This is a genomic window from Actinomadura sp. HBU206391, from assembly GCF_014323665.1.
Classification (GTDB): Bacteria; Actinomycetota; Actinomycetes; order Streptosporangiales; family Streptosporangiaceae; genus Actinomadura_C.
On the sequence record NZ_JABVEB010000045.1, the window covers coordinates 1 to 41,252 of the forward strand.

Sequence of the window (41,252 nt, forward strand, 5' to 3'; positions counted from 1 at the left end):
CCTCGAGGCAGCCACGCGCGCCGCAGCGGCAGCGCGCGCCGCCGACCTGCGCCGTCGTGTGGCCCCACTCACCGGCACTGCCGGTCGCGCCCCGGTAGGGCGTCCCGTTCGTGACGACGCACGCCCCGACTCCGGAGCCGATGAGCGCCACGATGGCGCTCCGGCAGCCCCGACCGGCGCCGAACCACATCTCGGCCTGGCCGAGCGCGGTCGCACCGTTCTCGACGAACAGTGGAAGGTCGGTGCACTCCCCCAGCATCTGCTCCAGGGGCACCGCGTCCCAGCCGATGGTCTGGCTGTGCACGACGGCCTCGGGAGTGCTCTCCACGACACCGGGCACGCCCACACCGACGCCGAGGATGCCGGGACCGGCTCCCGCGTCGGCGCCCGCCTCGGCGATCACCGTGCGCAGTCCGGTCCGGATGTGCCCGACGACGGCCTGCACGTCGTGCCCGCCGTCGCCGAGCGGAAGATCGGACTTGGCCAGCCGCGTCAGGTCTAGGTCGAACAGTTCGACGATGACGCGGGTCTCCCCCACGTCGACGCCCACCAGCCGCCCGTAGTCGCGGGCGGCCCGCAGGAGCACACGAGGCCGGCCGCCGTCGGATTCGACCGTTCCCGCCTCGACGACGAGGCCTCCCTCGATCAGCTCCGCGACCACATTGCTGACCGACGCGGCGCTCAGACCGGTCCGCCCGCTCAGCTCCTGACGGCTCAGCGGGCCGTCGAAATAGAGGCTGCGCAGCAGCACCGACCGGTTGCCCCGTCGCAGGTCACGGACGGTGCGCTTGCCGCCCTCAGGCATTTACGGCCCCTTCCCGCCGGCCGTCTGGCCGTGCGGTCCCCGATAGAGATGGCAGGTCTTGACGGCCCATCATCCCACTGCTTAGATCACGCCATGAATTAAGGCGTGATTCTACTCGCCTTCAACACGCGGAGGGCAGAGCACCATGCAGACCCACCCCCTCTCCAGACTCCGCCGGACCTGGGCGGTGACGGCGGCCCTCATCGCCGTCGTGACCGCCCCGGCGGCGTGCGGCGGCGGTACGGAAACGGGCGGCGGCGGCAACGACGCGCCCAAGACGCTCACCTACTGGGCCAGCAACCAGGGCGCCACCATCGAGGTCGACAAGCAGGTGCTGACCCCCGAGCTGACCAAGTTCGAACAGCAGACCGGCATCAAGGTCAAGCTCGAGGTCGTCCCCTGGACCGACCTGCTCAACCGGATCCTGGCGGCGACGACCTCGGGCCAGGGACCGGACGTGCTGAACATCGGCAACACCTGGTCGGCGTCGCTCCAGGCCACCGGCGGCCTGCTGCCGTTCGACCAGAAGACCTTCGACCAGGTCGGCGGCAAGAACCGGTTCCTGCCGTCCGCGCTGGCCTCGACCGGAGCCCCGGGCAAGGACCCGGCGGCCGTACCGATCTACTCCATGGCGTACGCGCTCTACTACAACAAGAAGATGTTCGCCGACGCGGGCATCGAGAACCCGCCCGCCACCTGGGAGGAGCTGATCGCCGACGGCAAGAAGCTCACCAAGGGCGGCAAGCACGGCCTGGCGATCGAGGGCGCGAGCATCCCGGAGAACAGCCACCACGCGTTCGTGTTCGGCCAGCAGTACGGCGCGGACTTCTTCGACGCCGCCGGCAAGCCGCAGTTCGACACGCCGCAGGCGGTCACCGCCATGAAGGCGTACGTCGACCTGATGGCCAAGGAGAAGATCGCCGCTCCGGGCAACGCGGAGTACTCCGCCAACCAGTCGGTCAAGGACTTCGCCACCGGCAAGGCCGCGATGCTCATGTGGCAGACGGCCGAAAGCTCGCTGATCGACCTCGGCATGAAGCCCGGCGACTGGGGTGTCGCCCCGGTGCCGCTGCCCGCCCAGACTCCCCCGGACGGCAAGAAGATCACCTCGCTCGTCGCCGGCATCAACCTCGCGGTCTTCAAGTCGACCAAGAACAAGGACGGCGCGCTGAAGTTCGTGAAGTTCATGACCAGCGACGAGGAGCAGAAGATCCTCAACAAGGCGTACAAGTCGCTGCCGTCGGTGGCGTCGGCTCAGCAGGACCCGGCGTTCTCCACCCCTGACCTGCAAGTGTTCAAGCAGGTCCTCGCGGGCTCGGCGGCCCCGCTACCGATGGTGCCGCAGGAGAGCCAGTTCGAGACGCTCATCGGCGGTGCGCTGAAGAACCTGTTCGCCGACGCCGCTTCCGGCAAGCCGATCACCGAGGAGCGGGTGAAGGCCGAGCTGACCGAGGCACAGCAGAAGATGGCCGGATGACCCAGCCCACGGCGGCGGCCGGGACCCGGCCGTCCGACCCCTGCACTTCACGCAAGACCGGCCGGGCGCCCTCGGGCGCCCGGCCAGGCCGGCGAGGTCGGATCGGCGGCAAGGCACTGCCCTATCTGCTGTTGCTTCCCGCACTCATCTGCGAACTGATCGTCCACGTGGTGCCGATGGTCGTCGGCGCCGTGATGAGCTTCCGGGAACTGACGCTCTTCTACATCCGCAACTGGTCCGACGCGCCCTGGGTGAAACTCCACAACTACCGGGTGGCGGTCGACTTCGACGCTCCGGTCGGCCGCGCGCTGTTGCACTCGTTTCTGATCACCGCGGCGTTCACCGTTCTCGCGGTCGGGCTGTCCTGGCTGCTCGGGACCATCGCGGCGGTGCTGATGCAGGACCGGTTCCGCGGACGCGGCACGCTGCGGGCGATCTTCCTGATCCCGTACGCGCTGCCGGTCTACGCGGCGGTCATGACCTGGGCGTTCATGTTCCAGCGGGACGCCGGGCTGGTCAACCATGTGCTGGCCGACCAACTGCATCTCGTCGGTGACAAGCCGTTCTGGCTGATCGGCGGCAACAGCTTCTGGGCGCTGCTCACCGTCGCCGTCTGGCGCAACTGGCCGTTCGCGCTGCTCGTGCTGATGGCGGGCCTGCAGTCGATCCCGCGTGACCTGTACGAGGCGGCCGCGATCGACGGGGCCGGCACCTGGCGGCAGATCCACCGGATCACGCTGCCCTCACTGCGGCCGCTCAACCAGGTCCTGGTGCTCGTGCTGTTCCTGTGGACCTTCAATGACTTCACCACGCCGTTCGTGCTGTTCGGCAAGGCTGCGCCGGCGAACGCCGACCTGATCTCAATCCACATCTATCAGGCGTCGTTCGTCACCTGGAACTTCGGCACGGGCTCCGCGATGTCGGTTCTGCTCCTGCTGTTCCTGCTCCTCGTAACCGCCGTCTACCTGCTTGCCACCTCACGCCGGAGTAGGAGCGCCAATGCGTAACCGCAACCCGATGGCGCCCCCGGCCTGGTTCATCTGGACCCGGCGGATCGTCCTCACGCTGCTGACGATCTTCACGCTCACGCCGGTGTACGTGATGCTCAGCTCGTCACTGAAGCCGTTGCGGGACGTGCAGGGCGACTTCCAATGGATCCCGTCGACGTTCACGGTCCGGCCGTACATCGACATCTGGCACACCGTGCCGCTGGCGCGCTACTTCGTCAACAGCCTGATCGTCGCCGGCAGCGCCACCGTCCTGTCCGTGGTGCTGGCGCTCTTCGCGGCCTACGCGGTCAGCCGGTACCGGTTCCCGGGCCGGCGACTGTTCACGATGACCGTGCTCTCCACGCAGATGTTCCCCGGCATCCTGTTCCTGCTGCCGCTGTTTCTGATCTTCGTCAACGTCGGGAACGTGACCGGCATCGCGCTGTACGGCAGCCGCGGGTCATTGATCCTGACCTACCTGACCTTCTCGCTGCCGTTCTCCATCTGGATGCTGGTCGGCTACCTCGACTCGATCCCGCGCGAGCTGGACGAGGCGGCCAGGGTCGACGGCTGCGGCCCGATCGGGGCGCTGCTGCGGGTCATCGTCCCCGCGGCGGTGCCGGGGATCGTGGCGGTCACCGTGTACGCCTTCATGACCGCGTGGGGCGAGACGCTGTTCGCCTCCGTGATGACCAACGACGCCACCCGCACGCTGCCCATCGGGCTCCAGGGCTACTCGACGCAGCACGAGGTCTTCTGGAACCAGGTCATGGCGGCCTCGCTGGTCGTCAGCGTCCCGGTGGTCGCGGGCTTCCTGCTGCTCCAGCGCTATCTCGTGACGGGCCTTACCGCCGGCGCGGTCAAGTGATCGGCCGCGCGATCCCGTCCATGCGACGCAACCGAACGAACTGTGAGGACACCTGTGCCCATGCATGAACCAGCGGCCCTCGGCCCGGACTTCGTCTGGGGAGCGGCGACCTCGGCGTACCAGATCGAGGGCGCGGTGGCGGAGGACGGCCGATCCCCGTCGATCTGGGACACGTTCAGCCGCGTCCCGGGAGCGGTGGACGGCGGCGACACCGGCGACACCGCCTGCGACCACTACCACCGCTGGCCCGAGGACGTCCGGCTGATGCGCGAGCTCGGCCTGGGCGCCTACCGTTTCTCCATCGCCTGGCCGAGGGTGCTGCCCCAGGGCACCGGCCCCGTCAACGCCGCCGGCCTGGCGTTCTACGACCGGCTGGTCGACGGGCTGCTCGAGGCGGGCATCACGCCGTACCCCACCCTGTACCACTGGGACCTGCCCCAGGTGCTCCAGGACCGCGGGGGCTGGCCCGAGCGCGACACCGCCGAGCGGTTCGCGGAGTACGCGGCGGTCGTGGCTGCCGCACTCGGCGACCGCGTCACCGAGTGGACCACCCTGAACGAGCCGCTCTGCTCGGCATGGATCGGCCACCTCGACGGCGACATGGCGCCCGGCTGGACCGACCTGACCGCCGCGGTGCGCGCCTCTATCCACCTGCACCTCGCCCACGGACTCGGCGTGCAGGCCATCCGCGCCAACGTGCCCGGGGCCAACGTCGGCCTCGTCAACATCCACTCGCCGTGCGACCCCGCCTCAGAGCGGGACGAGGACGTCGCCGCCGCCCGGCGCGCCGACGGCCACCTCAACCGCTGGTGGCTCGACCCGATCCACGGCCGGGGCTACCCGCAGGACATGGTCGAGCTGTACGGGGTGGAGCTGCCGCTTCGCGACGGAGATCTGCGGACCATCGCCGAGCCGCTGGACTGGCTCGGCGTGAACTACTACTTCCGCCAGGTCCTCACGGCCGACCCGACCGGCCCGGCGCCGTACGCCCGCCAGATCGATCCGCCCGGTGCCTTCCACACCGCGATGGGCTGGGAGGTGAGCCCGGACGGCCTGGAACGGATGCTGGTCCGCGTCGCCGAGGACTACGCGCCGCAGCGCATGCTCGTCACCGAGAACGGCGCGGCCTATGCCGACACCGTCACCGCCGACGGCGCCGTCCACGACGCCGAGCGCACCGCCTACCTGGAGACCCACCTCGACGCGTGCGCCCGCGCGGCGCGCCGGGGCGTCCCGGTCGACGGGTACTTCGCCTGGTCGCTGCTCGACAACTTCGAGTGGGCCTACGGCTACGACAAGCGCTTCGGCCTTGTGCACGTCGACTACGCCACGCAGGCCCGCACGGTGAAGGACAGCGGGCACCGCTACGCGGAGATCATCCAGACGCACCGCGAGGCGATCGCCGGTCGCGGAGCCGTTCCCTCCGTCCCTTCATGACCGATGACACCTCAGGCTGTGACACCCACGCTGTGACACCCAGCGTGACAACCATCTGGCGAAACGCCATACGATTCCGCCCATGACCGACACGCCAATCCGCTGGGGCATCCTCGGCACGGGCGGGATCGCCCGGGTCTTCACCGAGGACCTGCTCCGGCTGCCCGATCACGAGGTCGTCGCGGTCGGCTCCCGGGCCGCGCACACGGCCGAAGCGTTCGCCACCCGGCACGGAATACCGCGCGCGCACGGGTCGCATGCGGATCTCGCCGCCGACGACCAGGTCGACGTGGTCTATGTCGCGACGCCGCACAACGGCCACTATCCGGCCGCCCTGACCTGCCTGGAGGGCGGCCGGGCCGTACTGGTGGAGAAGCCGTTCACCACCGGCGCGGCGGACGCCGAGCGGCTCATCGCGGTGGCCCGCGAGCGCGGGCTGTTCGCCATGGAGGCGATGTGGACCCGGTTCAACCCCCTCATCACCCGGTTGCGGACGCTGGTCTCCGAGGGCGCCATCGGTGAGATCACCTCCATCTACGCCGACTTCTCCTTCGCCTCGGCCTTCGACCCGGCGCACCGGCTGTGGGCGCCCGAACTGGCCGGCGGCGCGCTGCTCGACCTCGGGATCTATCCGGTGTCGTTCGCGTGGATGCTGCTCGGCCCGCCCGGCACGGTGCAGGCGACCGCCGCCTCGGCGCCGACCGGCGTCGACTCCAACACCGGCGTCCTGCTCGGATACGACTCCGGGGCGGTCGCCCTCCTGCACTGCGGGCTCATGTCCGACTCTCCGCACACGGCCACGGTGACCGGCACCAAGGGCCGGATCGAGGTGGCCGCGCCGTTCTTCCGGCCCACGGCCATGACGCTGCACCGCAGGGACGCCGAGCCCGAGACCTTCACCGCCGAGCTCGACGGCCACGGCTACACCTACCAGGCGGCCGAGGTGGCCCGCTGCCTGCGCGCCGGGGAGCTGGAGTCGCCGGTGATGCCGCTCGCCGAGACCCTCGCCATCATCGGCACGCTCGACACCATCGCCGCCCGCCTGGACCAGGCCACGGCAGGGCGCACAAGTGCATGATCACGGCGAGGAGGGGATCCCGCCCCTCCTATCGCCGTGATCATGCAGTTGTGCGCCGGTGGTGGCTCAGGATTTGACGGCGCCCGCCGTCAGGCCTTGGACGAGGAAGCGCTGCAGGGCCAGGAAGCCCACCACCACGGGGGCGCCGACGACCAGCGAGGCCGCCATAATCTGGTTCCAGTAGACGTTGGACTGGCTGGCGTAGGTGCGCAGGCCCACGGCCAGCGTGCGGGTGCTCGCGTCGGTCAGCACCGAGGCGAAGAGCACCTCGCCCCAGGCCGTCATGAAGACGTAGACGGCCACGCCGGGGAACATCTGGGTGGACAGCACGGTGGTCATGAAGGTTCCGCGCCCGGCGAACCGGTAACGGCTCACCGCGTGGCCCGCGAGGACGGCCAGCGCCACCGAGCGGACCGTCGCCGCGAGCGCCCCGCCCCCACCGGACCCGTCGTCGCCGCCGCAACCGGCCAGGGCGGCGGCGAGCACGGCACCCATGACGAACGCGGCGATCCTGTGTGGTCTCACCTGCGGCTCCCATCAACCGTCGAGCGGGGAACTCATCCGGCGCGGGCACGGCCGGCTCGGTCACCCGGTGCAGGCGTGACAGCACTGAACCGATTAAGCGCCAATGCCCCGTAATCGCTCTGAGACACGGGGGCACCGTCACGCCCGGCCGGGGCGGATCGGCATTGTGCTCGCGCGCGGCACCAGCACGGGCGTCGCGTTGCAGGCCCCGGTCACCTCGCCGCCCGCCACCAGGTCGAGCAGCCGGCGGGCGACGTGGGCGCCGTAGGCGGGGATGTCCAGGCTCACTGCGGTCAGCTGCGGATGCACCAGACGACACAGAACCGAGTCGTCCCAGGCCACGATCGACAGCCGGTCGGGCACCCGGACGCCCATCTCGGCCGCGACCGACAGTCCGGCGACGGCCATGATGTCGTTGTCGTAGACGATCGCGGTCGGCGGTTCGACGGAGGCGAGCAGCGACCGGGTCGCCTGCGCGCCCTCCTCACCGGTGTAGTCGGTGCCGACCACGACCGGTGTCACGCCCAGCTCTCCGGCCACCGCCTCGAACGCCGTCGTGCGCACGAGCGTGTGCCGCAGCTCGGCAAGGCCGGCGACACGGGCTACCCGGCGGTGCCCCAGCGCGGCCAGGTACTCCACGACCGAGCGCACCGCCGCCGCGTCGTCGTTCCACACGCCCGGCAACCCGGCCAGCCCGTCCGGGCCGCCGATGACGACGGCGGGCATGCCGAGGCCGCGCAGCAACTCGGCCCGCGCGTCGTCGACGTGCAGGTCGACCAGGAACACCCCGTCCACCCGGCGCCCGGCCCACCAGCGGCGATAGGTGGCGAGCTGCGCCGAGCGGTCCTCGGTCACCTGCAGCAGCAGCGCCACCTCACGGGAGGCCAGCTCGCCCTCGATGCCGGAGATGAGCTGCATGAAGAAGGGCTCGATCCCGAGCGTGCGCGCCGGCCGGTCCACCACCAGGCCGAGCGCGCCGGCCCGGCCGTCGGCCAGCGCACGGGCGGCACTGCTCGGCTGCCATCCGAGCTCGGCGGCGATCGCGAGGATCCGGCCGCGGGTGGCCTCCGACACGCCGGGCCGGCCGTTGAGCGCGAACGACACGGCGCTCTTGGTCACTCCGGCCCGAAGGGCGATGTCCGCGATGGTCGGACGCTTCACCCCTACCTCCTGACCTCGCTCAACCGGTTTTGCAACGATCCGCAAGGTTACCCTCGGTGAATCCCGAACCGGCGACGCACCTCCCGGCGCCAGCGCTCAGCCGGCTCCCGGCTGATCTGGACCGTACAACCGCCCGCCCGCGCCACCAACTCCGGTCCCCCGCGGAGACGGGCGGAGCGACTCGGGCCGGGCACCGCGGCCCGTGTTCACGCTCAGCGGCGGCGGTCGCCGGGCGTGAAGACGGCCCGCCCGGCGACCCTCACCACTCGACCAGCAGCCGGGGCAGGCCGCGGCCGACGAGGCTCTTGCGATAGGCGACGCGCTGCCCCTCGGCGAGCCGCAGCGAGGGCAGCCGCTCGGCCGTGCGCCGCAGGGCGATCTCCAGTTCCAGCCGGCCGAGCGCGGCGCCCACGCAGTGGTGGATGCCGTAACCGAACACCATGTGCTCGCGGGCGTTGGGGCGCCGAACGTCGAACCGCTCGGGCTCGGGGAACACGGTCTCGTCGTGGGACGCCGAGTCCGCGTGCAGCAGCACCTCGGACCCGGCCGGCACCGTCACCCCGTGCAGGGTCACGTCCTCGGTCGCCCTCCGGAACGAGCCGAGACTGGCGCCGTCGATGCGCAGCGTCTCCTCGATCATGTTCGGGATCAGCGACAGGTCCGAGACGATCTCCTCCCACGCGCCCGGCGACCGCTGCAGGCGGTAGACGGCGTTGGCGAAGCCGTTCGGCACGGTGTCGTTTCCGCCGAGCAGGATCGCGCTGATCGTCTCGACGACCTCACGGTGCGACAAGCCGTCCGGGCCGGTGTCGATCAGCTCGGCCATGAGGCTCGTGAAGTCGTCGCGCGGCTCGGCCCGGCGCTCGGTGACCAGCCGGTCCACATAGTCGAGGTACTTCAGGAAGTCCTGCGCCAGCTCACGTTGGCGCTCGGGCGGCTGGGGCGAGAGGAAGAGCTGGAACCAGGAGTACACCCACTGCTTGACCTGCTGCTCGTCCTCGGCCGGCACCCCGATGAAGGCGGCGGTGAGACGGGCCGATGGCAGGTGGGCGATCTCGGAGACGAGGTCGGCCCGGCCCTTGCCGGCCACGTCGTCGAGCACCCGGTCGACCTCGGCGCGGAAGTCGTCGCCGAGCCTGCTCACCGCCCGCGGGGTGAAGGCACGGGAGATCGCCCGCCGCATCCGGGTGTGCTTGGGCGGGTCGACGTTGGCGGCGAAGTCGTCGAGAAAGGACTGGTGCCGGCCGAGCGACCGCTTGACGTCGTCGGTGAGCATCCGGTTGACGGTCAGCGAGCCGGCGCTGGAGAACCGCCGGTGGTCCCGGTAGCCGTCGCGCACATCGTCGTACCGGGTGAGCACCCACATCCGCAGATGCTCGCTCCAGAACACCGGCCGGTCGTGACGGAGCCGGCGCAGGAACGGATAGGGGTCGGCGACGTGCCAGTCCGAGGTGATGTCGAAGTCCGTGGCGGTCTCGGGAACACTCACGCTGACCTCCCTGGTAAGGGTCCCGCTAGTAAGGGGCTCGGCGCGCGAGGACACGGCGCGGGTTGTCGACCAGCATCAGCCGGATCTGCTCCTCGGTGACTCCGGCCCTCCGGAGCGCGGGGAGCACGTCCCGTGAGATGTGGAGCAGGTGATAGTTGGGGTGCCGGACCGCGACGACGTCGTGGTCGAACCGGTCGTTGAAGCAGTACGAGTCGTGCGAGAGGACCATCCGGCCGGCGTGGCCGCGCGCGCACATCGCGGCGACGGTGGCGACCCGGTCCTCGAACGGCGTGATCGAGTCGATGCCGAAGCGGTCCATGCCGAGGTAGGAGCCCTGGTCGATGAGCGACTCCAGATAGCCGAGGTCGGTGGAGTCACCCGCGTGCCCGATGACGACGCGGGACAGGTCCACGCCCATCTCGGCGAAGATCCGCTGCTGGTCGAGCCCGCGCTCGCTGCCGGAGTGCGTGTGCGTCGAGATGGGGACGCCGGTCTCGCGGTGGGCCTGCGCGACGGCGCGGAGCACCCGTTCCACGCCGGGCGTGACGCCCTGCCGGTCGGTGGCGCACTTGAGGACCGCGGCCTTGACACCGGTGTTCCCGATGCCCTCGGTGATGTCACGCACGAAGAACTCCGCGAGCCGGTCCGGGCCGCCGAACAGCGAGCCTGGGCCGCGGTTGCCGAAGTACGGCGGCAGCGCGTCGTAGGTGTACAGGCCGGTGGCGACGACGATGTTGACCGCGGTGCGGGCCGCGACCTCCTGCACGGCGGGAACGTAACGGCCGAGCCCGATCACGGTGAGGTCGACGATGGTGTCGACACCGGCGGCCTTGAGGTCGTCGAGCTTGGCCGCCGCCTCGCGGGCGCGGCGTTCCAGGTCCCACCCCTCGGGGATGTCCGGCCAGTTCCAGAGGATCTCGGGGCTGAGCCCGAAGACGTGCTCGTGCATGAGCGTCGCCCCGAGATCGGCCACCGGCCCCCGTGCCGTCTCGACGCGTGCCGTCTCGACGCCTGCCGTCTCTGCTCCCGCCGTCTCCGCTCCTGCCGTCTCGGCCATCACGCCGCCGGGACCAGGGGGAACCTGGGGTGCTCGAACGGCCGGTTGACCTCGAGGCCGAGATCGTCGGTCTGGCCGTACGGCGCGCCGGTGTAGAGCGCCGCGGCATCGAAGTAGGTCGCGGTGAACGAGAGCCTCGGCTCGTCGCGGCGGTTCGCGGGCGCGCCGTGCACGACGAGCGAGCTGTGCACGGTGGCGTCGCCCGCCGCCAGGTCGAGCGGCGGAGACAGCTCCAGCGCGGTCAGCCACGGGTGCTGGCTGGGCGCGTCGTCGCCGTCGCGGACGAAGCTGCGGCCGAGCGTGCCGTGCAGGTGGGATCGGTTGTAGAAGCGCAGCGAGCCCATGTCCGCCGGTACGTCCGCGAGGGCGAGCCAGACGGTGAGCATGGCCGACCGGTCCATCGGCATCCAGGGGAAGTCCTGGTGGAAGACGGTCGCGCCGTGCCCGTCCCCGTGCTCGTCGCTGCCGGCGGGCTCCTTCACGAGCAGGTTGGTCACCTGCAGCCGGACCGCCTCGACCCCGGTCATGAGCCGTACGGCGTTGCGCGCGATGCGCGGCGACAGGGCGAGTGCGCGGAACGCCTCGTCGTGCTCGGCGATGTCGCGGTCCTGGCCGAAGGCCCGGTCGACGTAACTCGTGCGGGGCCGCTCCTCCCGGCCGCGCAGCCGGGTGAGCGCCCGATCCCTCAGGTCCGTCACGAACTCGGGGACGACCAGCGCCGGCAGCCGCGCCCAGCCGTTCGCCCGAAAGAAGACGATCTCGTCGTCGGTCACGTCACGCACCGGCACCGCGGGTCCCGGTGATTCGAGCACGGGCATCCGCCACCGCCTCCCGGCCTCTCTTTCCCGCGACGATAACGTCACTTATATTGTCGAGCAAGCGCTTGGTATGCACGTTTGACGACACGCCTTCCGGGAGGGCTGATGAGCCGGCCGTTCCGCTTCGCCGCAGTGGCACGCATGGCCGAGTCGGGCAGGGCGTGGGCCGACAAGGCGCGGCGGCTCGAAGACTCCGGCTTCGACGCCCTCCTGGTCCCCGATCACCTGGTCGGCCCGCGTTTCGCGCCGGTCGCGGCGCTGGCGGCGGCCGCCGCCGCGACCTCGCGGCTGCGCGTGGGCACCCTCGTGTTCGCCAACGACTTCCGGCACCCGGCCGTCCTCGCCAAGGAGGCGGCCACCCTCGACGTGCTGTCGGAGGGACGCCTGGAGTTCGGCATCGGGACCGGCTGGATGGCGCGCGACTACGATCGGGCCGGCATGACACTCGACCCGCCCGGCGTACGCGTCGCGCGACTGGCCGAGGCGATCCAGGTGATGAAGGGCCTCTGGCGCGGCGGGCCGTTCTCGTACGCCGGGGAGCACTACACGATCGACGGCCTCGAACAGCAGCCGGTTCCCGCGCAACGACCGCACCCGCGGCTCATGCTGGGCGGCGGCGGGCCGAGGATGCTGCGGCTGGCCGCCCGTGAGGCCGACATCGTCAACCTGACCATGCGCGTACGACCCGACGGTTCCGGGCCCGACACCTCCGACAGCGGCCCGGACGCCTTCCGGCGGAAGGTCGAGATCATCCGCGAGGCTGCGGGCGACCGGTTCGGCGAGATCGAACTCGGCGCGTCCGTGTTGCGGGTCGGTGCGGGAGAGGACGTCTCGGCGTGGAGTGCCGCCGATCCGTCAGCGCAGGCCGACACTCCGCAGGTCCTCGCCGGCGATCTGCCGGAGATGTGCGAGACCCTGCGCCGCCGGCGAGACGAGCACGGCATCTCCTACTACGTCCTGCACAACGAATCCGACCTCGACGCCTTCACCCCGATCGTCCGGCGCCTCGCCGGCGCCTGACGGGGTCAGGGGCCTACGCGGTAGGCCCTGACCATGCCGTCACGGGTGGCGTACACCTCTCGCCACCCCGTTCTCGGCCGAGGAGGGTCGCCCCAGGTCAGGCGGGCGTACTTGCGGCAGGAGCCGCAGACCCGGCCCTGGTCGACGTCGTAGAACAGGACGAGGTCTCCGGGCCGGGGACCGAACCCTCCAGGGGCGGCGCGGAGGACCTCCGCGCGCCATGCGAGACCGCCGAACGGCCCCTCCCGGTAGACGGTGAGGGTCTTGGCCGTGTGGGTGTCCGCCCACACCGCCGGTACGCCGTCCCCGTGCCGCGCCATCCAGGACCGGAACGCCTCCAGCTGGGTGCCGCCGCCCACGCGCGTGCCCGGTTCCGCCCACCAGCCACGGATCGCGGTGCCCGCCGCGGACGCCGCGACGGCCAGTACGACCGCCGCGGGCAGGGCCGCCGCCGCCCGGCGCGCGCCGGGCCGATCCCGGGCCCGTCGCCGGACGGCCAGGGCGGCCAGCCAGATCAGCCCGAGACCACCGAGCACGAACGCCGGGAAGATCGGGAACCAGTACCGGATGAGCTGCAGCCGTAGCTTGGGGGCGGACGGGTCCACGATCCCGCCCAGCAGGGTCAGCGGCACCCACAGCAGCGCGAGCCATGCCACGGGGACGGCGAACCTGCGTGGTCGCAGCAACCCGCCGAGCAGCGTCAGCCCGAGGAGCAGGACCAGCCAGACGCCCTCCGGATAGTCGTTGAGGGTCGTGGGCAGCCGGAGCAGGTAGACGTGACGCGGTTTGTCCTGGAAGGTGCCGGCGATCTCGGGCGTCGTGGGACCCGACCCGTGCCCGGTGACCGAGCGCAGCCGGGTCAGCGGATCCCCGTACATCGCCCAGCACAGCAGCGTCTCGGCGATGACGAGCGCGACGACCGGCGCGGCCGCCCACAGCAGCCCCGGCCACCGCACCCTGCGGAAGACCAGCACCGCCACCAGCGGCCAGAGGAACACGACGAACTCGCGTACGAGGTAGGACCAGCCGAGCAGGAGACCGAGGAGCAGCAGAACCCCCGGCCCCGCCGACAGCAGCCGCCGGCGGATCGCCACGGCCATGGCAAGCGCGATGGTGAACAGTCCCGCGGCGAGCACGTCCGGCAGCAGATCGGTGGAGTCGTAGGCGACGGGCGTCGAGGCGAGCACCACGACGGCGGCCGCGGCGCCGACCGGTCGCGCGAACAACAGACCGCCCACCGCGTAGGTGCCGAGCAGCAGCGCGAGCGCGGCCAGCAGCGGGACGACGTGGTAGGCGGCCTGGGAGTAGCCGAAGACGGTGATCGCCAGCCGCGTCGGCACGATCAGGCCGAATCGCGTGACCTGGTGTACGGCGGCGGCGTCGGGGACCGGCCGCGGGAAACGCTCCGCGGCGGTCAGGTAGTTCAGCTGGTCGGAGGGGTAGGGCAGCCGCAGATGCGCCAGCATGACCACAAGGCACCCGAGCGCCAGCGCCGCCCCGATCCACCGGTCCTTGGGCGGCACCGTCCGCCGTCGTGAGGGCACGGTCGGCGGCTCGGACGGCGCTTTCGGAGGGTAGATGACCATGACCATAACGTGCCAGCGCAGAAGGGCCGGGTGACGACGAGTTGAGGAATCGGTGAACACACCGGGGCTCACTGCGCCTGCGGCCCGACCCGGCGGGCCGCCGAACGCTACCGGGGGGCGAGCTTGGAGCCGGGGAACGGCGCGAGCAGCGTCTCGCGCCAGGGGCCCTCGAGGAAGTCACGGGCCCGCTCCCGCCAGGAGACGAGCCGATGGTCCGGGACGGTCTCGTCGTCGAGCCCGAGCGCGGCGTCGCGGGCCCGCTGGACCTCGAGGTGGGAGTCCAGATCGGTCCCCCAGAGCGTGACGGCCTCATTGTCGGTGAACAGCACCTCGTACGCCCCGACCAGGCGATGCCCGTGCTCGGCGAGCACCGGCGCCCGCTCCTCCCGTACGGCGGCCAGGTAGTCGAGGGCGGCGCCGGGGCGCACCCGGGCGCTCTCGAAGACGTAGAACGGCGCGCCGTAGGGCTCGGCGACGAGGTGGGCGAGCGCGGGGACGCCGGAGACGGCGCCGAGAGGGCGGGAGAAGGCGGTGAAGCGCAGGTCGTCGATGTCGGAGAGGAAGAGGTTCTCCTTGACGTTGTCGTAGATCTCCATCATCTGCCGCCAGCCGCCGTCCCAGCCACCGTGACAGTCCCAGAGCGTCACGACCTTGAACTGCGGATGCCCGGTGATGCCGACGGCGTAGAACGCGCCGACGAGGTCGATGTCGCGGGACCGGATCGACGTGCCCGCGGTCAGTTCGTGATCGCCCTCGGCGAGCTCGTCGTCCTGCTTCTTGTACGCGGTGAGCCACCGCAGGTACTCCAGCGGCCTGCGTGAGTTCATCGGGTGGAACTCGACCTCTTCGAGCAGGTGGATGCCGCGGCGCATCTGGCCTCCGTAACCGGGTGGCACTACCAAGCGAATGCTTGCTCGGGACATTAGATCGTCGCGAGGGACGGCGCAAGGCGGAACGAGACCGTCAGGAGGAGGTCGTCACGTTCATCGTCATGGCGGTGACGCCGCCCGGGCCGATGACCCGCAGGTCCGTGCCCGGGCCGCCGGTCGCGGTGAACGGCTGCCGATCGTAGAGCGGTGCCCGCGCGCGGAACTCCAGCGCCGTGACGGAGCGTCCCGCCCGGCGGGGCAGTTCTGCGAGCAGCAGCGCGAGCAGCGGCCCGTGCACCACCAGCCCGGAATGCCCTTCGACCTCCGTCGCGTACGGGCGGTCGTAGTGGATGCGGTGCGCGTTGTAGGTGAGCGCGCTGAACCGGAACAGCAGCACCGGATCGGCGGTCACATCGATCCGCCACGGGCCGGGCTCCGGCTCGACGGGCCGCTTCACCGCGGAAGGCGTGAAGCCGGGGCCACTGCGGTAGACGATGTCCTGCTCCTCCACGCCGACCGTCCGCCCGTCGCGGCGGAACTCGTGGCGCACGGTGGTGAACAGCAGCTCACCGCTGCGGCCGCGCTTCGGGGTGACGGCGGCGAGCGAGGAACGTCGCGTGACGACGTCGCCGACCCGCAACGGGGCCTGCGCGGTCCAGCGGCCGCCCGCGAACATCCTGCGCCGGTCCGGGATCGGCGGCATGAACCCGCCCGCGAGTGGGTGCCCGTCCGGGCCGAGGTCGTGCTGTGCCGGGCGGTCGAGGAAGTAGAGCCAGTGCCAGAGGGGCGGCAGCGGCCCTGCCGGCGCCGCCAAGTCGAACAGGCCCGCGAGCGCCGTGACCGGCCCGGGCGTGATCTCATCGGTCACCTCGAAGGGGGCCGGATCCCAGCCGGCAACCGAGTCCGCCGGCCCGGGCCGCTCGTTCACGCCACGATCCCTTCCCCGCGGAGCGCCACGATCTCGCCCGCGTCCAGGCCGATCTCGGTGAGCACGTCGTCGGTGTCGGAGCCGAGCGCGGGAGCTAGCGCGGCGCCACGGCCGGCTCCCGAGACGATGGGCGAGCCGGGCACCGGGTGGCGTCCGATGCCGGGCTGGTCGAGTTCGGTCATGAGCGGGTTGGCCGTCGCCGCGCGAGCGGCCTCGGTGAAGGTGCGGTACGGCGACCAGAGCACCGAGCACCCGCTGAGCGCCTTCGACACCTCGGCGAGAGTACGCGCGGCGAACCAGGGCTCGATGAGAGCGGCGATGGCCTCCCTGTGCCGATAGCGGTCGGCGTCGGCGCCGAAGTCGGCGCCGAGCAGCCGCCCCAGCTCGGTGAACACCTCGGCCAGCCCGGTCACCGCGCACAGGTCCGCGAAGTGCCGCGCGGTCAGCGTCACGAGCATCACTCGCTCACCGTCGGCGGTGGCGAAGTCGCGGGCGAATCCGCCGTACAGGTGGTTGCCGATCCGCGGCCGGTCACCGCCGCCCAGGACCGCGGCGCCGAGAAGGCCGAGATTGCCGGCCGTCGCGAGCGCCACATCCGCCAGCGGCAGCCGCAGCGCACTTCCCTCACCGGTACGCGACCGGTGCCGTTCGGCGGCGAGGATGCCCACGGCGGCGTAGAGCCCACAGGCGATGTCCCAGGCGGGCACGACGTTGTTCACCGGGTCGGTGTGATCCTCCGGCCCCGTGGCGAGGGGGAAACCCGTCTCGGCGTTCACGGTGTAGTCGACGGCGGGCCGCCCGTCGTGGTGACCCTCGATCCGCAGGTGGATCAGATCGGGACGGGCCGCGGCGAGTTCCTCGTAGGAGGGCCGGGGCGCGTTGGTGAGGACCACCCCGGTGTCGGCGGCGAGGGCGCTGACGATCTCCCGCCCTCGCGGGGAGCGCAGGTCGACGGTGACGGACCGCTTGCCCTTGTTCAGTCCCGCCCAGTACAGGCTGGCGCCGGACGGGGCGAGCGGCCACCGGCGTACGTCGGGGGCGCCGCCGATCGGGTCGACCCGGATCACCTCGGCGCCGAGCTGGGCGAGCGTCATACCGCCGAGCGGCGCGGCGACGAAGCTCGAGATCTCCAGGACCCGCAGGCCGTCGAGCATCAGGTGACCCGCTCGAACACCGCCGCCATGCCCTGACCACCCCCGATGCACATGGTCTCGAGGCCGTATCGGGACTCGCGGCGGTTCATCTCATGCAGCAGAGTCGTGAGGATTCGCGCGCCGGTGGCGCCGACCGGGTGGCCGAGCGAGATTCCCGAGCCGTTGACATTGACCCGGTCGAGGTCGGCCAGTCCCCACTCGCGGGTGACTCCGAGCACCTGGGCGGCGAACGCCTCGTTCAGCTCGATGAGGTCCATGTCGTCGAGGGTGAGCTCGGCGCGCTTCAGCGCGGCGGCGGTGGCGGGGATGGGCCCGAGACCCATCAGTTCCGGCGGTACGCCCGCGACGGCCCACGACACCATGCGGGCCCGCACGTCCAGGCCGAGCCGGTCGGCGATCTCAGCGGTCGTGACCAGGCACACGGCGGCCCCGTCGTTCTGGCCGCTGGAGTTGCCCGCGGTGACGGTCGACTCGGGATCCTGGGCCAAGCGCACCGGCCGCAGCGTGGCGAGCTTCTCCACGGACGTGTCGGCCCGGGGGTGCTCGTCCCGGTCGACGACCACCGTTCCCTTGCGTCCGTGGACCTCCACGGGGACCAGTTCGGCGGCGAACCGTCCCTCCTGCTGGGCCGCGACGGCCCGCTGATGCGAACGCAGCGCGAGGGCGTCCTGCTCGGCGCGCGGGATGCCGTGCATGCGGCGTACGTTCTCGGCGGTCTCGATCATTCCGCCCGGCACGGGGTGCAGATCGCCTCCGGCGGTGACACGGGCCCGGTCCAGCCGGTCGGTCAGTTTGATCTCCGCCCCGGGACGGTCCCATCGCAGGCCGGTGGCGTAGTACTCCACCTGGCTCATGCTCTCCACCCCGCCCGCGATGACCGTGTCGCTCGCGCCGCTCCGCACCTGCAGCACAGCGTCGATCACCGCCTGCAGACCGGAACCGCAGCGCCGGTCGACCTGGCGGCCCGCCGTCTCGACCGGCAGTCCGGCGTCGAGCGCGGCGACCCGGCCGATGGCCGGAGCCTCACCGTTCGGGTTGCAGTTGCCGAGGATCACGTCGTCGATGCGGTCGGCGCCGGTGCGCTTGAGCAACTCCTTGATGACGGTCGCGGCGAGCTGCTGCGGCGGCACCTCCCGAAGGGAACCGCCGAACCGGCCGACCGGCGTCCGGACCGGTGAGCACACAACGACCTCACGCATGACGAGCCTCCAAGCAAGAACCACGTTCCGGTGCCAGTCTGCCGCACGGCTCGACGGAGGTTATCCACAGATCGCCTGAAGGGACTGATGTCACAGAACCGCACACGGTTACCGTCCGGAATCGGATGCATACAGCCCCCCGAGAGAGGAGACTCTCATGGCATCGACCGAAGACCTCGTGACGATTCTGGAGGGACGCGTGAACGTGCTGGAGACCTGGGCCGGGCCTGGTCAGATCGAAGTGCTCGCCGCGGGGTTAACAGAGGTCCGCGCGAACATCCGCACCATCATCAAGACCCAGGAGCGGCACACCCGCCAGCTGGCCGATCTGACCTCCGACGTGTCCGGGCTCAAGACCGACATGGCGGAAGTCAAGACCGATGTGGCCGAGCTGAAGACCGATGTGGCCGGGCTCAAGACCGATGTGTCCGGGCTCAAGACCGACGTGGCCGGGCTCAAAACCGACGTGGCCGGGCTCAAAACCGACGTGGCCGGGCTCAAAACCGACGTGGCCGGGCTCAAAACCGACGTGGCCGGGCTCAAAACCGACGTGGCCGGGCTCAAAACCGACGTGGCCGAACTCAAAACCGACGTGGCCGAACTCAAAACCGACGTGGCCGAACTCAAAACCGACGTGGCCGAACTCAAAACCGACGTGGCCGAACTCAAAACCGGCATGGCGGAACTGAATGCCAAGGTCGATGACCTGACAGCCACCCTGAGGCTGGTCGTCGACCATCTCGGGATCAACGGCTCCACGGCCCGCTAGGCCTGGCGGCGACCGCCGCCGTCACCTCGGAGGCACACGCGAGGATCACGTGGGCGTCCGGGTGTACGGCGGCGGTCCGTCGGGTCGAAAGGCCGGTGACCGTTCCGGTCTCAGGCGGTCGCCGGATTCACCTCGAAGATCTTGGCGAGGTCGTCGAGCACCTCGTGCGCGCCCTGCAGGCCGACGGCGGTCATCCACGTGAGGTCGTCGACCTCGTGCTTGTGCCCCTTGAGCCTGTCCCAGAGCGGGTTGGCCTCGAACTTCGACTGGACCTGCGCCGAGGTGTTCTTCTCGTCCTTGTACGTCGCGACGAAGATGTGGTCGGCGTCGAGGTCGGCGATGCGCTCCTCACTGAGGTCGACGGCGATCTCCTCTGACGTGGGCTGCCCCTTGGGCCTGGGGAAACCGATGTCCGACAGGATGATGCCGGAGTAGGAGTTCGCCGTGTAGAGGCGCACTGTCGGCTCGTCGGTGAACCGGGCGACCGAGACGGTCGGGAGCTTGCCGCCCTTCTCCTTGATCTCGGCGCCGATCTTCTGGGCGCGGGCCTCGTACTCCTTGAGCCGCTGGTCCGCGAGCTGCTCCTTGCCGAGCGCCTTGCCCACCAGCCGGAGGTTGTCCTTCCACAGCGCGCCCGTGGTCTCGCTGAAGACGGTGGGCGCGATCTGCGCGAGTTTGCCGTACAGCGCCTCGTGCCTGACCTTGGCCGACAGGATGAGGTCGGGTTTGAGGGCCGCGATCTTCTCGAGACTCGGCTCGGCGAGGGTGCCGACCGACGTGGCCTCCTTGCCGTGCGTCTTCGCCGCCTCACCGAGATAGTCGGGGAGCTTCTCGTTGACCGACCGGTAGGTGGTGTAGCCGACCACGTCGCCGTCCAGCGACAGGGCGGCGTCGACGAAACTCTGGTCGAGGGCGACGATCCGCTTGGGCTCGGTGAAGATCTTCGTCGCGCCCATCGCGTGAGCGACGGTCCGCAACGGCTTGTCCCCCTTGGCCGCCGTGTCGGAGCCGGAGCCACAGCCCACCAGGCCCATGACAGCCAGCGCGGCGACCGTGAACCCTGCGGCCGCACGCCGCACTGAAGACGACGTCATCTAACATTCCTCCACAGTTAGGTAAAACTAACCTCAATTAGGTTAGGTATACCTAACCACACGAAGTCGGCCGATACGGGCTCGAAGGGTGATTGATGACTGAAGGCGGGACATGACGGCGGTGCCGCTGACCGCACTACGCCGGCACCGGCTATTGACCCTCCTCGGGCTCGCGCTGCTCACGTTGGGCGTGACGGTGGCGAGCATCGCGATCGGAGCGATGCAGGTGCCGTTGACCGGGGTATGGCGGGCGATCACCCATCCGACCGGCACCGAACAGGACGTCGTGGTGCGTTCGCTGCGGCTGCCCCGCACCGCGTTCGGAGTGCTCGCCGGGACCGCGCTCGGGGTGGCCGGAGCGCTCGTCCAGGGCCACACCCGCAACCCGCTCGCCGATCCCGGCCTGCTCGGTGTCACGCAGGGGGCGGCGTTCGCCATGGTGCTGAGCATCTTCACCCTCGGCACGACCGACCTGCGCGTCTACATCTGGTTCGGCTTCCTCGGTTCCCTGGTCGCGAGCATCGCGGTCTTCACGCTGGGCTCGGTGGGCGGCGGCGGAGGCACCCCCATCACGCTCGCGCTCGCCGGGGCCGCCGTCAGCACGCTCCTGCACGGCCTGATCTCCGGGATCGTGCTGCTCGACCAGCAGGCCCTGAACGTCTACCGGTTCTGGCAGGCGGGCGCTATCGCGGGCCGTGACTCCCGGCTGCTCCCCCAGGTGCTCCCGTTCGTGCTGCTCGGCCTCGTCCTGGCGCTCGCCAACGCGCCTGGTCTCAACGCGCTCGCCCTCGGCGAGGACGTGGCCCGCTCGCTGGGTCGCCGGGTCGGGCTGACCAGGGCGCTCGGCATCGCGGCGATCACCTTGCTGACCGGGTCGGCGGTGGCGGTCTGCGGTGCGCTGGCCTTCGTCGGCCTGATCGTGCCGCACCTCGCGCGCGCTCTGTCCGGCCCGGACCACCGGTGGCTGCTGCCGTACTCGGGGCTGCTCGGCGCGATCCTGCTCCTCGGCGCCGACATCGCCGGCCGCATGGTCGCCCGGCCGGGTGAACTGGAGGTGGGCATCATGCTGGCCCTGATCGGGGGTCCGTTCTTCGTCGCGCTGGTGCGCCGCCGCAAGCCGGTGCGCCTATGAGCACGCCCGCACTGCGCGCCGCACCCGCCGGCACCGTACGCACGGGCGGCGCCTCGCTGACCGTGCGGGTCGCCCGCGTGTCGTTCCGGGTCCGGCCCCGTCCCATCATCGTCGTCCTCGCCGGGCTCTCCCTGCTCGTGCTGCTGATGGCGCTCAGCGTCGGCCGCGGCGACTTTCCGATCGGGGTCGGCGACGTGTTCCGTACCCTCCTCGGCGGCGAGGAGAACCGGTTCGTCGTCATGGAGCTCCGGCTGCCCCGCGCGTTGACCGGGGCGCTGGTCGGCGCGGCTCTGGGCCTGTCGGGCGCGATCGCGCAGGCGGTCGCCCGCAATCCCCTGGCCAGCCCGGACATCCTCGGGGTCACCTCGGGGGCGAGCGTGGCCGTGGTCGCCGTGATGATCACTGGCGGTGGCGCCGGCGGGGTGAGCGGGCTGGTCGCCACGCTCGGCGTGCCGTTCGCCGGGCTCGCGGGCGGCCTGCTCGCCGGCATCGGCGTCTACCTGCTGGCCTGGCGGCAGGGCCTGGACGGCTACCGCCTCGTACTCGTCGGCATCGGCGTGACGAGCATCGCCGTCAACGTGAAGTGGTGGCTGCTCACCCTCGGGGACGTCGACCAGGCATCTCGCGCCATGGTCTGGATCACCGGCAGCCTCAACGGACGCGGCTGGGAGCACGTCCGCCCGGTGGCCCTCGCGCTGGTGCTGCTGATCCCGTTGGCCCTGCTCGGCGCCCACACGCTCGAGGCACTGAGGCTCGGCGACGACTCCGCACGCGGCCTCGGGCTGAGGGTCGATCTGGCCCGGTCCGTCCTCGTCCTCACCGCCATCGCGCTGGCGGCGGTCGCCACCGCCTCGGCCGGGCCCGTGGAGTTCGTCGCGCTGGCCGCCCCGCAGATCGCACTGCGGCTGTGCGGATCCGCCCGGCCGCCGCTGGTCGGCTCCCTGGTGGTCGGCGCCGTTCTCACGGTCGGCTCGGACCTGATCGCCCGCACCGCCTTCGGCGGCGTTGAACTGCCGGTCGGCGTGGTCACGGCGGTTCTCGGCGCACCGTTCCTCATCTATCTGCTCATCCGGTCCCGGCGGAAGGCGACCTAGTGGCTTCTTTGACCGCGCGTGACCTGCGGCTCGGGTACGGCGACCGGATCGTCGTCGACGGGCTGTCCCTGGACCTCGGCGGCACCGGGGTCACGGCCATCATCGGGCCCAACGGGTGCGGCAAGTCGACGCTGCTGCGCGCCCTCGGGCGGCTGCTCAAGCCCCACGCGGGCCGAGTGCTGCTGGACGGGGACGACATCGCGAAGGTGCCGACCCGTGAGGTGGCCAAACGGCTGGCCATCCTGCCTCAGGCGCCGCAGGCACCGGAGGGACTGACCGTCGCCGACCTGGTGACCCGTGGCCGGCACCCCCACCAGTCGTGGTACCGCCAGTGGTCGTCCTCCGACGAGGGCGCGGTGGCCGACGCGCTGGCCAAGACCGGGCTGCTCGAGCTGGCCGACCGGCCCCTCGACGAGTTGTCCGGCGGGCAGCGGCAGCGCGCCTGGATCTCCATGGCGCTCGCCCAGGACACCGGCCTGCTGCTGCTCGACGAGCCCACCACCTTCCTCGACCTGGCCCACCAGATCGAGGTGCTGGAGCTGATCCGCCGGCTGCACACCGACCACGGCCGTACGGTCGTCATGGTGCTGCACGACCTCAACCTGGCGGCGCGCTACGCGGACCGGCTCGTCGCCATGCGCGACGGCCGCATCGCCGCCTCGGGACCGCCCGCCGAGGTGCTCACGGTGGAACTGCTCGCGGAGGTGTTCGGCCTGCGGGCCGAGGTCATCACCGACCCGGTCTCGGGCGGCCCCCTGGTCGTTCCCCTCGGCGGCGAGCCGACTCGGGCCTAGCGTCCGGTTCGATACGCCTCCAGGCGTTCGGCGAGTTCCTTGGGGCGGGCGAGCATCGGCATATGCCCGGTGGCGATCTCGTCGGGGATGATGCCCAGGCGTTCCCGTACGACGCGGCGCATGAGGCCGGCCGGGATGAAACGGTCGTCGCTGCAGAGCAGGAATCTCGTCGCCACATCGGGCCACGCCTTGAGCGGCCACGGCTCGGCGAACGGTGTCGCGGACTGCTCGCGCGCGCTCTGCTTCGCCCCTGCGACCAGGTCCGGCGGGACATCGTGGAAGAAGTCGTCGGCCACGTCGCCAGGGGCCGTGCCGTCTTCTCGAGCCTGCTCCCGCCTGGCCTGCTCGTAACCGGTGTTGGCCCACCAGTCCCCCGGCGCCTCGCCCGGTGACGGGATCATTCCCTGGAGCATCACCAGCAGGCCCACCGGCACCCGGTCGCATACCAGCGGGGCGGTGAATCCGCCGAGTGAGTGGGCCACCATTACCAGGTCGGTGCGGTCGCCGATGGCGTCGACGGCCGTGTCGGCGTACTCGGTGAGCCCGGCCGAGTCGTCGTCGCAGGGCAGATCCACCGCCACGACGTCATGGCCACGCTCACGCAGCTCGGCGGCCAGCGGCCGCCAGTACCACGGGCTGCACCCGCCGCCGGGGATCAGGACGTACGTGGCCATGGTCAGCCGTCCTCCCTCTCGTCTTCATTCCCGTACCCGGCCCGGCCGCGACGCTGGAACTCCTCGATGCCGGTGCCCCCTGGGAGCCGGGTCTGGAAGTCGAGAACCCCCACCCAGGTCGGACGCACGGCGATGCGCGCCATCCTCGTGCCCGGGTGATCGACCTCGGCGAGATTGACGGCGGCCTGCTCGGGGCCGGCGTAGCGGCGCTGAGCCAGCGCGTACTCCGGAACGACCCCCTCCACATCCGTGACCGTGGCCTGGCCGCGGATGAGAAGCACCTCCGGCGGCGTGGACGCACGGTCGATGGTGATGGCGACATCGGGCCTGGCCCGCAGGGCGGCGATCTTACGTGTCCCCTCGAACGTGGACATGACGACATCGGCGCCGGTCCAGTGGAACAGCATCGGGAACACCCGTGGCGTGCCATCGGCCGCGACGTACGCCAGGCGCGCCAGTTCGGTCGAGGCGAGCAGACGTGCGGCCACGTCGCTGTCCAGCAGGCCGAGGTCACCTTGCGGCAGCGCCATCGGATCGGGGGCACGTTCGGTCTTCACCAGACCACTCCTCATCATCGGAACTCCTACTCTAGGAGTAACGGCATCATATTCAAAAGCGAGCGGTGCGGATAACAGAGTGAACGAATATGCTCGGGGCATGTCCGGCAGGCGAAGCTACAACGACCCGTGCGGCATCGCGCGTGGTCTCAACCTGGTCGGTGAGCGCTGGGCCCTGCTGGTGGTGCGCGAGCTTCTGCTCGGCCCGAAGCGGTTCACCGACCTGCATCGCGGTCTGCCCACCGCGAGTCAGAACGTGCTGTCCCAGCGTCTGCGTGAACTCGAGCAGGACGGGGTGATCCGGCGCCGCAAGCTCGGCCCGCCCGCAGGCACCTGGGTGTACGAGCTGACCGAGTGGGGTTACGACCTCGAACCCGTCCTGGCCCATCTCGGCCGGTGGGGCAGCCGCGCTCCGGTGACCTCCACCGCCGGCTCCAGCGCCGATTCCCTGGTCCTCGCCCTGAGGGACATGTTCGCCCCGCATGCCGCCGGCGACCTGCGAGGGAGTTATGAGCTGCGGCTCGGCGACGACCGCTTCCGGGCCACGGTCGCCGAGGGCCGGATCGAGCTGGTCCGCGGCAGCGCCGAACAGCCCGATGCGATCATCGAGACCGACGTCGCCACGCTATGGGGCCTGATCCTCGGTGAGCGCCGGTTCGACGAAACGCTGCGCTCCGGCGACCTCACGCTGGAGGGTGACCACCGAGCGGGGACGCGCTTCACCGACCTCTTCCGCGCGTCCCCAATGCACGGCCAGACCGTGGACGATCCCGCGTGAGACCGTGACGGGTCAGAGCCTCGACTCGCGGGCGGCGGGAACGGCGGGGACGGCCGGCGGGAACGGCGGGGACGGCCGGTCGGGCCCGGAGGGATGACCGTGGCGCTCAACTACATGATCACGGAAGCGTGACGGCGTGCGGGCAACACGCCAGCAGGCACTCCCCGTCGTGATCATGCAATTATTCGCGCCGTGCAATCTCGACCTCGGCTCGGCTCCGCTACCGCCGAATAGCTGCATGATATTGATGGCGCCTTGTCGGCTGGTGCCACATGATCCGGATTGTAGGAGTTCTTGCAGCTAGCAGTTGCTTTTGGCTTCCGGACCGGTGTCGTCCGGCGCCCCGCGCTCGGGGCCCCTCGTGTGGGGCTTGTGTGGGGCGCCGGTCGCCGGATCGGGTCGGAGTTCGGGCTAAGACCTCGTTTTATTTGGGTTGGTCGGTAGGGTTCTGCCGTGTCGATAGTGGAGCGTCTGGTTCCTGATGATCTGTGGGAATTTGTTCCAGCACGTCGTGCCGCAGGTGCCGACCAGGTCGCAATGTGGTGGCCGGCGATGCTCGGGGAGACCGGATGAGCAATATCGCGCGCACGGCGAGGCCTCGGCGCCGACCGGGGGTCTGGGCCGCGATCAGCTCCGCCGTCCTCCTCCTCGCCGGCGGATCCGCGATCTCCGCCCAGGGCCCGCTGCACTGGGAGTCCCTCCGGCCCGCGCGCGTCCAGCTCGCGCCCCGTACCTCGGGCTACGGGCTGTGCGTGAAGGGGGAGATGAGCGGGGACCGCCGGCGGGTCACCGTCTACGGCGACGGTTCGCCGCTCGGCGGCCGGACGCTGGCCGTGATGTTCGAGCGTGTCGTGGACCCCTACGACGCTTCGCCGGAAGGCCGGGATGTGGTCTTCCAGGGTGAGACCGCCTGGGCCGGCGAAGAGCGGAACGTCCGCTGGATGCGGTGGCAGGACGGACCGCCATGGTGGATGGGGTTCAGGATGGTAGAGACCGAACCCGTGCAGTACGCCATCGTCGGCAGGGGTGTCACGCCGTCGGCGCTCATGACCGCCGCCGGGTCGCTGGCCCATCCTCGAGCGGGGGTGCGGCTCCGGCCGGCCGGGCTGCCGCACGGCATGCGCCCACTGGCCTCGGCGTCCATCCTCCTCGACCGGGACTGGACGCCCGCGATCCCGACGGAGACCGTCACGTGGATTCACGCGGGTTCCGGAGGCGAACTGTCGGCGGCGTCCGTGCGGGCCCGCCCCCAGGCGATCAACCTGGTCACCGCCATGCTCGTCCCCACGGGATGGCGGCCCATGCGCGGTGTGATGGGCTTCGCCGGCACGTCGATGCCGCCGATTCCGCGTAGTTCCGCTCAGCCGTCGGAGCAGCTGAAGTATCGCGTGTGGTGGGACAGCGGCACGATGCACGTCGTCTCCGCACGCGGCCTCACCGACGTGGCACTGGACCAGGCCGTCGCCGACCTCGGCCCGCTGTCTCCGGAGGCGCGGCGCGCACTCCCTAGCTCGGCCTGCTAGCCACGCGTCATCCCGCTCAGTCATCTATCGCGGCTGGATTTGCGGGTTCTGACCTGGGGGTGGGCAGCAATCCGTTTCGGCGCAGGTTCGTGCGGGCGTGGGCGATGACCGGGCGTTCCCACACCGGGCAGTGCCACGTAGCCCGTGCGGCGCGGCAAGCGAGGAGTCACGGGTCGCGCGTGACGTACGCGCGCTCACGGCATCGGCGACGCGGTGAACAAGGGCGTGCTGACCCTTGACCCCCGCAAGGGCGCAGCGAAGATCAAAACCGAGTGGCTCAAGAAAAAGACCCAATTCACCCCCGAAGAGATGGAAGCGATCGAGGGCGTAACCGACGGCGAACTCAACCGGCTGATCAAGATCAAGAAGGGAACGGGGCTGCGAGACTCACCCTGGTCAAGTCCGCCTAGCGCTACCCGCAGCGGCCACGGAGCCCCCGCATCCAATGCGGGGGGCTCTGCCTACCCCGCGATCCCCACCCCATGTGGGGGTTCTACGGGGATTGATCACAGATACGGATGCCCCGCCGCAGGTCAGAGCACACGACTAGGGCTGGCTCACAACACCTGCATAATCACGCCAGAGGTTTCTCCGCCGTGATCATGCAGTTGTTCGCGCTTTCGAGGCTCGACTTCGCGGGATTCACTGGAGGCGCGCGTCGGCGATCGGGCGCCTGTTGACGGTCCGCACTGTGCCCGTCTCGACGGCGAGGGAGCGATCCGGGCCGCCGACGCCGCCCACAACCGGGCGGGCCGGGTTCCGCCGCCCGGCCGTCCCCGTTCCCGCCGCCCGGCCGTCCCCGTTCCCGCGCCACCACATCAGCGTCATCAGCAGGTACTCCTTCGCTCTCCCCGACCTACCTGGCCGTACCCGGGACCTGCGCGACCCCTCATCGTGTCGCGCGCCGCGCATCAGCACGACGGCTCACGCCATGCCACTGACCGAGTGCGCATGGCGTGGTGTACTCGGGCAGCCCGCCGTCAAGGAGGCACAGGAACTCATCGCCCTGGCGGCGACAGGACGGTGACGGCACCCACGCCAAATGCACGTTCGCTGGTAACGCCTTTCCATACGCGGCGCTGATAACCCGGCCACTCTATTTCCTACGGTCTGCCGCGCTCGCCGCCGTGCTCGGGCGATCCGAGAGGGGCCACACGTACGGCAGGTCGTCCGGGACGCCGGGAAAGAGCGGTCCGTAGACGGCGAAGTCCTTACGCAACAGGGCGGACTGGTGACTGCGGTGGAAGGCCGGGTCGCCCAGCCACGGCGGCAGGGCACCCGCCCTGGCCAGTTCGAGTTGACTGCGGGCGGCGGCGACGCCGGTGGTCGCGGTGAGCTCGGCGCTCAGCTTGCCCGCGCACGTGTCCCGGTGGCCCATGCCGCTCCACCGGTCGCAGACCTCCAGGCCGTAGCGGACTAGCGCCTCCTCGTAACCCGCCCACATGCGCACGACCGGATGATGCCGCCAGCCGTACCCGGGAGTCGTCAGCCCGCGCAGCACCTGAAGCGCCTCGACCCGCTGCTTGCCCAGCCGCCGCGCGTCGAGTGCCTTCGCCGTGGCGGCGAAGTCCGCATACGGCAGGAACGTCTGCGTCGTCGGCACCCCCTGAATCGGCGCCGGCCGCGCGGACGGTTCACGGCGACCGGCCGTCACCAGGTCCCCTACCCGTTTCCCTGCGGCCGAGCGCCGGCCGGTCAGGCGGCGAGGAACGGGAACGGCGCATCGGCAGAGTAATGGTGACAGCACTCGATCACCGGAAGGTGACCATGAGGGAGTACCGAACGTGAAGGGCACCCAGGCGGCGGAGCCGGACGTACGCCCGTCCGACGCTTTCGCCGCGCTCTATGACGAGCATTTCCCCCGGATATACCAGTACATCGCAAGCCGGCTGGGCCGCGACGTCGCCGATGACATCACCGCTGACACGTTCCTGATCGCACTACGCAAGCAGGACAGGTTCGACGCCGAGCGCGGGGCCGTCCGGCCCTGGCTGTTCGGCATTGCGACGAAGCTCGTGGCACAGCATCGACGGCAAGAGATGCGCAGATACCGGGCGCTGGCGAAGCTCGGCCCGGAGGAGGTCGCCGAGAGTCACGAGAACCAAGTGATCAATTGGGTGCGCGCCGAGAGTCTCCAGCGTGGGCTGGCGCAGGCGCTCGGGGCGCTGTCTCGCGGCGAGCGCGACGTCCTGCTGCTCAGCGCGGTCTCCGAGCTCTCGAACGAGGAGGTCGCGCAGGCGCTCGGCATCGCGTACGGCACGGTCGGCTCGCGGCTGAGTCGAGCCCGCAGAAAAGTACGTTCCGTGATGAGGGAGGATGACCATGGATGACCTGCGCATGATCCGGGGCTTCCTCGAGGAGGCTCCGCCGTCCGCCGAAGTCGTCGCCGAAGGGCGACGGCGGCTGTACACCCGGCGATCGCCGAGGCCACGGCGCTTCAGTGTGCGCCAAAGCCGGGCCGGGCTCGGCGTCGTGGCCGTGGCCGCCTCCTTCGCCCTCACCGTTACCACCGCTCTCGTACTCACCGTCTCCACGGGGGATTCTCCGACCTCCGAGAATGCGCCGAAGGAACTGACGTCGCGGCAGGTACTTCTCAGCGCGGCAGAGAAGGCCGCGGCCGAACCGACCGGGCGCTACTGGCACACGCACGTGATCAACGGTCAGGCGTACCACGTCACCCGCGGCGACTACATGATCACGGGTGCCCGGATGGAGATCGAGCAGTGGATCGCCCGAAGCGACCGGGACGCGAATGTCTTCCGCAGCCGAATCGCCGGAGCCGTCCCGCAGACCGATGCCGACCGAGTGGCATGGAAGCGCGCCGGGTCACCGAAGAGCTGGCGGGTGCTCTCCAACGGTCAGTACATCCAACAGAGCGCCACTGCGCAGAAGTGGGATCTGCAGCGGATGTCGCCGGCCGAGAAGGAGGGCATGAAGGCGCTACTGGCCCACAATAAGAAGGAGTGCGCCCGGAATCGACGGGCCTGCCCGGTGGTCGACCGCCCTACTCAGGCACAGCGTGAAGCACTCGCGGACGACCCGAAGGCGCTGAAGAAGCAGCTTCAGGGGAACAGCCTCGTCAAGGGCCCGGACATCATGCTCGAGAACACGGGCTATTTCCTGGACGAACCCGGATCGCCGAAACTGCGCGCCGCCGTCTTCCGCGTGCTCGCCGACTCGTCGGGCATCCGGAACATGGGGAGTGTCACAGATGCGCGAGGGCGCGCCGCGATCGCCCTGGTGGCGAGAGGTTCGCATCGGGCCGGCGATTTCGACACCCAGCTCCTGCTGGAGCCCGGTACGTACCGTGTGCTCGGCGTACAGACCGTGCTCGTGACGGGGCGCGGCGCCGAGACCGCGGGTGTCAAGCCCGGCACCGTCTACAAACAGCAACTGTTCCTGGAGATGGGCTGGACCAACAGCGCCCCGCACTGATCCCGCTTCTTGACCGACCCGTCGGCGGTCGCCGCGTCTCGTCAGCGGCGGCCGCCGGCCAGTCCGTCTCTCAGGAGAGCGCGTGAACGGCCGGCCACGGGCTCACCGGTCGCGGGCGATGAGCTGTCGCGTGATGACGTTGCGCTGGATCTCGTTGGTCCCCTCACCCACGATCATCAGCGGGGCGTCGCGGAAGTAGCGCTCGACGTCGAACTCGGTGGAGTAGCCGTAGCCGCCGTGGATGCGCAACGCGTCCATGGCGACCTTCATGGCGGTCTCCGAGGCGAACAGCTTCGCCATGCCCGCCTCCATGTCGGCCCGCCGCCCGGACTGCAGCCGGTCGGCCGCGTCGAGGGTGAGCAACCGCGCGGCCCGCAGCGACGTCGCCATGTCGGCGAGGTAGTTCGAGATGGACTGGTGCTTCCAGATCGGCACGCCGAAGCTCTCGCGCTGCTGGGCGTAGGCGAGCGCGTCGTCGAAGGCGGCCTGGCCCACTCCGAGCGCGCGGGCGGCGACCTGGATGCGGCCCACCTCCAGCCCGCGCATCATCTGCGCGAATCCCGCCCCTTCGGCGCCGCCGAGCACGGCCGACCGCGGCACCCGTACGGCGTCGAAGACGACCTCGCAGCTCTCCACGCCCTTGTAGCCGAGCTTGGGCAGATCCCTGGACACCTTGTGGCCGCCCTCGACCAGCAGCACCGACACGCCTTTGTGCGGCGGGTCGGCGGCCGGGTCGGTCTTGCACAGCAGGGCGATCAGCCCGGCGCGGCGGGCGTTGGAGATCCACGTCTTGACGCCGTCTATGACGAACGAGTCCCCGTCCGGAACGGCACGGGTGCGCATCGCCTGCAGGTCGGAGCCGCCCCCGGGCTCGGTCAGCGCCATCGTCGCGCGCAGCTCACCGGTCGCCATCGCCGGCAGATAGCGCCGGCGCTGCTCGTCGGTGCCGAACTCGCGGAGGAGGAACGCCACGACACTGTGCCCGCCCATCGCCCCGGCCAGGCTCATCCACCCGCGGGCGAGCTGCTCGGTGACGAGCGCGAAGCAGGGCGCCGAGACCTCCGACCCGCCGTGCTCCTCGGGTACGAGCAGCCCGTACACCCCGAGCCGCTTCATCTGCTCGATGAGCGCCTCGGGGTAGGTGTCGGTGTGCTCCAGTTCGCGCACCACCGGTCGCACCTGGTCGTCGACGAACTCGGCGACGATGTCGACGATCGCCTGCTCCTCGTCCGCGAGCTCGAACACAACGCCTCCCGATCAAGTCCGGATGACCGCTCAAATCTGGATGACCGCTCAGTTCTGGACGACGGCTCAGTTCTGGACGACGGCACCGCTGCCGAGCAGTTCGTCCACGTCGGTGAAACCGAGCTCGGTGAGCACTTCGCGGGTGTGCGCGCCGCTCGTCGCCGGCGGGCCGCCGATCGCGCCGGGCGTACGGGAGAAGCGGGGCGCGGGTGCGGGCTGCGGCGCACCGCCGGCGCTCCGCACGAACATCTCCCGCCCGGTGTTGTACGGATGCTCGGCGGCCTCGTGCAGGGACAGGACGGGAGCCACGCAGGCGTCGCCGGGCAGGAAGATCTCGGCCCATTCGTCACGGGTCCTGGCCTTGAACGCGGTGGCGAACCGCTCACGCAGCTCCGGCCAGCGGTCCGTCTCGTACTGCGTGGGCAGCCCCTGCTCGCCCGCGATGCCGAGCAGGCGGACGAACTCGGCGTAGAACTGCGGCTCGATCGCGCCCACGGCCATGTGCCGGCCGTCGGCGGTCTCGTACACGTCGTACCAGGGCGCGCCGGTGTCGAGCATGTTCACGCCGCGCCGGTCCTGCCACGCGCCGGTGGCGAGGAAGGCGTGGATGAACGTGGCCAGGTGGGAGGTGCCGTCGACGATCGCGGCATCCACGACCTGTCCCTTTCCGCTGGTCCTGGCCTCCAGCAAGGCCGCCAGAACGCCCACGACGAGGTACATGCTGCCGCCGGCGAAGTCACCGAGCAGGTTCATCGGCACCTGGGGCGGCCCGCCCGCGCGGCCGATGGCGTGGAGTGCGCCCGTGACCGCGATGTAGCCGATGTCGTGCCCGGCGCTCTGGGCGAGCGGCCCCTGCTGTCCCCAGCCGGTCATCCGGCCGTAGACGAGCGCGGGGTTGCGGGCGAGGCAGTCCTCCGGGCCGAGGCCGAGCCGCTCTGTGACACCCGGGCGGAAGCCCTCGACGAGCACGTCGGCCCGCTCCACCATCCGCAGCACGACCTCCCTGCCGCGCTCGTCCTTGAGGTCGACGGCCACCGAGCGCTTGCCCCGGTTGGTCATGTCCTTGGCCGGGTCGGGAAATGCCGGGCGGCCGCCCGGCCGGTCCACGCGGATGACCTCGGCGCCGAGGTCGGCGAGCAGCATGGCGGCGAACGGGCACGGCCCGATGCCCGCCAGCTCGATGACGCGGACTCCGGACAGCGGCCCGCCCGCGCTGGGTGTCTCGCCCATCAGCGATCCTTTCGTCGCGCCGACAGAATATGATTCGGTTCCAGTCTGCACGATCACTGTAAGCGTTCGCTGATCGGCCCTCTCGAGACGATACGGGCATCGGCACGGCCGACTCGAGCGGCTAGGACTTCTCCGGCCGGGCGGTGAGGATCACGGGCTTCGCCGGCGGGTGCTCCGTGCGGCGGCCCTTCACCACGAGGAGCCCGTCGCGCATGTCCTGCTTGCCGTCCACCCCGGCCGCGTGGGGGGTGAGCTCCCCGCTGGCCGCGGCGAGGTAGTACCACCGGCCGCCGGAGCGCCGCCAGGTGCCGCTCACCGCCCCGTCGGGCTCGTGCCCGCAGTCGCCGGTCGTGTACTCCCTCGTCCGCCCGGCGAACAGGATGCCGTACGCGGTCGAGGCGCCGTCGGGGAAGGTGTAGCGCGTGCAGATCCAGTGGCCGCGAGTCCCCCCGGGCAGCCTTCCCGACCAGAACTCCCATGCCGTCGCGGACGCCGCCGGACGGGCGGGCTGGGGCAGGGCACAGGCCAGTCGCTCCCAGAGCCGCACGGCGGACGCGGCTGATCCGGTTTCGCCTGAGCGCGTCCGGTACCCCATCTCGGTGAGGGCCGGGCCGCCGAGGTCGGCGACCGTCCGGCTGCCGCCGGGCTGCCGCAGCCTCAGCAGAGGTCCACGGCCGCAGCCGGCGCCGACCCGCTCTGACTCGGTCACGCCGTCACGCACGCTCACCCGCTTGTCCGAACCGGCGCGCGAGGCCCCCGTGATCCACGGCGGGAGCAGGTACCGGCCGGCGCCGAGAGCGAGCGGACCGGGGGTCTCACCCACCGACGACACCTCGAGCACGCCATGGGCGTCGGTGTAGCGGCCGACCCGGTCGCCGTCCCGCAACAGCACGACGGCCGTGCCGCCCGCCCGCCCGGCGAACAGCAGCTGCGGATCGCGCCGGGCCCCCATCTGGCGCGTCCACGCGGCGAGCGCCCGGTCGACCAGAGCCGTGTCGCGCACCAGCGCGCCACGCGGCGGCCACACCGCCAGGCTGCGGCCTCCCCCGTTCCAGTCACTCGCACCGGCGGTCGTCACCCGGAGCCGGTGGGCCACGTCGGGTCGCGACGGCGGATCCGACCGGGTGATCACGAATCCGCTCACCAGGATGAGGGTGAGCGCCGCCGCGGCGGCGATCGGCAGCCGGGACCGCCGCCGTACGGCCGGGCCGACGATCGGCTCCAGGCTCGGCGGAGCCACGTCCGGCGCGGCGTCGGCGGCCTCCAGCGCGGCGCGGGCGTCCCGTACCCCTGCCTCGACCAGTTGGTCGCGCACCGTGTGGCGTGGCAGCGATTCCACCCGCAGCAGTACGTAGGCGGCCCGTGCCGCCGGATTCAGCCGCGCGAGCGCCACGGTGAGCGCGGGATCGGGCAGCCGGGCGGGAAGCGCGCGCAGCCACGGCCCGAGCATCACCTGCAGCCGCCAGGACGGAACGATGGCGCGCCGCAGGACGCGGGTCCGCGCACGCGCGTAGGCCCGGCCGGGGTTGCGGCCGGGTCGGCGTGGCAGGCTCTCGTCGACGATCCGCCTGGCGATCGCCAGACGGTAGATCCGCCTGCGCCGTCCGGGCAGCACCAGATACGCCAGCCGGACCAGCTCGCGGTAGTGCCTGTCGACGTCTTCCGGCATGGCCGAACTCCTTTGCACCACGGGTCTGCACCACGGGTCTGCACGGGTCTGCGCCACGGATGTCACCGCGGAGTGCCTGCGGGCAGAGGCTAGGAACCGTGGGAGATCGGGCTCCCGGACTTGAAGCAACCATTACGACTCAGCGGCGGTCCGGAAGCCGACGGCAGGACAGCCACGCCCGGATCGCCCCCGTATTACCCTGGGTCCTCGCGGGGCGCGGCAGGGAACCGTCCAGGGCCGCCTTCCGTCCGAACCTGAACTCCCCCGCCCGATCGAGAAGGACGAGATGACCGAGGACGTCCCTGGTTACCGGGTGCTGAAGCGGGTCGGGGAGGGTGGATTCAGCGTCGTCTACCTGGCCTACCAGGAGCGCCTGGACCGACAGGTCGCCCTCAAGGTGCTGTCGGTCGACGCGATCGACGAGGCGTCGATGCACCGCTTCCAGCGGGAATGCAAGATCACTGGGCGGCTCACCGGTCACCCCAACGTGGTCACGGTCCTGGACAACGGCACGACCCGGTCCGGCCGCCCGTACATCACGATGGAGTACTTCGAGCACGGGTCGCTCACCGACCGGCTGCAGCGTGAGGGGCCGCTGCCGGTCGCGGACGTGCTGCGCATCGGCGTCAAGCTGGCCGGCGCGCTCGCCGCGACACATGAGTCCGACGTCCTGCACCGTGACGTCAAGCCGCAGAACATCCTGGTCTCCCGGTACGGCGAGCCGGCCCTGGCCGACTTCGGCGTCGCCCGGCTGGTGGACTCCCTCGACTCCACCCACACCAACGCGTTCACGCCGCACCACGCCGCGCCCGAGATCCTCGAGGGCAAGCCGCCCGGGGCCGCCTCCGACATCTACTCCCTCGGCTCGAGCCTTTATCAGCTGCTCGCCGGGCAGCCGGCGTTCAAGGGGCCGCTCGGAGAGGGCCTCGCCACCCTCATCGTGCGCATCCTCGGCGACCCGCCGCCGCCCATCTCCCGCGAGGGCCTGCCCCAGCCGGTGTTCGACGTCATCGAAACGGCGATGGCCAAGCTGCCGGAGAACCGGTTCCCGAGCGCGGTCGCCTTCGCCCAGCGGCTCCAGCAGGTGCAGAGCGAGCTCGGCCTGCCCGTCACCGAACTCCCCTACGCCGGCGGTCCCGCCGCGAGGCCGGCACCCGCCCCCGGCGTCCCGGACGGCGGGTTCGCCATACCCACGGACGGCCCGTGGATGCCCGCACGGCCGGAGCCGGAGGCGTTCGCCCCCTCCCCCGACCCGGCTCGGCCGCTGGACGACGCTCCCGCGCCGACGCCCGCCGGCGCCGAGGCCGCCGCGGCGACCCACCCGGCACCGGTCTACGGGCCTGCGGACGACATGGCGGGGCCTGTGGACACACCGCCGGCCGCGCCGCCGACGCAGCCGCCCGCACCCGTCTGGACACCGGCACCGGTGCTGGCACCGGCGCCCGTGTGGACGCCCGCGCCGGGGGTCGGAGCCCATCCCGGGCCCGGTACCGACCACGGCCACGCGGCACCGATCCCCGGGCCACCCGTAGCGCCGATCCCGAGGCCGTCCGCGGCACCGTTCGCGGGATCGCCCGTGGCACCGTCCGGCTCCGACGGCCCGAGCCGCGGCCTGCTGGTGGCCGGCGCCACCGCGCTCACCGGCGGGCTGGCCATCGGCGTCACCGGCATCGTGATCTTCACCGGAGGCTCCGGCGGGGATCCTCGGCCGACGTCCTCGCCCGGCGCGTCCTCGTCGGCTCCGGCGAGCCCGCCGGACGACGGCGGTCAGGCGACTCCGCCCCCGGTCGCGCCGCGGCTCACCGCGCAGCAGATCAGGGCCGCCACCCCCCGCGGCCTGCGGATCGTGTCGGTCGGCAACTCGGCGCGGCTCACCTGGGCCCTGCCACCGAGCGCCCGCAGACTCCCGATCATCATTCAGCGGGCGCCGGCGGGAACGCGGCCGGTCAACTCGGCGGGCACCGGGGCGATGGCCGCCACCGTCGGACGGCTCAGGGCCGAGACGCGCTACTGCTTCCGCGTCGGGGCGCTGCTGGCCCCCGGCAACCCGCCCACCATCGGGTGGTCGGCCTACCGCTGCGTCACGACCCGCTGAGACCCGCGCGCCCTGCGAGGCCCTACGCGCACTGCCACAGGGGCAGGCCCGCGAACTCCGTCCAGGGGTCGCGCGGGGTCGTGAGCAGATAGCCGATCATGTAGCCCCGCACCTCTCCGTACTCGACATAGTCGTAGAGGTCGCCTCGGAAGCCGGCTCCGAGGCCGCGGTCGTAGAACGCGCCCCGCTTCTGGCAGTGCACCGTCACCATGACGCCGTTGCCGGTGACGCTGCCGATATCGGGGCTGGTCCCGTCGGGTGTGGGGCGGATGTAGGCCTTCGAGTTCTGGTTGTGGCGGGTGGGGTACCGCTGCGCCGGTCCGGTGAGGTTCGCGGAAGCCTGCGCCTGCCGGCCCGCGCCGGCGCCGTTGGACGAGGTGACGGTGAAGGTGTACGACCCGTTCTTCCCGATCTCGCCGAGCGTGACGGAGGTGCCGGTGAGGCCGGCCCTGCTGCCCGAGGTCGGGCCGGTCCACCCCACCCGGTAGGCGGTCGGCGCGGAGCCCCCGCCCGGCGGGGCCGTCCACGTCACCTGTGCCCCGCCGGAGGTCGCGACGGCCCGTACGTCGGTCGGCGCGCCGGGCGGGACGCACGGCATCACCGGGGCGCTCCGTACGGACGGCACCTCGGCGAGCCGGTGCGCGCGGTCGCGGTAGCGCACCGCGACGCGGAAGACGTACTCCCGGCCGCACTGCCCGCCCTGGACCCGGAAGCTCGGCGAACCGCTCGGCGGCAGCTGACGGGGCGTCACCGTCATTCCCCCGGGGACGTCCTTGAGGACGTATCCGAGCGGCGTCCCGCCGGTCGACGGCTGGAACTCGACCGTCATGAAACCGTCCCCGCCCGAGGTCCGCAGGTTCGACGGCGGGGTCGGCGCCCCGACGGGGGGCCGCCGGACGGACGGCGCCGTGGGAACGGCCGGCAGGGCCGGCGCCGGGTCGCCGCCGCCCGGCCCGGCCACCCGGGTCGGCAGCGGGGAGCGCGGGCCGCCCGGCACGTTCCGCTCGTACTTGCTGATCTCCATGACCGCCCCGCCCGGGTTGAGCACGAGCGCCCTCTCGCCGTTCGGGTCGTTGGCCCACAGCAGACCGCCCGAGACGAAGACCTCGAGCTCACCGGGGCGCCCGTTGACGACGATCTGGGGCTGGAAGGAGTTCGTGGCGGAGTCGTAGACGACCAGGCTCCCGGTGGTCTGGTCGGGGATGTAGACCTTCGAACCGAGGATCTGCGGCGGGCCGTACCGGTGGTCGGCCACCCTCAGCGACACGGTGGAGTGCCGCCCGCTGCCGGTGTCGAGCAGCACCAGCGATCCGGTCCGCTTGGCCAGCAGCGGGACGAGCTGTCCTTCGGTCGTGGCCGGGAACAGCACGCCGCCCTGCCCGGCTCCGGTCACGGTGGACGGCAGCGCCAGCGTGAGCCGGCGGCCGGAGGGCTCGAGCACCAGGGCGGTCGCGGCGGTGGAGTCGGTGATGACCGGCACGCCCGCGGCAATCGTGATCGCGAGATGGTCCCCGGGCTTTCCGACCTTCACCGGCGCGGCGGGGCCTCCCGCCTGGAAGGGCACCACTTCTCCGGTGGCCGGCACCGGCACCCAGAGCGTTCCCCGTGCGTCGATGGCGCCCTGGCCGAGCGGCGGGGTGAGCGTCGTCGCCGCGCCGTCGGGGGTCAGGCCGACCGGATCGATCCGCTGCACCGTGCCCCTGGCCGCGTCGATCGTGTAGGCCGCGCCGGCCTCGGCGACGACCTGCAGCCCGGCCGCGGCGTACGTCCCGGTGCTCTTCACCACGCTGAGCTGGGCGGGGTCGATCCGGCTGACCACGCCGGTCTGCTGGTCGACGATGAGGATGGTGCTGCCGTCCTGCACGATCTTGATCTGGTGGCCGTGCATCATCGTCGGCACCTTGACCTTGCCGTCGACCTTCCCGGCCATGCCGTTGGCGTGCACGACGAGGCCGTTGCGGTTGGAGCTGAGCCAGGCGCCGACGTCGGAGATCTGGTACTTGGCGCTGGCCATGCCGACGCCGAACACGACGGCCGCGACGCAGAGCGCGCCCACCACTCCGACGGCCACCTGCGCGGTCAGGCGGTCCCTCCGGAACAGCGCCGCTACGACACCGGTCGCCCGCACAACCTCACCCCTCGATGTCTCTCTCGCAAGACCCCAGAAATCGTCACCTTAGTGCGACAACGCCTTCAAATTATGAAGAATCGTAAGTCCCGGCATGGCCGCGCCGCCGAAGCGACCGCGGGTGCAGGCGGCGGCGCAGACGGCGGGTACGGCCGACCCGCAAGGTGACCAACCGGTCGACCTCGTCGCAGTGCCGCCAGGCCTGATCGGCCGATCCCGGGTCGGGGGGACCATCGGCGAACCGCGCCCGGTCGACCAGCTCGGCCAGCGAGCCCAGGTGCCCACGCGCGTCGTCGCCCACGCTGCGGCCGCCTAGGCGCGCGACCTCGTGCGCGGTGAGCGTCCGTACCGTGGACAGCCCGACGTCGGCCAGGTGCTCCAGCGCCTGTTGCCAGGCCCCCGCGATCCGGACCGCGGGCGGGTCCGCGCGGCGGCGCCGTCGCCGGCGCACGACGGGTGCCATGAGCACGGCGACGAGGTAGGCCGGGACCAGCGCACCCGCCGCCGCGACCGCGTAGACCCACCAGGGGCGCGGTGCCTCCTCGGCCGCCCGCGCCGGTTTCGGCGGTGCCTTCTCGGCGCGTTCGGGTCCCGCCCCCCGCGTGCGGGACGCCGCGTTCCGCTGCGCCTGCTCGAGCTGCTGCAGGGTCTCGCCCGCCGCGACGTCGTCGCCGGCTCTGGACCGGCCCGCCCGCTCGGGCGTCGGGAAGAACGGCACCCAGCCGAGCCCGGCGAACCGGACCTCGGGCCACACCACGACGTCGCCGGAGCGGACCTCCAGCAGACCCGCCGCGGGCCGGCCCCGGCGAAAGCCCACGACGACGCGGGTGGGCAGGCCGAGCGTCCGCGCCAGCACGGCGTAGGCGGTCGCGAAGTGCTCGGGGGTTCCGCGCCGGCCCTGCCCGAGGAAGAAGTCGAGCTGCCGGTAGTTGTGGCCGGGCGGGGCGGTCACGTCGTACTTCGCGTAGGTCTTCAGCCACTGGGAGAGCATCGCGGCCTGCTGGACCGGCCCGTCCGCACCGCGGGTGGCCTGCTGGGCGAGCGTGCGGAACTCCGGGATCTGCGGCGGGGCCTTCTGGGCGCCGGGGCCGTTCGGCAGCTCCAGGGCCGCTCTGGCCTCGGCGTCGCCGGCCGGAACGGCCGAGGCGAGGTCGTCGGTGCGCCACTGCCGAACCGACGAGACGACGCGGTAGCTCTGCCCCTGCCGCAGCGGCCGGGCGGCGGCGAGCGCGCCGCTCACCGGGTCGGCGACCACCCCGAGACCCTCGACGTCGCGCGGCCGGTCGGCCGCCGGTACCCAGGTGCCTGGCAGGTTCTTGATGGTGACCTGCTGGCCGACCTCGAGGTGCTCGCCGTCCTCACCGGCGGCGGGCACCCGGCCGCCCGTGGGCACGAACTGCGCGTCCGAGGTCCATGTCACGCCGTCGAACCGGTCGAGCACGGCCAGCCGCCAGTTCTGCGGCCGGTCCGCCCGTACGGTGAACAGGACCTCGTCCGGGCTGAGCAGCCAGCCCCCCACGCGATCGAGGGGGCTGACGCTGTCGCGCTGCTGTGGCGGCGGCGCCTGCACCTGCTCACGCGGGTCGTACGGGTCGCCCGAGACCGGGACATGCGACGCCGCGAGGACGGTGAGCGCGCCGAGCACCGCGGTCGAGGCCACGCCCATGGTGAGGCGGCCGAGCGGCCCGCCCGCAGATCCCTCCGGGCCCGATCGCACCAGCGCCAGTGCCGCGATGAGCACGGCCGCCGCGACGACCAGGGGCGTGTTCGAACCGGGGCCGCCGACGCCGAGCGCCAGGGCGACGCCGAAGGCCGCGAGCGCGGGGAGGCAGGGCGCCACGCGCAGCGAGGTGCGCAGCGCCAGCTCGGCCCCGGCGAAGGCGGCGAGCCAGACCGTCACGTGCACCAGGACGAGCAGCTCGGGCCGAGCGGGCGCGGGCAGCAGCGAGGTGAGGATCGCCTTCGACGAGTTGAGGACCCCGAGGCCGATCATCCGTGGGAGGGAGCCGTCGCCGAGGTGCGGCCGGAACAGCGTGAGCGACACGACGGCGACCCAGGCGAGGATCGAGAGGACCATGGAGATCCAGAGCGGCCACGGCCGGCCCGCCCGGGGACCGGACAGCAACCCGGCGAGCAGGGTGGGCACGACGGCGGCCACCGCGACCGGCGGCACGACGGCGGCCCAGCCGAAGACCCGGTGGAAGACGAGCCCCGCGACGGCGGCGAGACCGGCCGTGATCGCCAGGGAGAAGCAGCGCCGCGCGAGACCCGTCGCCTTCACCGGCGGCGCCGCCGCGTCTCCCTTGGCGTGGCCACCCGCCGCCGCGCCCGTCTCGGCGTGGCCAGGCGGTGCGGCGCCCGTCTCGGCGTGACCACCCGGCGCCGCTCCCGCGGCGACGGCATGGGGCGCGCCTTCCTCGGCGCCGGTACGCGGCCGTTCACCGGCGGCCGGGGCGGTCACCGGTCTCGCCCCGCCCGCCGCCAGGCCGACTGGAGCTCGTCCAGGTCGGTGATGTCCATCAGGGTGACGCCGGGCAGCGAGGGCGCCGGAGCGTCCGGCCGGACCCGTACGCAC

The 41,252-nt window shown here is 71.4% G+C and carries 36 protein-coding genes; 15 read left to right on the plus strand and 21 right to left on the minus strand.

Going from position 1 to position 41,252, the window contains the following annotated elements; genetic code table 11:
- On the minus strand, positions 1-805 hold an 805-nt coding region (locus HKK72_RS16410; RefSeq protein ID WP_187235244.1), incomplete at its 3' end, for an ROK family transcriptional regulator.
- Positions 806-950: 145 nt separating this feature from the next.
- Between HKK72_RS16410 and HKK72_RS16415 the strand changes: the two genes are divergently transcribed.
- The 5 genes from HKK72_RS16415 (at position 951) to HKK72_RS16435 (ending at position 6,654) form a co-directional block, all read left to right on the plus strand.
- Positions 951-2,282, plus strand: coding sequence for an ABC transporter substrate-binding protein (locus HKK72_RS16415; protein ID WP_187235245.1), 1,332 nt, complete (start codon positions 951-953; stop codon positions 2,280-2,282).
- Entirely contained in the window at positions 2,279-3,289 is a 1,011-nt protein-coding gene (locus HKK72_RS16420) for a carbohydrate ABC transporter permease (RefSeq protein ID WP_187235246.1), read from the plus strand. Before HKK72_RS16415 ends, HKK72_RS16420 begins: the two co-directional genes overlap by 4 nt.
- Positions 3,282-4,139 (plus strand): carbohydrate ABC transporter permease, encoded by an 858-nt coding sequence (locus HKK72_RS16425; protein WP_187235247.1) that lies wholly within the window; start codon positions 3,282-3,284, stop codon positions 4,137-4,139. Before HKK72_RS16420 ends, HKK72_RS16425 begins: the two co-directional genes overlap by 8 nt.
- 60 nt (positions 4,140-4,199) lie before the next feature.
- Positions 4,200-5,576: a GH1 family beta-glucosidase gene (locus tag HKK72_RS16430; RefSeq protein ID WP_187235248.1), complete on the plus strand. Its 1,377-nt coding sequence runs from the start codon at positions 4,200-4,202 to the stop codon at positions 5,574-5,576.
- A gap of 82 nt (positions 5,577-5,658) precedes the next feature.
- A complete protein-coding gene (locus HKK72_RS16435; protein WP_187235249.1) occupies positions 5,659-6,654 on the plus strand; it encodes a Gfo/Idh/MocA family protein in 996 nt (331 codons plus the stop codon).
- A 66-nt stretch (positions 6,655-6,720) separates the two neighbouring features.
- Here the strand turns inward: HKK72_RS16435 and HKK72_RS16440 are convergent, their stop codons facing one another.
- The 5 genes from HKK72_RS16440 to HKK72_RS16460 form a co-directional block, all read right to left on the minus strand.
- Positions 6,721-7,179 (minus strand): hypothetical protein, encoded by a 459-nt coding sequence (locus HKK72_RS16440; RefSeq protein ID WP_222720786.1) that lies wholly within the window; start codon positions 7,177-7,179, stop codon positions 6,721-6,723.
- 138 nt (positions 7,180-7,317) lie between these two features.
- Positions 7,318-8,340, minus strand: a complete 1,023-nt coding sequence (locus HKK72_RS16445) for a LacI family DNA-binding transcriptional regulator (protein WP_187235250.1) — start codon at positions 8,338-8,340, stop codon at positions 7,318-7,320.
- Positions 8,341-8,599: 259 nt separating this feature from the next.
- Positions 8,600-9,829: a cytochrome P450 gene (locus HKK72_RS16450; RefSeq protein WP_187235251.1), complete on the minus strand. Its 1,230-nt coding sequence runs from the start codon at positions 9,827-9,829 to the stop codon at positions 8,600-8,602.
- 25 nt (positions 9,830-9,854) lie between these two features.
- Positions 9,855-10,886, minus strand: coding sequence for a phosphotriesterase (locus HKK72_RS16455; RefSeq protein WP_187235252.1), 1,032 nt, complete (start codon positions 10,884-10,886; stop codon positions 9,855-9,857).
- Entirely contained in the window at positions 10,886-11,704 is an 819-nt protein-coding gene (locus tag HKK72_RS16460; protein ID WP_187235253.1) for a phytanoyl-CoA dioxygenase family protein, read from the minus strand. The genes HKK72_RS16455 and HKK72_RS16460 overlap by 1 nt, the downstream gene beginning before the upstream one ends.
- Before the next feature lie 105 nt (positions 11,705-11,809).
- Between HKK72_RS16460 and HKK72_RS16465 the strand changes: the two genes are divergently transcribed.
- Positions 11,810-12,724 (plus strand): TIGR03621 family F420-dependent LLM class oxidoreductase, encoded by a 915-nt coding sequence (locus tag HKK72_RS16465; RefSeq protein WP_187235254.1) that lies wholly within the window; start codon positions 11,810-11,812, stop codon positions 12,722-12,724.
- 5 nt (positions 12,725-12,729) lie between these two features.
- Here HKK72_RS16465 and HKK72_RS16470 read toward each other — a convergent pair whose 3' ends face one another.
- The 5 genes from HKK72_RS16470 to HKK72_RS16490 form a co-directional block, all read right to left on the minus strand.
- Positions 12,730-14,310: a hypothetical protein gene (locus HKK72_RS16470; RefSeq protein ID WP_187235255.1), complete on the minus strand. Its 1,581-nt coding sequence runs from the start codon at positions 14,308-14,310 to the stop codon at positions 12,730-12,732.
- Positions 14,311-14,417: 107 nt separating this feature from the next.
- Positions 14,418-15,182: a hypothetical protein gene (locus HKK72_RS16475; RefSeq protein WP_187235256.1), complete on the minus strand. Its 765-nt coding sequence runs from the start codon at positions 15,180-15,182 to the stop codon at positions 14,418-14,420.
- A 91-nt stretch (positions 15,183-15,273) separates the two neighbouring features.
- Complete coding sequence (locus tag HKK72_RS16480) at positions 15,274-16,107, minus strand: MaoC family dehydratase N-terminal domain-containing protein (RefSeq protein WP_187235257.1); 834 nt, start codon at positions 16,105-16,107, stop codon at positions 15,274-15,276.
- Positions 16,104-17,261 (minus strand): CoA transferase, encoded by a 1,158-nt coding sequence (locus HKK72_RS16485; protein WP_187235258.1) that lies wholly within the window; start codon positions 17,259-17,261, stop codon positions 16,104-16,106. The genes HKK72_RS16480 and HKK72_RS16485 overlap by 4 nt, the downstream gene beginning before the upstream one ends.
- A complete protein-coding gene (locus HKK72_RS16490; protein WP_187235259.1) occupies positions 17,261-18,460 on the minus strand; it encodes an acetyl-CoA C-acetyltransferase in 1,200 nt (399 codons plus the stop codon). Before HKK72_RS16490 ends, HKK72_RS16485 begins: the two co-directional genes overlap by 1 nt.
- 199 nt (positions 18,461-18,659) lie before the next feature.
- Between HKK72_RS16490 and HKK72_RS16495 the strand changes: the two genes are divergently transcribed.
- Positions 18,660-19,229, plus strand: coding sequence for a hypothetical protein (locus HKK72_RS16495; protein WP_187235260.1), 570 nt, complete (start codon positions 18,660-18,662; stop codon positions 19,227-19,229).
- Between the two features lie 110 nt (positions 19,230-19,339).
- On the opposite strand, the gene HKK72_RS16500 is transcribed toward HKK72_RS16495, so the two are convergent.
- Positions 19,340-20,323 carry an ABC transporter substrate-binding protein gene (locus HKK72_RS16500; protein ID WP_187235261.1) on the minus strand — a complete coding sequence of 328 codons (984 nt, stop codon included), beginning with the start codon at positions 20,321-20,323 and terminating at the stop codon, positions 19,340-19,342.
- A gap of 112 nt (positions 20,324-20,435) precedes the next feature.
- Between HKK72_RS16500 and HKK72_RS16505 the strand changes: the two genes are divergently transcribed.
- From HKK72_RS16505 to HKK72_RS16515, 3 genes are read left to right on the plus strand one after another with little or no spacing between them, the layout of a single operon-like run.
- On the plus strand, positions 20,436-21,455 hold the full coding sequence (locus HKK72_RS16505; protein ID WP_187235262.1) for a FecCD family ABC transporter permease: 1,020 nt from the start codon (positions 20,436-20,438) through the stop codon (positions 21,453-21,455).
- On the plus strand, positions 21,452-22,549 hold the full coding sequence (locus HKK72_RS16510) for a FecCD family ABC transporter permease (protein ID WP_187235263.1): 1,098 nt from the start codon (positions 21,452-21,454) through the stop codon (positions 22,547-22,549). The genes HKK72_RS16505 and HKK72_RS16510 overlap by 4 nt, the downstream gene beginning before the upstream one ends.
- Positions 22,549-23,343: an ABC transporter ATP-binding protein gene (locus HKK72_RS16515; RefSeq protein ID WP_187235264.1), complete on the plus strand. Its 795-nt coding sequence runs from the start codon at positions 22,549-22,551 to the stop codon at positions 23,341-23,343. Before HKK72_RS16510 ends, HKK72_RS16515 begins: the two co-directional genes overlap by 1 nt.
- On the opposite strand, the gene HKK72_RS16520 is transcribed toward HKK72_RS16515, so the two are convergent.
- Entirely contained in the window at positions 23,340-24,017 is a 678-nt protein-coding gene (locus tag HKK72_RS16520; RefSeq protein WP_187235265.1) for an alpha/beta hydrolase, read from the minus strand. The genes HKK72_RS16515 and HKK72_RS16520 overlap by 4 nt on opposite strands.
- A 2-nt stretch (positions 24,018-24,019) precedes the next feature.
- Positions 24,020-24,574 (minus strand): pyridoxamine 5'-phosphate oxidase family protein, encoded by a 555-nt coding sequence (locus HKK72_RS16525; RefSeq protein WP_315987293.1) that lies wholly within the window; start codon positions 24,572-24,574, stop codon positions 24,020-24,022.
- A gap of 100 nt (positions 24,575-24,674) precedes the next feature.
- On the opposite strand from HKK72_RS16525, the gene HKK72_RS16530 reads away from it, so the two are divergent.
- Both HKK72_RS16530 and HKK72_RS16535 read left to right on the plus strand, forming a co-directional pair.
- The gene (locus tag HKK72_RS16530) at positions 24,675-25,352 is read left to right on the plus strand and encodes a winged helix-turn-helix transcriptional regulator (protein WP_187235266.1); all 678 of its coding nucleotides are present in this window, start codon (positions 24,675-24,677) and stop codon (positions 25,350-25,352) included.
- A gap of 569 nt (positions 25,353-25,921) precedes the next feature.
- Complete coding sequence (locus HKK72_RS16535) at positions 25,922-26,875, plus strand: hypothetical protein (RefSeq protein WP_187235267.1); 954 nt, start codon at positions 25,922-25,924, stop codon at positions 26,873-26,875.
- Positions 26,876-27,517: 642 nt separating this feature from the next.
- Here the strand turns inward: HKK72_RS16535 and HKK72_RS16540 are convergent.
- Together HKK72_RS16540 and HKK72_RS16545 are read right to left on the minus strand one after the other, a co-directional pair.
- Entirely contained in the window at positions 27,518-27,703 is a 186-nt protein-coding gene (locus tag HKK72_RS16540; protein WP_187235268.1) for a hypothetical protein, read from the minus strand.
- Between the two features lie 268 nt (positions 27,704-27,971).
- On the minus strand, positions 27,972-28,478 hold the full coding sequence (locus HKK72_RS16545; RefSeq protein WP_187235269.1) for an MSMEG_6728 family protein: 507 nt from the start codon (positions 28,476-28,478) through the stop codon (positions 27,972-27,974).
- 181 nt (positions 28,479-28,659) lie between these two features.
- On the opposite strand from HKK72_RS16545, the gene HKK72_RS16550 reads away from it, so the two are divergent.
- Together HKK72_RS16550 and HKK72_RS16555 are read left to right on the plus strand one after the other, a co-directional pair.
- Positions 28,660-29,205: an RNA polymerase sigma factor gene (locus HKK72_RS16550; protein WP_187235270.1), complete on the plus strand. Its 546-nt coding sequence runs from the start codon at positions 28,660-28,662 to the stop codon at positions 29,203-29,205.
- On the plus strand, positions 29,192-30,310 hold the full coding sequence (locus HKK72_RS16555) for a hypothetical protein (protein ID WP_187235271.1): 1,119 nt from the start codon (positions 29,192-29,194) through the stop codon (positions 30,308-30,310). The genes HKK72_RS16550 and HKK72_RS16555 overlap by 14 nt, the downstream gene beginning before the upstream one ends.
- Positions 30,311-30,412: 102 nt before the next feature.
- On the opposite strand, the gene HKK72_RS16560 is transcribed toward HKK72_RS16555, so the two are convergent.
- From HKK72_RS16560 to HKK72_RS16570, 3 genes are all read right to left on the minus strand, one after another.
- Positions 30,413-31,555 (minus strand): acyl-CoA dehydrogenase family protein, encoded by a 1,143-nt coding sequence (locus HKK72_RS16560; protein ID WP_187235272.1) that lies wholly within the window; start codon positions 31,553-31,555, stop codon positions 30,413-30,415.
- Positions 31,556-31,621: 66 nt separating this feature from the next.
- Positions 31,622-32,785: a CaiB/BaiF CoA transferase family protein gene (locus HKK72_RS16565; RefSeq protein WP_187235273.1), complete on the minus strand. Its 1,164-nt coding sequence runs from the start codon at positions 32,783-32,785 to the stop codon at positions 31,622-31,624.
- A 121-nt stretch (positions 32,786-32,906) separates the two neighbouring features.
- Positions 32,907-34,454, minus strand: a complete 1,548-nt coding sequence (locus HKK72_RS16570; RefSeq protein WP_187235274.1) for a hypothetical protein — start codon at positions 34,452-34,454, stop codon at positions 32,907-32,909.
- A 286-nt stretch (positions 34,455-34,740) separates the two neighbouring features.
- On the opposite strand from HKK72_RS16570, the gene HKK72_RS16575 reads away from it, so the two are divergent.
- Entirely contained in the window at positions 34,741-36,549 is a 1,809-nt protein-coding gene (locus HKK72_RS16575) for a serine/threonine-protein kinase (protein ID WP_187235275.1), read from the plus strand.
- A 22-nt stretch (positions 36,550-36,571) separates the two neighbouring features.
- On the opposite strand, the gene HKK72_RS42180 is transcribed toward HKK72_RS16575, so the two are convergent.
- Together HKK72_RS42180 and HKK72_RS16585 are read right to left on the minus strand one after the other, a co-directional pair.
- Positions 36,572-38,677, minus strand: a complete 2,106-nt coding sequence (locus HKK72_RS42180; RefSeq protein ID WP_187235276.1) for a fibronectin type III domain-containing protein — start codon at positions 38,675-38,677, stop codon at positions 36,572-36,574.
- A gap of 70 nt (positions 38,678-38,747) precedes the next feature.
- The gene (locus tag HKK72_RS16585) at positions 38,748-41,138 is read right to left on the minus strand and encodes a DUF3488 and transglutaminase-like domain-containing protein (RefSeq protein WP_187235277.1); all 2,391 of its coding nucleotides are present in this window, start codon (positions 41,136-41,138) and stop codon (positions 38,748-38,750) included.
- Positions 41,139-41,252: the final 114 nt, after the last annotated feature.

Excerpts from the sequence above, each read along its gene's own strand:
- HKK72_RS16565 (WP_187235273.1), bottom strand. The coding sequence starts at position 32,785 with ATGGGCGAGACACCCAGCGCGGGCGGGCCGCTGTCCGGAGTCCGCGTC.
- HKK72_RS16415 (WP_187235245.1), top strand. The coding sequence starts at position 951 with ATGCAGACCCACCCCCTCTCCAGACTCCGCCGGACCTGGGCGGTGACG.
- HKK72_RS16500 (WP_187235261.1), bottom strand. The coding sequence starts at position 20,323 with ATGACGTCGTCTTCAGTGCGGCGTGCGGCCGCAGGGTTCACGGTCGCC.
- HKK72_RS16505 (WP_187235262.1), top strand. The coding sequence starts at position 20,436 with ATGACGGCGGTGCCGCTGACCGCACTACGCCGGCACCGGCTATTGACC.
- HKK72_RS16530 (WP_187235266.1), top strand. The coding sequence starts at position 24,675 with ATGTCCGGCAGGCGAAGCTACAACGACCCGTGCGGCATCGCGCGTGGT.
- HKK72_RS16435 (WP_187235249.1), top strand. The coding sequence starts at position 5,659 with ATGACCGACACGCCAATCCGCTGGGGCATCCTCGGCACGGGCGGGATC.
- HKK72_RS16570 (WP_187235274.1), bottom strand. The coding sequence starts at position 34,454 with ATGCCGGAAGACGTCGACAGGCACTACCGCGAGCTGGTCCGGCTGGCG.
- HKK72_RS16465 (WP_187235254.1), top strand. The coding sequence starts at position 11,810 with ATGAGCCGGCCGTTCCGCTTCGCCGCAGTGGCACGCATGGCCGAGTCG.
- HKK72_RS16490 (WP_187235259.1), bottom strand. The coding sequence starts at position 18,460 with ATGCGTGAGGTCGTTGTGTGCTCACCGGTCCGGACGCCGGTCGGCCGG.
- HKK72_RS16460 (WP_187235253.1), bottom strand. The coding sequence starts at position 11,704 with ATGCCCGTGCTCGAATCACCGGGACCCGCGGTGCCGGTGCGTGACGTG.
- HKK72_RS16475 (WP_187235256.1), bottom strand. The coding sequence starts at position 15,182 with ATGCGCCGCGGCATCCACCTGCTCGAAGAGGTCGAGTTCCACCCGATG.
- HKK72_RS16425 (WP_187235247.1), top strand. The coding sequence starts at position 3,282 with ATGCGTAACCGCAACCCGATGGCGCCCCCGGCCTGGTTCATCTGGACC.
- HKK72_RS16535 (WP_187235267.1), top strand. The coding sequence starts at position 25,922 with ATGAGCAATATCGCGCGCACGGCGAGGCCTCGGCGCCGACCGGGGGTC.
- HKK72_RS16510 (WP_187235263.1), top strand. The coding sequence starts at position 21,452 with ATGAGCACGCCCGCACTGCGCGCCGCACCCGCCGGCACCGTACGCACG.
- HKK72_RS16540 (WP_187235268.1), bottom strand. The coding sequence starts at position 27,703 with ATGACGCTGATGTGGTGGCGCGGGAACGGGGACGGCCGGGCGGCGGGA.
- HKK72_RS16555 (WP_187235271.1), top strand. The coding sequence starts at position 29,192 with ATGACCATGGATGACCTGCGCATGATCCGGGGCTTCCTCGAGGAGGCT.
- HKK72_RS16455 (WP_187235252.1), bottom strand. The coding sequence starts at position 10,886 with ATGGCCGAGACGGCAGGAGCGGAGACGGCGGGAGCAGAGACGGCAGGC.
- HKK72_RS16520 (WP_187235265.1), bottom strand. The coding sequence starts at position 24,017 with ATGGCCACGTACGTCCTGATCCCCGGCGGCGGGTGCAGCCCGTGGTAC.
- HKK72_RS16420 (WP_187235246.1), top strand. The coding sequence starts at position 2,279 with ATGACCCAGCCCACGGCGGCGGCCGGGACCCGGCCGTCCGACCCCTGC.
- HKK72_RS16485 (WP_187235258.1), bottom strand. The coding sequence starts at position 17,261 with ATGCTCGACGGCCTGCGGGTCCTGGAGATCTCGAGCTTCGTCGCCGCG.
- HKK72_RS16470 (WP_187235255.1), bottom strand. The coding sequence starts at position 14,310 with ATGGTCATCTACCCTCCGAAAGCGCCGTCCGAGCCGCCGACCGTGCCC.
- HKK72_RS16430 (WP_187235248.1), top strand. The coding sequence starts at position 4,200 with ATGCATGAACCAGCGGCCCTCGGCCCGGACTTCGTCTGGGGAGCGGCG.
- HKK72_RS16575 (WP_187235275.1), top strand. The coding sequence starts at position 34,741 with ATGACCGAGGACGTCCCTGGTTACCGGGTGCTGAAGCGGGTCGGGGAG.